Source organism: Phormidium tenue FACHB-1050 (assembly GCF_014696925.1).
Classification (GTDB): Bacteria; Cyanobacteriota; Cyanobacteriia; order Pseudanabaenales; family Pseudanabaenaceae; genus Pseudanabaena.
Genome location: NZ_JACJQY010000012.1, coordinates 56596 through 114266, shown reverse-complemented (window position 1 = coordinate 114266; position 57671 = coordinate 56596). Strand labels below are relative to the sequence as shown.

The window sequence follows — 57671 nt, the reverse complement described above, 5'->3', positions numbered from 1 at the left end:
TCAGCACATCTAAAAATATATTTAATCCTGAAGCCCGCAAATTAAAGGAGGACTTTCGAGAGTTGTGCCAAGAGGAAGAAAGCTTCCGCAAGATCATCATCGATATGTCGAATACCGAGTTTATAGATAGCTCAGGTGTAGGTGCATTAGTATCTTGTTTAAAAGTTTTACGGCAAACAGATATTCAATCAGGTAAGACAGAACCCACAGAACTCGTACTTTGGAGTGTCAATCCTCAAGTGTTATCAATTTTAAAGATGACAAAGCTTGACCGCGTTTTTTACATTGAACCATCCACTCGCACCAATCGTTTACCAAGGCAAAAAAATGAGCGATCGCATAGGAAAACAAATCCTCTGTCGAGAATCTTACATCGAATCTATGAATTTTTTGTTGGTATTCCCATCTTCTGTGTGATTGCCTATGTGATGTACTTTTTCTACCCTGCGATCGAGCTAGATCCTTCTATAAACGTGCATCCATCGGTTCGCAGCTTTCCTAAACGGATTATCGATATTTTAGGGGCTTTGGTGGGTTTGAGCTTTACAGCAATTTTGTTTATCCCAATTGCGATCGCCATCAAACTTGAGAGTCATGGTTCCATTCTCTTTAAACAAAAACGTGCAGGACTGATGAGCAAGCCCTTTGGGATTTGGAAATTTCGCTCTATGGTCAAAAATGCGGAAATGCTGAAGCAAAAAGTCACCAATGAGATTGCCAACTCCAGCGATGGAACGTCTAAAAGTGGTGATAGTGGTAAATTCTTTAAAAATAGTAACGATCCACGTATTACCAAGGTCGGTAAATTTCTGCGTAAAACTAGCATTGATGAATTTCCACAATTCTGGAATATTCTGAAGGGTGATATGAGTCTAATTGGGACAAGACCACCTACTTTTGGTGAAGTCGGGCTATACGAATTAGAAAATGAATATACTGACGAAAAAATGACCGAATGGAATCGGCTCGATGTTAAACCCGGACTCAGTGGAGTCTGGCAAGTAAGTGGACGCTCAACGGTGAGGAGTTTTGAAGAAGTAATGGGCTTTGATCTCACCTATAAGCGCAATTGGAGCCTAAAATATGATCTGTGGCTAATCTGGAGAACTATTGCAGTCTTATTTGAACGGAACAATGGCGCAGTCTAGAAGATGGCATAGATGCTGTAAAACAGGCAAAACTAGGTGGCTAAGCTTAGACTTGCCACTTAATTTTGCTTGTTTTATGTTAGCAACGATCGCGATCGCCTTTACCAATGCCCAACCTCTAGAAGCAATACCCCTATCCCCAGGCGATCGGATTCGGTTATTAATTCCCGAAGGCGAATTATTTAACGGCGTATATGAAGTTAATACTGATGGAACTATCTCTATTCCCTATCTAGCACCTGTGCCTGTAGTTGGTTTAGAGCTTACTAATATTCAAGAGTTAATCAAAACTCAGTTGATTTCCAAAAAATATTTTCAACCAGAATTTCTGCAAATTTCAGTTACGCCTCTAGCGCTTGCACCGATTGCTGTGAATGTTTCAGGGGAAACTTTTCAAACGGGGCGAGTCTTGATCAATAATCGCAGTGCAGAGGTTCGCGCCCAGCAACTTACACAGACCTCGGGTGACTATGCTCCTGACAGGTTTTTAACCTCGGCTCTACGGGGAGCAGGAGGAGTAACGCCCACCGCCGATATTACCAAAATCAGCATAATTCGCCAAAACAAGCAGCTGACCGTTGATTTGTCAGGCATCTTTAATGGGGAGCCAGTGGAAGATATTCCCCTGATCGCGGGCGATACGATCATCGTTCCTAAAAGAGATACCATCGATCCGCGAATTGTCCGTCCTTCGCAAATCACGCCCCCCGGAATTACGGTTTTTCTGTCAAATTTAACCGTGCCTGCAAGTAGTAACTCTTCTTCCGCGATCGGAAAAGATGCTTCTAGCTTCCCCTATGGTTCCCGATTTTCACAAGCGGTATTTGCCGCCAACTGTGTCGGTGGCAATACGCCCACCAACGCTCCACGCCGTGCGGTGCTGGTGCGAACCGATCGCCCCTCAGGGGAAACCGTCGCGATTGATCGCTCCGTTGAAGATTTAATCCGCAATTCCAAGGATCAAATTGCTAATCCATTTTTAATGCCTCAGGATAGCATCGCCTGTTATGACTCAACTGTGACTGAAGTTAGAGGTGTTTTAGAGTTTGTGGGGGATATTCTCAATCCGATTAAATTGATTCGTGATATTTTCGGTGGGAGCAGTCAATGAGTAAGGAAGCTTCTCCTGAAACTATTGATTTGTCCGAGCCTAAGCGATCGCCTCGTTTTGGGTGGTGGTTCTATGTGTTTTTGGGTTTAGCCCTAAATGCGGTGATCTGGGGAGGAGCCTTAACTTATCTCAAAAGGACAAAGCCCAAATTTGTTAGCAAAATGGCAATCATTCTGCCTGGGGGCAATGTGGGAGCAAATGTGAACTTGCCGAGTATTGGTCAAGCTTCCTCTTCGAGTACTGCTGCTTCGGGTGGATCGTCTCTTGATCCTCGGGCAAATTATCAATATATTCTCAATGATGAGCCTGTCTTAGAAGAAGCGGCTGAATCTTTAAATATCAAGACTTCCGAATTAGGCAAGCCTAAAAGTAAGTTAATCGATAATACTTCCATTTTGCAGGTAGAAATTGAGGGGCCAAGTGCAAAAGAAGCTCAGGAGCGGGGCTTTGCTCTTTACAATACTCTGATGGCAAAGGTGAGTAAGCTGCGTAAAGATGAGATTGCGCGGCGGGACGATGGTACACAGGCAACTCTGGACATGGCAAAGATTAAATTAGCGGAATCCCAAAAGAAATTGGCTGCTTATAAAAGTCGATCAGGGCTGAGTACCAGTGATCAAGTGAAAGAAGTGGCGGTGAGTTTAGAGCAGTTGCGAAAACAGAGGGCGGAAATGTTAGCGCAGGATATCTTAATTAGCGATCGCCTTGAGCAATTATCCAATAGCCTTGGTTTAAGTGTCGATGAAGCCAGTGCTGCCTTTACTTTGCAGTCCGATCCAATTTATCAACAAAACCTTAGAGATTTCAGTGAGTCCTCGGCGACTTTAACAACTTTAAGTTCTAAATGGGGCGAAAATCATCCCAATGTGGTCAGAGAAGCGGCGAGACAGAAGAATGCGGGTAATGCGATTAGCGATCGCGCCAAATTCTTATTAAAGCGTCCAGTTGATTTGCAAGAGTTGGCAAGGATCAATCTAAACGTGACGGGTAGTGCAGGGAAAGAAAGTCTATATCGGGATTTAGTAGCTGTCCAAGCAGAACAGAGTGGCATCGCTGGGCAAGCCGAGGAATTGGGTCGCCAAATTGAAAACTTTGACAATCGCTTGCGGGATTTGACCCAAAAGCAATTGGAACTAGATCGTCTGCAACGGGATGCTCAGGTCGCTGAAGCGGTCTTCGCTTCTTCCCTCGCCAAAATTGACCTGAGCAAGTCGGATATTTTTACCGCCTATCCCTTAGCCCAATTAGTCTCGCCACCGAGTCTGCCAGATGAACCCGCATCGCCACAGCCCAAGTTAGTATTGGCGGGAGCTTTTATCGGCTCGCTTTTTGTCTCCACAGGCGTATTTTTATTGTGGAAGCGTAAGGCGATGGAGCAAAAGTCAAAACAGGAAGTGGAGCTTTCTGAGGTGGCGGAGTTACCGACTTTACGGGCTATTCCCAACAGCGATCGCAGCAAAACGGGGTAATCACAATGAGTATATTCAAATTTTTGCAAACCCCTGACCATTACAAAATCACACCCGAAAACCTCGAAGAGAAGTTGGTGTGGTACTCGATCGTTTGGACTTTTGCCATTTATTTCATTGGTGGTTTATATGTATTAGGCGCAATTTTGCCTTGGATTTTATTTGGCGTACTCTGTTGGCGGTGGTGGCAGCAAAATCCCGATACTCCCTTAAGAGAGCGCATTCGCATTCCCATGGGAATATGGATTTGGGTTGGCGGGATGATATTGATGCAGGTGTCGCTGATCATGGGGCATCTGGACTATTACCTAGAGATGGGACAGATTATTAAATCATCCATTGGTTGGGCGAAGGGATGGGCGATCTTAGCGCTATTTCCGATGGCGGGATGTTTACCAATTCGCCCAAAACTGATATATCGAGCGGCGGCGCTGGTTTGTACGATGGTGCTTTTGTTCTCTCCCATCTTTATTGCGGCTTACTATGCCAAGTTACCCGCACAATTATTTGTCTCTCCATTACGGGCGATCGGTGGTCCTGGTCCCGAATTCTTTGAGTTCCGTCTCTATGAAATCGACCCTGGGGACAATACACCGCGTTGGCGATTATTTACGCCTTGGGCTCCTGCCTTGGGATTTGTGGCAAATATTTACTTCTTTATGATTTTGCGCGAACCTTGCAAAAAATGGAAATACTTGGGAATTGCGGGTTGCATCATGATGTGTCAAATTTCCAAATCCCGATTAGCTCTGCTCTGTTTGCCAGTAGTATGGATTTTGGTAGAGGTATTATCGAGGATTTCAAGACCGATCGCCTTGATGATTGCGGGGGCGATCGCTAGTACGGGGGGAGTGACTTTACCAATATTAATGGAAGGTTTAGAAAGCTTTTCCGAACAATTTGCCGCCGCCCGTAAAGACTCCTCGCGAGTACGCGCCGCCCTTGGCAGAATTGCGGTCTATCGTTGGCAAACGGAAGCGCCGATCTGGGGTCATGGTATTGTCGAAAATGGTCCGCACATGGTGGAATATATGCCCATCGGTTCCCATCACACTTGGTATGGGCTGCTATTTGTCAAAGGAATCGTGGGCTTCGCGGCTCTGGCAGTGCCGATGATCTATAGCTTGGGGGATTTGCTGATTAAGTCACAACGCAATGATACCGCCAAACTTGGCTTAACCATGTTGTTGGTGATCTTTCTCTATACCTTTGGCGAAAATCTAGAAATTTTAGCCTATCTATTCTGGCCTGGACTAATCGCGATCGGCATGGGATTTCTCGAACGTCCTAATGACAATGCTATAGAACCTAGTCAAGCTGAAGAAGTACTGACGCAGGAGGATATAGGCATCTAAGATGAGACTAAATCCAGAAAGAAAATTGTATTGGATTGAGTATACTTATTCTCTTTTTTAGTTATACGATTGATATAACTTGATCTAATTTTACTGAACTAGTTTTGAGATTTAAAACAAAGTGGGAAAACAACAAAAGCAGTTTTGGCAAGGGCTTCGCGTAAAGCAAAAATATTTGTTTTCAAGTTTATTGGCATTTAGTCTGACCGTATTTGTTTGGTCTGCACCTGCTCAACAAACATCTTCGCCAACGCCTGTACTTTCGGCGCGAGAAGAATTAATTGCAGAAATCAAAGGTTATGCTGAGCGTCATATAAAAACTGATAGTTCGATGCAGACATCGACTGTGCTGAAGTTGTTTGAATCCAATCCTGTTGGTTTAAAAGCTCCTGAAATTGCCAAAATTTATGAAGAGGAATATTCTCGGTTAAAAGAAGATAGAGAAGCAAATCCTTGGGAGCAAATAAGTCCGAAAGTTGGTTGGATTGCGGCGGCGATTATTGGGGTGTTTTTTGTTTTTAAGGAAGCTTTGAAAAAATGGTTTGAGCAGATCGTTGAGTGGGTAGGATCTGCTGTTTACAATCGGTTTGCGGGGAGTAAGTTTTTTCAGGGTATTGCCTTGCGCCGTTATCAGAAAGCGTTAATTGAGAAGCATAAAGAGCTGAAGATTCCTTTTAGGAGTAAACCCCTGCAAATGCAGGAAGTTTATGTGCCGCTTAAAGTGGTTGATGGTCATGATAAAAGAAAGGAGACTGATAAAAAAGAAGGAGTGGATGCTTATCGAGCGATCGCTGAGTCACGACGGTTAATGATCAAAGGTGCGCCAGGGGCAGGGAAGTCAATGCTGCTAAAGCATATTGCTTTAAATTATGCCGAAAGTGGTTTTGCCACTTCTGGGCAATATGTGCCGATTTTGTTGGAGTTGCATCGTTTGAGCGATCACACTAAATCTATTAACCAGTGTTTAGTTGAAGCATTAGAAAGGAATGATTTCCCAAAGGCTGATCGATTTGTGGCGCAGGGGTTGAAAAATGGAACATTGTTATTGCTTTTTGATGGGCTGGATGAAGTTAATAGCGCTGAACGGCAAGAAGTTGTACAAAGAATTAGAGACTTGATCTATCGATACTCAAAGTGTCGTGTTTTAATTACATGTCGTACTCAAGTTTATAATGGTGAATTTAGCGAAGTTGTTAATCAGACTTTGGAGGTTGAGGAATTTACGGATCAACAAATTCAAAACTTTTTGCATCCTTGGCAGTCAAGTATGACTGCTGATAAGTCGGTTGAGCAGTTACTCAGAAATTTGCATGATCGCCCTCGAATTATGGCATTGGCACGTAATCCACTCATGCTGACGATTATTGCTTATCTCTATACCGATACGCCTTTTGTTCTACCCCATTCCAGATCAGAGTTTTATCAAAAATCTACGGATCTTTTATTGGATCAGTGGCATCAAGAACATAATCAATTCCCAGCTAGAGATAAGAAGTCGGTACTAAGACATCTTGCGCTGTATAACCAAGATAGTAGCAATCACCAGCAAACAGATCGACGGAGTATTGATTATTTAACGGTTATTGCTGAAGTGAAGCGGGTACTTCCTAGTCTCAATATTGATATAGACAAAGCGGAGGCTTTTTTAAAGGAAATTGTCGAGCGGAGTGGATTGCTCCTAGAGATTGATGGGGGAGAACGCTATCAGTTTGCTCATTTGACCTTGCAGGAATATTTTGCGGCGGCAAAACTGATTGAAGAAGAACAGGGTTTAATAACGCGCTTTGAGAAAGATCCTGATGCGTGGCGTGAGGTGGTTAAGCTCTGGTGTGGCTTATCCGAGGAAAGTACTAACATAATTGAGCGAATTTTTGATATTGATAAAAACACTGCTTTTGAATGTCTTGCTGATGCTCAAAGGATAGATGAGGTACTAGCAGATCGAATTATTGATGACTTTAAAGTTAATTTCGCAGCAGTTGGGCGAGAAGATGTAATTGCTAAAGCTTTTGGCTCGGTGGCAGCTGATATTCGACCTAGGGGTAAAGCTGTATTTAACTTCTTGGCAGAAACTCTGGCGACAGATCCAGAAAAGTCTCGTCGTGTAGTTGCGGCAAATGCTCTGTCGATGACCAATTTGCCAGAAGCAGCAAAGGTACTTGCCGAGCAATATATTGCTCATCCCGAAGCAGGTCAGCCACTTGTAAGGATGGGAGATTTGGCAATTGATTGGCTGTGGAGTATCGCTCATTTCGGTCTTGTGAATACGATTGATCACTTGAATCATGTGCTTGATGACTTGAATCAGATAGGGACTCCGAAAGCAGCAAAATATTTAGCACGTTATTTATGGCATGAGGAGAAAGATATTGCAAATCGTGCGGCGTGGTATTTAGCTTCGTTGCTTAGTATTTCAGTAATTGAGGAGGGCTTGCATGAAATTAATTATATATCTGAAAATTCAGATCCATTAGCCATACCTAACCATGCAAGTTGGATATGGCAACCATTTGACGAGGTAGAAAGCTCAAAATTACCATTGGTTGTAGGTCGTATTGTTTATCTCTTAGAAAATTCATCAAGGGCAAATTCGCCTCAGTTTATCGCAAAGATTGATCCCAGAATAGCTATACCTCTTCTGTCGATCCAGATGATTGACAAAATCAAACTACCCAAAAACTTGAGTGATGATGCAGATGTTCTTCTGGAACAAACAAATATAGATGATGAATTAAATCGTAAAATCTTCAAATTAATAGAAGATACACTTGGTGCTGAAGGATCTCGTTCTTACTGGCGATTTTTATTGTCTGGACTTCCACCTCAATTGCAATTAAAGATTCTACATAGCTTGATTAACAATCGTCGCCCTCAAAGAAGTGACTGGCAGAGAATTTTTAAACCATTGAAGTATAGCTTTAGTCAAAGTTGGCACTATCGAGTTATTTTGCTTGTCGCTGGCATTGGTTCTCTAATTGCTTTAGGGCAAATATTTCATCCTATTATTCTCGGATCTAAGAAAGGGATAGATTGGCTTATGGCTATGATGTATCCTCTAATAATTTATTTCTGGATTTCTTTAAGAAAGGGAATTAATGAACCTTGGGAACCAAGTCTATTTGTAAATTTAGGATTATTTGGATCGATTACGTTTGGTACGGAGTTATCTCGATTATTTCGTGATCGTATAGTTTGGTCTGGTATTGAGATTTTATTTAATTCTATTTCTTCTATTCGAGCTTTAGCTTTGGCTTTAGCTGGAACTGGGGCTTTGGCTTTGGCTTTGGATTTAGATTTAGCTTTGGGTGGGGCTGGGGCTTTGGCTTTGGCTTTTGCTGGGGCTTTGGCTGGAACTGGGACTTTGTCTTTGGCTTTTGCTGGAGCTTTGGGTGGTGCTTTAGCTTTCGCTTTCGCTGGGGCTGGGGCTGGGGCTGGGACTGGTAATATAGTATTGGTTTGTACTGGAATAGGATTAGGAATTTGGCATTCTAAAAAGGTTGACAATAGAATCATCAAGTTATTCGCTTTTCTATCTTTCCCATTATTCTGCTGGTTCCCTCTAGTAGCTTACTCCTCGACAACAGCCTTACTCCGTTTTCTCCCTTGGCAGAATGTAGCACTCACATGGTTCGTCGTCATCGCTACTTGTACCGCCCTATGGTTTCGCGGACAGTACCTCGACTACCAATCTCGCAATCCATTACAGGATTTAATTCCAAATCCTAAAGAATCTCAAGGTATTTCCCTCAAGAAAAGCAAAAAGAAATTGCTTTATGAATAGAGATTTTTTTACAGCTTTAGACCATCAAAATCCATAAAGAGATTACATCATGACATTACCAATAGATTTTCAAGAACGTAAACCCAAAATCTTGCATCTACTCAGCGATCGCAATGTGGGCGGCATCAAAAGCACCAGTGGCAGCTTGACTAATTCCCGCCTCAAAGAAAAATTTGAATTTCTCTTTCTCACCGAAAGTGAAGCCCTCAAAAACCTATCGACAATTAAACCTGATGTAGTGATTTGGCATGATCCTTGTTCTTGGCGATCGCTATGGCGATTATTGAAACTCAGGTTCGCGACCAAATTACTCATTCATGAGCATCACTATGCTGAAAGCTTTGAACAGTGGAAAGTGCGATCGCCTTGGCGGTTTCATTTGATGTTGCGACTTGCCTATGGACTTGCTCATAAAGTTGTCGCCATTTCCCAAGGACAGAGAAAATGGATGCGAGCGCATCACCTTGTAAATCCCAAGAAACTTAGCACCATTCAGCAATGTCGCACTTTAGATGAATTTCTGACCTTGCCTCTTAAATCTATCGACACAACTCTGATATTAGGAGCCTATGGTCGATTCAATCAGCAAAAGGGATTTGACACCTTACTGAGAGCAATGCAAAAAGTCCAAAATCCTCAAATCCAATTGCTAGTTGGCGGCTATGGAGAGCAGGAAGAATTGTTGAAATCCTTAGCTGGTCATGATCCACGCATTCATTTTCTGGGTTCGATCTCTGATGTACCATCATTTTTAGAGAAGTGCGATGTGATCATCATTCCTTCTAACTGGGAACCTTGGGGTAATGTCTGTTTAGAATCCAAGGCCGCAGCCAAAGCAGTAATCGTCTCGAAAGTAGATGGACTCACAGAACAGGTAAATGATTGCGGCGTACTAGTTCCTGCTAATAATCCTGAGGCTCTAGCCGCAGCGATCGATCAAGTTTGTGAGATGCCGCGATCGCAACTGGAAGCATGGGGTTTACAGGGGCGCATAGATGTGCAGAATTCTTGGGAAGAATATATGACGGCATGGGAGGCACTGCTATCAGATTTATGCAAAAACTAATCCAGTCAGTAATTGGCTTCATTCAGAAAAAACTAGCGAATCGCTTTGCCCGTAATATTGGCTGGTTAGGCTTATCAGAAATTCTCATTCGCTTCTCGCGCTTGGCTGCTACGGTGGTCTTAGCGCGATGGCTGTCGGAATATGACTATGGTTTAGCGGCGCTAGTTCTCACCACCAATGAATTTGTGAATGTGTTCACGCGCAATGGCATTTTCGATAAGCTAATCCAAGCCAAAGAAGAAGACATTGAAGAGTTATCCCAAACTGCCTATTACATTAATTGGTTTATTTGTGGTGGCTTATTTCTAATTCAATGTCTGGTTGCTTTGCCGATGTCATGGATTTATAAAGATAGCCAAGTGATTCTGCCAATCTGCGCGATGGGTTTGGTCTATCTGATGCTACCGATGGGACTAATCCAAGCGGCGCGATCGCAACGTGAAAACCGTCTCCATGTCTCGGCTTTAGCCAACGCGCTCCAGATTTCCACCGACAATATTTTGACGATGATTCTGGCTTGGCAAGGCTTCGGAATGTGGGCGATCGTCTTGCCGAAAGTAATCGTTGCGCCGATTTGGGTGATCGTGCATCGCTCCAATAATCCTTGGCGATCGACTAAATCCTTTACGCTCCATCGTTGGCAAGAGATTATCCATTTTGGGCGTAGTATTCTTGGTATCCAAATGCTTGCCACGCTCCGCAATAATCTCGATTATCTAATCGCAGGACATTTCTTAGGGATTAAAGCCCTTGGCTTATATTACTTTGCCTTTAATGCTGGATTAGGGATTAGTCTTAGTTTCATTACCGCCGTTGATGCGGCGCTCTATCCGCACCTATGCGAAGCCAGAAGCGACCCTGCTCAATTTCGCGATCGTTATCTCCAGAGCTTCCAATCCATCACCAAAGTAATTATTCCCATTGTCTTAGCACAGGTATTACTTGCTCCGATTTATGTTCCTTTAGTATTTGGACAGAAATGGATTCCCGCAATTCCCATATTGATTCTCATTTGTCTATCGGCAATCCCACGCCCCTACGCAAATGCAGCCTCCAAAGCACTTTGGGCGTTGGACAAACCAAGTTGGGATTTGATTTGGAATGTGCTATTTACAATTATTTTCGCGATCGCTATTTGTATAGGTACTATCTGGCAAATTACAGGTGTTGCAGCGGCCGTGATGCTCATTCATTGGGGGGCAATTCCCATATTTGTAATGTGGATTAAGAAATACATCACCAAGCCAAGTCTTCAAGAACAAACCTAATTTAATTTGTGACGTGTGTCGCGCAAAGCGCGACACACGTCACAAATTAATTCAGTGATGTTACATGAAAGTTTGTAAAGCCCTCACCCCTAGCCCCTCTCCCGCAGGAGAGGGGAACAAAAAAATAATATGGGTTTTGCTCCCCTTCTCCTGCGGGAGAAGGGGTTGGGGGATGAGGGCTTTACGTAAAGTCAGTCAGTAATTATCGGTAATAAATCATGGTCAAAGTATCAGTAATCGTCCCAGTTTATAATGTTGAACGTTTTATCGAAGAAACAGTTACATCGGTCTTAAACCAAACATTTCAGGATTTTGAATTAATCATTGTTGACGATCAATCACCCGATCGCAGTATCGAGATCTGTCAGCAGTTCAACGATCCACGTATACGGATTGTCCACCAAAAAAATCGGGGTTTAGCAGGAGCAAGAAACACAGGAATTCGTCATGCTCAAGGCGAATATATTGCCCTATTAGACAGCGATGATCTCTGGATGCCAACCAAGCTAGAAAAGCATATTCAACATTTAGAAACCCGTCCCAAAGTTGGCATTAGCTTCAGCCGTTCCGCCTTTATTGACGAAAACAGCAATTCTCTCGGCACATACCAAATGCCAAAACTGACAGATATTGACGCGGCGCATTTACTCTGTCGCAACCCCATTGGCAACGGTTCCGCCCCTGTGATTCGCCGTGAAGCCCTTGAAGGCATTAAGTTTCAAGACAATCTCTATGGCGAAACAGAAGACTTCTATTTTGATGATCAGTTCCGTCAGTCAGAAGACATTGAATGCTGGATTAGAATCGCTATTCAAACCAATTGGCAAATTGAAGGTATCCCTGAACCGCTTACCCTCTACCGCGTCAACTCTGGCAGTCTGTCCGCCAACATGAATAAACAATTGGAATCATGGGAAAAAGTGATCGCCAAAACGCGCACCTACGCCCCTGATTTATTAGCAAAGTGGGAATCCCTCGCCCGCGCCTACCAATTCCGCTACCTCGCCCGCCGCGCCATTCGCAACAAAGACGGTAAGGCAGCCGTACAACTTATAAATCGCGCCTTGGCATGTAATTGGAAGATTTTAATTTATGAACCAATGCGATCGCTGCTGACAATTTTCGCAGCCTATTTAATTTGGTTACTACCGCGCAGTTTGTATAACAGCATTGAGAACTTTGCCCTCAAACTTACAGGTTCTAGTCAACGCAAGGCGATCGCTAAGAGTAAACATCACTAAAGTTAAGTAATATAGCAAAGCAAGTTTTGCTTAGGACATAAAACCCAAATAGTGTGAGGCGGCGCTTCGCGCCGCCTCACACTATTTGGGTTTTGATTTGTCCTGATACAGGTGGCTATAGCTATAATTCACAAAAGTGGTGCCACACTTTCGTGAATTGGTATAAACCTAACATTGACATTAACAAGTCAAAAAAAAGAGGATGCGCTAAGCGCATCCTCTTTTTTTGAAAGAATTAGTCAGAAGGAGGGCTGACTTGTTCTTTGAAGGACTTACCAGCAGAGAAGGCAGGAACCTTCGTAGCAGGAATTTCCATCTTTTCGCCAGTTTTAGGGTTACGACCTTCACGAGCTTTGCGATCGCGAGCTTCAAAGGAGCCAAATCCAACCAAAGTTACTTTGTCTCCGCCAGCTACAGTATCGATGATCACTTCAAGGGTTGCAGAGAGAACTTCGTCAGCAGTTTTTTTGTTGACTGATAAGCCCTTTTCGGCAGCTTTTTTAGCAATAGCATCAACTAGTTCACCTTTGTTCATAGGTTTCCCCTTATATATAGATGATTTGTGAGTATGAGTTTAATGTCAAAGAAATATTTGTGCGATCGCTTTTTGCCAAAGCCGCACTGACTATGACTTCTGTTTGATCATTCTAATAGCAACTTGCCACTTGTGTATATACACAACGGTTAATTTATGGGGATTTGAGCAGTTTTTTTTAAATACTTATTGCCACAATTCTTGGTTTAATTCCTGAAATGCCTTCTCTGTAATGGTTTCAAGATTTTGTTTTTAGCTCAAAGGAGCGTAACGCATACAGGGTAAGCACTTCACAAAAGTTCAAGTTTTTCCATAAATTGCTGAGTTTTGGCGACATGCCCCACCAGTACGACAAAAAAAGATGAAGGCAGAGCGAAGTGCCGCTTTCATCTTTTTTTGTCAAGAGCGAGATATAGCTTTAGTTACTTGCAAACCCAATAAGCGAGTGGCGGCGCAAAGCGCCGCCACTCGCTTATTGGGTTTATAGCAAGAGCTATACATTCCTTTTGATGGATTCTTATGCGCTTTGTTGGCAATGATTCAAAATTCTGGTTTTTGATCGAGATAATATTGTTAATACTTCTTAATTAATATCCAAAAAGCGTGAGGCGGCGCTTCGCGCCGCCTCACGCTTCTTAAGACTTGCCACAGCTATTAGCCTGTTGAAAATCAAACTTCGCAATTCCTAATTCAAATCCGAAAATATGCAGTCATCCACACCAGCTAGTATCTCTGGGCTAACCCGTCAGTCCCCTTTAATAATTGCGCCATTTTTTCTTTGGGGTACAGCGATGGTAGTGATGAAAGCATTGCTGCCTCAGACTAGCCCCATGTTTATGGCAGCAGTGCGCTTGATTCCCGCAGGAATATTACTGGTTTTAGGTGCGGCTTATTTTGGGAGACAGCAGCCTAAGGGTTGGCAGGCTTGGCTATGGATTAGTTTGTTTGCATTAGTCGATGGCACGATGTTTCAAGGTTTTTTGGCGCAGGGCTTAGTGCGGACTGATGCAGGGCTTGGCTCCTTACTGATCGATTCTCAGCCTCTCGCAGTGGCAGTGATGGCTGCGGTTTTATATAAAGAAAGAATTGGTCTGGGGGCAACGCTTGGGCTATTTGTGGGTATCGTCGGAATTGGGCTAATTGGGTTGCCATCAGAATTGATGACAGCTTTGCTCTCAGGAGATTTTGCCACGGTTTTAGAAGCGGGAGTATTTACTCTGGGTGAATGGTTTATGCTCGGCGCATCGTTATCCATGGCGATCGGTACGATTTTGATTCGTCCTGTGGTGCGTCATGCCGATCCTGTGATGGCGACAGGTTGGCACATGATTATTGGAGGATTGCCTTTATTACTGATTTCTAATCAGTTCGAGCAGCAACAATGGCAAGACTTGAGCGCTTGGGGATGGCTCGGCATGGCTTATATGGCGATTATGGGCAGTGCGATCGCCTATGGATTATTTTTCTTTTTTGCTTCTTCAGGTAGTTTGACTACTTTGAGCGCTTTGACCTTCTCAACGCCAGTATTTGCACTCATGTTTAGCAGTCTCTTTTTAGGTGAAAATCTGACCTTCGCGCAATGGATTGGTGTAATTTTGACTCTGAGCAGCATTTATCTTGTCAGTATGCGTGGCTCTGGACAAGACATGAGCGAGGAAAATCAGACTGTTGAAGAAATTTCTGAGACTAAAATTTTGCCAGAAGCCGATCAAGTTCTCGTTAGCTCGGCTTTGCCAGTATTGAAGAGTCCGAGCAAAGAATCCTCAATGTAACAATGTAAATTTTACCTAGGTCATAAAGCCTAAATAAATGAAGGCGGTGCAAAGCACCGCCTTCATTTATTATTGCTATAAGTTACAAATTACAACTTTTAGTTTTTGAACTAGTTATACCAATTCACAAAAGTGGGGTAACACTTCTTTGAATTAAAAACAAAACCCTGTAAGGGTTTTAAAAACACAAAATGGCATAGCCATTTTGTGTTTTGCTATTACCATATTTTTATTAAAAGTTCATAAGTAAAATGTTTTTAACAAGAAGTATTGTTAGGACTAATTTCAAGCCTTCTATTTTGATGTATCTGAGAATTTTAAACAGTTACTAAGACTGACATTTTTTATTATTCTATGAATCAAATCAACTTAAAATCTCTGCAATCTTTTTATGATCTAAAATCACGTTTAATGAAGGTGTTTTTAACCTTTGCAGTTTTAGTGATCATAGCAATTTGGAGTCTAGAAGGGTCAAAATTCCATGTAAATCCCATAGACAACATAGCTTATCCACTGATGATCGCTATTTTTAGTATCGGAACAATCGTATTGTACCGATACCCAAAAAGCTTAAAATATGTTGAAAGTATTACCTTCTATACTTTTGCCATTTACTGCTTTGCTAATTTCCAAGCAATGATTTTGGGAATGCCTTTTTTTGTCATCGATCTTTATAGCGTTAGTACATTTTTACAATGGCTACCGATGATATATGTATCGGCATTTATTATGCTGGAAACCCGTAATGCCATCATCGCTTCAGTATTGTTTTATTTGTCTTTAGTATGCTCGACTATTTTATATGAGATGATACAATATGTCCCTGATTCTGTATTAAACAATTTATATCCAGCTATAAAGAATATATGTTTTTCTCAACCGATTTATATATTAATGGTTTTAGGAATTGCGGTTCTAAAAGAGCAGATTATTGAAGTAAATACTGAAGCCACAGATATGACTATTGCGGCAACTACTGACTATCTGACAGGTATTAGCAATCGACGGTTTGCAGCTCAATCTCTTGATAACTTTCTAAATTTAGCCAAAATAGACAATTTAACTCTAACTATATTTGTTGTAGATATTGATCATTTCAAGAAAATCAATGATTCCTATGGACATGATATTGGCGATCGCGTATTGATTAATATCGCCAATTTTTTACGTCACAATCTTCGTGATTCTGACTTATTAGGAAGGTGGGGCGGCGAAGAGTTTATCTTAATTTTACAGAAAACCGATTTGCGGACAGCTTGCAATCTAGCTGAGCGTTTATATAAGCAAAATTCTGAATTGATCCATGAACAAGTTGGACAAGTGACGTTTAGTATTGGTATTGCTACATCAAAAGCTGGCGATACGACTGATTCTTTATTTAAACGTGCGGATGCAGCGCTTTATAAAGCCAAACAAACTGGTCGCAACCACTTTGAGGTTGACGAATAATTGGAACAGCAAAAAATAATAAATAACCTTTAGTAAACTCATGCCCACTTTATATATTGCAATTACCAATCACGGTTTCGGTCATGCGACGCGCACGGCGGCGGTTCTTGCAGAACTGCAACAGCGATCGCCTGATATCAAGCTGATTATTGCGACGACGGCTCCGCGTTGGTTATTGGAAGAATATATCGAAGGCGATTTTATTTATCATCCGTGTGTGTTTGATGTGGGCGTAATCCAGATCGATAGCTTGCAAGTGGATCGCGAAGCTACTTTTGATGCATGGCAACAAATTCACCAACAACAAACAGATTTAATCGAAGCTGAAGTCAAGTTTTTACAAGAAAATCAAGTTGATTTGATATTTGGCGACATTCCACCGATGGTTGCAGAAATTGCCAAAGCGGCAAAAATTCCTTGTTGGATGGCAGGAAATTTTGGCTGGGATTTTATATATCGCGATTGGGGTGGCAAATTTATTGAACTTGCCGATCGCTTATCAGAAACTTATAGCCATTGCGATCGCCTATTTCGCCTACCCTTTGCCGAACCGATGGGCTGCTTTTCTAACATAGAAGATGTGGGGCTGACTGGCGCAAGCCCTAGGCATTCGGCAGAATATTTACGGAAAAAATTTAATTTAGATAGCGATCGCCCCACAGCATTACTCACTTTTGGGGGGCTAAGCCTGCAATCAATTCCTTATCAAAATCTTGCCAGCTTTCCTGACTGGCAATTTGTCACCTTTGATCGTGATGCTCCAGATTTACCAAATCTAACTAAAGCCAATGGCGATCGGCTCCGTCCTGTAGATCTGATGGTGGTATGCGATCGGCTCGTCACCAAACCAGGTTATGGCACATTAGCTGAGGCTTTGCGTGTGGGCATTCCCGTCATTTGTCTGACCCGTGAGGGATTTTTAGAAGCGGAAACCCTTATTGCGGGTGTGAAAAATTATGCCAAGCACCTAATTATTGCACCTCAAGAATTTTATGAAAGTGATTGGTCATTTCTAAACATTGAATTTCAAGCTCCAGACTTAGCTAATGCTGATCAGTTAGATATGCATGGTGAAGCAACGATTAATCAAGCAATTTTGGACTATTTGAATTAGGCTTAAAAGGTGTAAAAATTACACCTTTTAAGCCTGAATGATTTGTGGAAAAATAATGGGATGTAAGCCTCTTGTTTGTGAAGATTTGCATTCCCTTTAATGATTTAGTATTGCTATAGAAAAACTTGCTTTGCTTGAAACATAAAACCAGAAGATGAGTGGCGGCGCGAAGCGCCGCCACTCGCTTCTTGGGTTTTGCTAACTTTTGCTGTAAGTTCAAAAGCTTAATTTAACCCTATCTCTCTAACGGATTAGATTTAAATAGCAAATTGTGACTTGCTTGTTTTGATACACTTGGGATCGATTGAGAGCATAAACTCTAAAAATCTCTGTCGCTGTGGAATCGACATATATGGAAATCTACCAATGTTACAAACTTCTAGGCTTGACATCTAATGCGACTTTAGAAGATGTCAATAAAGCTTACAAAGCGCTGGCTTTGCAATGGCATCCCGATCGCATTCCTAGAGAGAATGTCCAACAACAACTACAAGCCCAAGAAAAACTGAAAGAGATTAACCACGCAAGAGATAGCTTACGCAAGGCGGTTGAGCAGAAAACCACCAACTCACAAGCTAAATACTCTCAAAAGACTTCCTATCAAGCATCTAGCCAAACGCGGCAATATCACCAACATCAAACCAGATATCAAAGCAAGTACCAAAGTGCACATCAAAGCACATCTCAAGCGCAACAACAAGCTTCAGACCGATCTTCAGAACGTTATTCTTCCTATCAATCTCAGGCTTATCAAACCTATCAATCTACCCAATCCTATCAGCAGCCCAGCAAACAAAAAACTTATCAGTCCGAGTCCTATGCTGAATCGCAACAATCGACTCAAGCATCACCAAAACCGCAAAAGCCTGATTTAACTGGAGCCGATCTTAGAGGTGCAAATCTTCGTGAGAAGTATCTTGAAGGTCGAAATCTTAGCTACGCCAATCTCTGTAATGCCGACTTGAGCGATGCTTTCTTGCACCGAGTCAATTTTCAGGGTGCAAATCTACAGGGCGCGAATTTATTTCGAGCCAATCTGTTTCAGGCTAATTTACAAAATGCAGATTTACGCGGTGCTAATTTAATTGGAGCAGATTTAAGCGGCTCAGATTTGCGCGGTGCAGATTTAAGCGGCGCAAAAGTTGGTTTTGGCGAAAAGCTTATGGTCAAACTCACGAATGTCAATTTCACAGGAGCTAAAATGCCCAACGGTTCTGTACATTCTTAAGATTTAAGTGCCTGCCAAAACAAAACCCGTAAAGTTTCGCCCCATCGGGGCGAAACTTTACGGGTTTTGTTTTGTAATTAATTATGCCGCGCTACCAAAAATTGATGCTCTGTTTTACTGCGTAAAAAACAAAAATAGCGGGTATTACTAAGTTTTAGTTAGCAATCCACGCTATAGAGGAATTATCCGAGACATTTCAATACATTAGCGATAAAAAATCCAGCAAACATCAGCAAAATTGCCTGACTTGGCGACAGCTATAAATCGCACAAACATAAGATTCTCAGAATTTTAGAGATCTCATAGGTATAGCAACGTAAGAGATAGCTAGGACAAATCAAAACCCAAAAGATGAGTGGCGGCGGGAAACGCCGCCACTCATCTTTTGGGTTTTAAGTCCTAAGCAAAACTTACATTGCTATAGCGATCGCAAGTTTTACCAATAATTGCGGCAACATTGCCTAGAGAGCGATAGACATCAAAGTTTTAGCTGAATTTTTCTGTCAAATTGAATACTAATAGTTTTATCTCTTTCCCAAGGATGATTTATGATCCCCGCTAATATCGTAGTTTAAAAAATGGCTGTTATATTTTTACTAATTTTAGATCTCATTTATTTAAATATCCTAAACCTTAAATTTATTGATTTTCATGATTAACCTGTCTTTTTATATCCAGTAAACAAACACTTTTTATCACACTTATTTTTAAATACTACCTACAAACATCCTTGTTGCTTAACTCCTAAAACATATGTCTACATCATCCGCTCTTTGGGCGATTCCCTTGGTTTCGCTTATTTCTGGCACGTCTTCACCAAAAATTGTCAATGAAACTTATAACCAATCAAGCAGTTATAATTCTTTGATCACTCACCAAGACAAACCTTTTGTTAGCAATAACAATTTATTAGAATCTATTCAACCTAAATATGTAATCGAATTTCGCTCAAAGCCTGCCAATGAATGGATGATCATGGTGAATAATCAGCCAGCATTTGTGGTTAAAAATTTACCTAATGCGGTGATCGCAGCGGCTAAACTTGCAATGACGATGAATGCGCCAGACTTTGATCCCCGTTACTTAGAGCCGCTGGCTATAGATGGTGAATATATTGGTAAATATAAAAATGTCATCTTATTTAAAATTCCCCAATCGGAGGTTGTTAACCCTTCGCTAAAATTGACTCAGTGGATTAATAACTTGCGGGTTAGTGCAGATGTAGAGCCGTTAACTTTAGTAGAAGCCCAAAAACAAATGCATCAGTTAGCTCCTACTGGTGAACAAATTAATGGTATTGCTTCTTGGTATGGACCTTACTTTCAAGGTCGGCAGACAGCTTCAGGCGAACAGTTTGAGCAGCAAGATTTTACAGCCGCGCATCCTAGTTTGCCCTTTGACACATATCTTAAAGTTACTAATCAGCAAAATGGTAAGTCTGTAGTAGTAAGAATCAACGATCGCGGACCTTACTTTGGCGATCGCAACCTCGATTTGTCCCACGCCGCCGCGATCGCCCTCAACAGTGATGAAGCTGGCATTGTCCCAATCGTCGCTACTATCCTAGTGTCCAACAATTAAAACCAAAATTTGTTGTGGCGGGCTTCGCCCGCCACAACAAAATAGCGTTTATCAGTCTAGTGAAGTATGGGTTTGTTTCCCAGCCTGCGGATGGGAAACAAACCTTTGTACCTCGCCTGCTTGCAAAGCGCTATAAACAACTGTCCAAAACAAAGGTGAATTAATTCACCTTTGTTTTTTTGTTTTAACGTAGGTTTTCAGTACGTGTACCAATGTCCAGAAACTGAATTAGCTTCACTGGATCGGCATTAAACATGAAAGCTTTAGCATCGGGTGCAACCTTATAGCCTTCCTTTTCAGCAGCTTTTTGGGCGGCGTAGGGTAAAGAGCTAGATAGATCAAACATTAACCGAGCATAAGGATCACTTAATACTTCAGCAGTGTTGGGGAAAGACACTGGCTGCGTATATTCTGCGGAAAGGTGGATGTTATAAAGCAGAACTGAACCGTCAGAAGTACTCAATTTTTTGAGGCTCAGCGCTTCTTCTGTCGGATCGCCATCGGTAGACTCTCCATCAGTAATATTAATAATCGTGGGTGGATAGCTATTGGGATGTTTCTCAATCCATTCCTCTAACAAAATTCGCGCCAGTGCAAACACACTACACATGGCTGTCCCACCACTAGCGATCGGCTTAAACCAAATGGGAAAGTCATTGTAAACTTCAACTAACCCGCCCATGCCATCAGGTAGTTTTTGCGCCCGTTTTTCCAATTCAGTTGGATTTTCATAAATCTTACCGATTGGGGCGATTACTTTCTCACCAGCAAGCCCATTTAAAGCTGATGTAACCTCGCTGTTATAACCAATTACACCAACATCAAAATAATCATAGATTTCGTTGCCTTTGACGCATCGTTGTCCGAGTGAATCCAACAACCGATTTACCGCATCCGCAACGGCTTGAGCCTTCTGGATGGCTTCATTAGTCTTATGTAAACTTTCATTAGCTCCTTTCGCTGTCCCTTTACTTGCACTATCGTTAGAAAATGCATCCGCCATCGATCCAGATTGATCGATGAGGAAGAGGAAACAACTAGGTTGACGGCGACTGATTTCTGCTGAGTAAGGCATATTAAACTTACCCGATTCCTTATTTAGTTATGTCTCAAGAATTAAGTTCAGTCTAGCAAAGGTAAGCTCAATAAAAAACTTCCTGATTGAAATTCAGCTATTTAACTTAAGCGATCGGGCTAACTACGACGCTGGAAACACCAAAACTGGTTATTTTAAAGGCGATCCTATGGTGGCTTTCAAAATAACCAATTCGCCAATGAGAATTGTTGTTACTCAGCATTATGGCGTTTGATTCTACTCTATTAGTCGTTATGATATTTAGAATGGGCGGTGCATTGCACCGCCCATTCTAAATATCGCTACCTACGCAATTTTTAAATTTATGCAATCTATCAGTCTTAAAAAGATATTACTCAAAAGAGAAATATTATCCTTACTAAAAGGCTTAGTTACGAAACTCACTACTCCTATTGTCATCCAAGATCAAAGAGGACAAATCTTGGTTGCAGATTTAGGCGTGGATAAGGGATCTGTTAGCAGTGATATTAGTGAAAGTAGTAGAGAGCGCGTTAAAGATCCACTGGTCAATACAGACTTAAATAAAATCCCTGTAGTACTCAGCGATGAAATATTAGGATGGGTAATAGGGAAGGAACAAGTTGAGCAAGTTGCTAATTTTTTGAGCTATCTAGCTAAGCGTGAATTTGAACAGAAAACGTTGGCGGCTGATGCTTTGGATAAATACCGAGAGATCAACCTTCTCTATACGATCGCTAGCAAGATGTCAAACTGTCTAGATGCGAAAGAGATTGGCACACTTGTACTGGAAGAGACTAGTCGATTAATCCCATGTACTAGTGCCTCAGTAATGCTCCATAATCATCATACTAATTGCCTAGAAGTTGTATCAGCTAAAGGTACTGCCGAACAAATCACTAGCTGGAATGTTCCTGCTAATGTGGGGATTGCAGGCTATGTATTCACAACAGGAAAATCTGAGCTAGTCAATGATGCTACGCAAGATCCGAGATACATTGTTAATGAGAATGAATGCTATGCGATCATTTGTGCCCCAATTCTTACTAAAGATAGAACCATAGGTGTAGTTAATATTAGCAATTCTGAGCAAGTAAGCTATACATCTCAAGATCTTAAGCTATTTACAGCAATTGTCACCCAAGCTTCTGGAGCTATTGAAAATGCAATTCTCCATGAGAGTAAGTTGCGTGAACAGAGAATCAAAAATAATTTAGAAAGATATCTATCACCACAGGTAGCTGAAGCGGTTATCAATGAGAGAGAAGAGGTGTCATTAACTACGAGTAAACGTAAAATCGCTATGTTGTTTTCTGATATTCGTAATTTTACGACTAAGTGCGAAGAACTAGAGCCTGAACAACTTGTGGGTTATCTAAATGAATACTTTACACAAATGGTCGATGTGATTTTCAATCATCAAGGAACCGTCAATAAGTTTGTGGGGGATATGATTGTGGCGATGTTTGGCGCACCTTCGGCGATCGCAGATCGAGAGTATTGGGCGATCGCTGCTGCCATCAATATGCAAAGGCGGATTAAAAGTTTGCCGATTGATTGGATTAGGAAGAACTTTATTACAGGGATTGGGATTAGTTCTGGAGAAGTAATTGTGGGAAACATTGGTTCACCTCAGCACATGGACTATACAGCGATCGGAGATGAGATGAATATTGCTTCGCGGTTACAGGGTTTGGCCAAGGGTGGACAGATTTTGGTGACGCGGAGTGTGTATGAGGCAACTCAAGCAAATTTTGAGTTTAGAGAGTTTGGAACTTTGCCTGTAAAGGGGAAAAAGAATCTTGTAGAAATTTTCGAGGTGATTTACGAAGACTAAAAAAAGCCGAATATAACCCCAAAAGAGAATGGCGGCACTTCGCGCCGCCATTCTCTTTTGGGGTTATATTACTGTAAAAGTAAAGTGTTAAAATATTGAAAAAGTGGCGCAATGCGTCGCTTTCCCAGATTATTTTTGAACTCAAAGCGCTGTAAGTGATACATTAGTCATGAGATACATCGTAAAGGCTTAAAGATGAGCAAAAAGCTATTAATTGTTGACGATGAACCGCATATCCGTTTGCTATTAGAGCAGACCTTAGAAGAGCTAGAAGATCAGGACGTAGAACTATTAACAGCAACTAATGGTTTAGAAGCACTGGAGACAATTCAGAGGGAAAAGCCAAATTTAGTATTCTTAGACGTAATGATGCCAAAAATGAATGGCTATGATGTCTGCGAAAAGGTTAAGGGTGATCCTAGTCTAAGTGATGTGTATATCATTATGCTGACCGCTAAGGGGCAAGAATTTGATCGCAGTCGGGGTAAAGATGTGGGGGCTGACATCTATATGACAAAACCCTTTGACCCTGATGAAATCCTTGAAAAATCCTGTGAAATCCTCGGAATAGAAACTTAAAATGAGCGTAAATTTGACCTGTAAGTTAAGCGATCGCGTTCTTGATAGTAACCAAGGCAGCAGTCAACGTCAGTTAGCGATCGCCGTTTCCGCTAACGCTGCTGTCGATGGCAATAATGCGCCGCTTAACTTGTGCCTTGTCTTAGATCACAGTGGCTCCATGGGAGGACAACCCCTTGATACGGTCAAACGTGCTGCTCGCGATCTCGTAGATAGTATGTATCTGCAAGATCGGATTAGTGTAATTGGCTTTGATCACAAAGCTCATGTGGTAGTCGAAAATCAACCCGTTGATCGTCTTGAATCTATCAAAGCTAAGATTCAATCCCTCAAAGCATCGGGTGGTACTTGTATTGATGATGGCATCAAGCTGGGATTGCAGGAAACGAGTAAGGGCAAAGATGGCACTGTGAGCCAGATTTTTGTGCTGACCGATGGGGAGAATGAGCATGGCGATAATGAGCGCTGTTTCCAGTTTTCCCGCCTAGCCACGGAATACAACATGACCTTGCATAGCCTTGGTTTTGGGGATAGCTGGAATCAGGATGTACTGGAACGTATTGCCGATGCTGGTGGTGGGGCAATGGCTTATATCCCATCGCCTGCGGCGGCTGGGGAAGAGTTTCAGAAATTATTAAAACGTGTTCAAGCGATCGGACTAACCAATGCTCATTTGATCTTGCAGCTAGCGCCCCATGTCAGACTTGCCGAATTAAAGCCGATCGCTCAAGTTGCCCCTGACACGATCGAATTAGCCTATCAAACCGAGGGAGACGCGATTATTGTCAGACTGGGCGATCTGATGACGGACGTGGAACGAGTAGTGTTATTTAATCTCTATATCAGTCCGACTAGTTATACTGCCGAATATCCCGATCGCTCGGAAATCCCTATTTTGACGGCTCAAGTCCGTTACGACATTCCCTCACAAGCGCAAATTAATTCACTATCATCACCTGTAGCGATCGCCGCAACTTTAGTCCAAGACTATACGCCACAGGTCGATCCTCAGCTACAAAATTATTTGTTAGCTTTAGCTAAATATCGCCAAACGCAACTTGCCGAACAAAAATTGCAGCAGGGCGATCGCGCAGGGGCGGCGACAATGTTACAATCGGCTGCTAAAACCGCTTTGCAAATGGGCGATCAGAATGCTTCAACAATCTTGCAAAACAATGCAACTCGTTTGCAAACAGGCACGTCTCTAAGCGAATCTGATCGCAAAAAAACACGTATCGCCTCCAAAACTGTACTACAATCACCTCCCAATCCTTAAATTTTAGATATGTTAAGTGTATCCATACACTGTTGATCGCGATGTTCATCATGCATACATAAACTGTTCATCTTAAGTTGCCCTTATGATTATTTGTCCTAGTTGCGCTCATGCCAACCCTGACGGAGCTGTAAACTGCGAATCCTGTTTTACACCGTTACCGATTGTCAAAAATATTCAATGCCCTAGTTGCGGTGCATCTGTGTTGTCGGATGCTAAGTTTTGTGGACATTGTGGGTTTAATCTAAGTGGGGCAACTGCGATCAATTCGCTCCCAGATATTCATGCTGAAAATGCGATCGCGCCATCCATCTCATCGACTGAAGTTTTCCCCGTACTAACTATTTCCAGCGCTATGTCAAATTCTTTACCTGATGTGACGACCGAAGATGATTCGGCTGCAAATTTAGTAACAAATTCCTTCGCCGAGGTTCCAACTCTTCCCAAGTTTACGGATATCGAAAATTTGCTAGCCGCAGAGGAGCAGAATCCTCCGATCACGGCTTCTATGAATGAGCCGATTAGTGCTCCCACAAGTGCGCCAGCAAGTTCACCCGTGAGTGTCAAGACTCAATTACAGCAATTTGCTGCGTCTTTGCTACATGTGCAAACTAATCTCACGATTGAAATTCCTGCCCATTTACCAGTCGTACATATTGGCAAGCCAAATACGGTAATTCCTCCTGATATTGATGTGTCAGGTTTCCCAGATTCAGACATTGTTTCGCGTATCCATGCGGATATTCGGGCTGAGGGAGGTTCTTTCTATTTTGAGGATACGGGTAGCTCTAACGGTACTTATATCAATAATTTGCCTCTGCCTGCGGGAAATCGTCATAAGCTCAGGGCAGGCGATCGCATTTCTCTAGGTAAGGGAGATAAAGTTAGCTTTGTATTTCAACTTAGCTCATAGCTTACAGCGCTTTGCGCTTAATCCCAAACCAAGAGAATTTCTGAAAGTGTTGCAAAGCAACACTTTCAGAAATTCTCTTGGTTTGTTTGATCGGTAATTGCAATTATTATAAAAAAGGGACACTTTGCGTCCCTTTTTTATAATAATTGCAACACCATACGGATCTTGCCGTTGATTGGAGTAGGCGATCGCCATTCTAAAACTAGCTTTTCCAACTCCTCGATCGCCTTAGTATCCTTTAAGAGCGAACCTTGGCGATCGGTCGCTATACTGCTGATGCGATCGCCTGAGATCTCAAGATTGAAAGTGATTGTTCCTGTTGCTGATATGGTGATTTGCTGAGTCTGGATATAACTTACCAAGGAGGAGGTTATATCACTGGGTAATTCCGACTGAATCTGCAAAACCTTGATACTAGTTACAACCACCTTATTCTCATAATCCGCAGAGGCTGTCGTCGCAGGGCTGCTCAACTTTGCGGGTGGTGCAGAAGGCGCTTGCTTAGCAGCCTCAGCTGTAATTGGTGCAGGTTGAGACAAGGTATCTATGTTAGGAGGTTCTAAACGCCTTGCTGGTTCCGATGGACTAGCTTCTGTTTTACCTACAATAGAACCAAGATTATCTTCCATACGCTGACGGTTACTAGACTTGGAAATATTAGATGAAACAATAGGTTCAGGGGCGATCGCCACTTTTTCGGATCGCTCCAGATTATGGCGATCGCGGTTGATTGCTTGAGGCGATTGAGGACGGCTAGATGCAGCAGCATTAGGGCTTGCAGCAGACTGAGAAGGATTGAGGTCAGGTTTGAGCGGACTTGCCGCTTGGTCTTGAGAAGTAGCGGCAGGAGGTGCTGATGGAGTTATCGATACTTTCTCAGGATCGGCAGCAGGGGTAGAAGCAATTTGATAGCTAGGTTGTTCGCCAAAGGGTGATGAAACAAGGCGAATTGTACCAATACTGACACCAGCGATCGCGATCGCCCCTGCAACAATTTTGAGCCAATTAGGATGGAGACGACGAACTTCTAGTACTAAGTTGGGCAAAATCACAAACTCATTGCTACAGAGTTCTAGACTTTCGTACAGGTCAAACAGCTGTATGGTCGATAGTTGCAACTTTGGCAGTTTAGGAACAGCGATCGCATGATCGAGAGTTTCAAAATCATCTTGAGCTAACCAGCGATCGCAGTAGGTGGTTACGCCTTCGATCAAATTGGTGATTTGCTGCTGGTTGCCTTTAATTACTTTTTTGCTATGCGCTAATTGCAAACGAAACCGCAAGTTTTGAGCAACGATTTGAGATTGCCAATCCGATAGAGGCGATCGCTCTGTCCACACCTCTAGTAAACAGGTCGGCAATTCATAGCGGCGGCTCAGAGTATTTGATTCCGAATCGGAGTAACGCATGAGGCTTATATTCGGTGAGTTTGGCTCTTGCCTTGACTTTTTAGAGAATATTTTTTTAAGGGTATTCTCTAAAACCTGCTATTTCTACTTTGATTATATAGGCGATCGCATTTGCTTGATAGTACTTTGTACTCAAACTCCAAAGAGTAATGGCGACGAGAAGAGCCGCCATTACTCTTTGGACTATAACAGCGATAAAACTAATTGGACGCGCTTTGCGCGTCCAATAGTTTTTATTTGCGCGATGATCGCTTCCAGAGTCGATAGCCAATAAATGCGGCGATCGCCAACAAAACACCAAAAACTACAACTTTGGTAATGACATCAATGTAATCTTCGACTAACTTGTAATTTTTGCCTAAAAAATAACCCGCATAGGTTAACAAAGTGACCCAGACAATCGTCCCAATCGTAGAATAGAGAAAGAACGGAACCACAGGCATTTTGCTAATACCTGCGGGGATGGAAATCAAAGTACGAATACCAGGAACTAAACGACCGAATAAAACCGCCTTTGTCCCATGTTTTTGAAACCAATTCACTGATTTCTCAATATCTTCTCCAGAAATACCGATCCATTTACCATAGCGACCTGCCAACACTTGCAAGCGCTGCTGCCCTAATATTAGCCCCGCATAGTACCAAGGGATCGCGCCCAAAATCGTACCAATTACCCCTGCGGCGATCGCAGGAATGACCTGAATTTGCGTATTCGGAAAAGTTGCGGTATAGCCTGCTAATGGCATAATCAACTCTGAAGGAATCGGGGGAAACAGATTTTCTAAAAACATCAGTAAGCCAATCCCCAGATATCCTAGGGAATTCATCGTATTAGTAATCCATTCCTGCATTGTATTTGCCAATTTTAAAGTTGCTTATGGTTCTACGATTTAATCATGAACCCATCTTTTTGTGAGCAATTTTGCCCAACCATAAAAAACAGGACTAGGTAAAACTACGCGATCTTTATTTCCCAAACAAACTTTTAGAGCTGTGTCTGTAACCAGTCAAAACCCAAGGATTAGCGCCGCGAAGCGCCGCACCGCTAATCCTTGGGTTTTAACGTCGGTTTTTAGACTGGGAAGAGAGTAGTTATAGCAAAGCAAGTTTTGCTTAGGACATAAAACCCAAGAATCGCATGGCGGCGCTTAGCGCCGCCATGCGATTCTTGGGTTTTGGTTTGTACTAGCTAACTCTTTTTTTGCTATATACGGGTCAGTAGTTGAATCCTATCTAAAATCGTAGCGAAAATAGCGATCGAGTTCATCAATAAACGTTATGTTAGTACTGTATTTCGCTAATTGTATTTGTAAGCGTATCTGTTAAGCGCACATGATTACGATGCAATTACGTAAAGTTCATTTCAAGTAATTGTGGCTAGTCGTCCATGAAAAAGTCTGTTGTTTATCGCACTTTGCAAGTTGCTTCGGCAGTCGCAGTCTTATCGATGCTCTCTATATGGTCATCGGCAAAACATTTGGATGTTGTTTCTAATATTCTGACGGAGATAGATTCTTTACTGGTAATTCTGGCGATCGCCGTGGCTCTCCCCTACTTTTGTTTTAAAGTTTTGGGTAAGCTCTATACACCACCAAAATTCCGAAATACTGATCAATCATCACTTTCTAGCAATTCCGAATCTAATCAAGATGAATTTGAAGCGATGCTTAGGCAAGATGCTGAAGTCATGCAGTACCGTGGACATCGATACAAACCAGACGAATTGCAGGTTAACAGTGACAAAAAAGATGTTAGTGAATTTCAGCCTGTAATCAAATATCGCGGCGTAAGTATTGGGAATAGTGTCGATGAATCTTCCCAAGATTTACCAGATTCTTTCTCAGCTTCAAGGGACTCCCAAAAGTCAGCCAAGCCCAAAGAACGCATCAAATATCGTGGAGCTTATGTGGATTAAAAGTAAAGGCGGCGCTTAGCGCCGCCTTTACTTTTTGGCTATGAGTTAAAATTTTTACAGACCAAATTTTTCTTTGTATTTTTCTCCATAACAGACATAATTTCATGGTTTTATTGCCGACTTTGCTCACAGAATCATCCAGCCCATCTCTTGACTTGCCAAGCGAATCGAAAGGAACTGCACAAAAATTTGCAGCGCTGCGATCGCAACTTGCTAAACATAAATTAGATTCCTATTTTGTCCCTTCCGCCGATGAGCATCTTAATGAGTACTTACCTGAAGCCAAGCAACGCCGTCAATGGATTAGTGGCTTTACTGGCTCCGCAGGTGATTTTTTAATTAGCACTGATCGCGCTTGGGTATTTGTGGATTCGCGCTATTACGAGCAAGCGGATATGCAAGTGGATGAGAACCTGCAAAAAGTCTGCAAAGTTGGATTAGAAGATCATCAAACTGTGGAAGAAGTTCTCGAAGAACTTGGGCAGAAAGCCTCAGCACAGCTACAAACCTTGCGGTTAGGTATCGATCCCTTCACGATAACCGTCGCTCAATATCGCCGCTTTTATGCACAATTAAGCGCTAGTGGCGTAGAGATTGTGCCTGTACTGGAGAATCTTGTCGATGCCGTGCGATCGCAAAGTCCTTGGGCTGAAAGCGAACCCATACCAACCTTTGGTGATCAACCTGTAATTTATCTCCCTGAATCGATTACTGGCGAGAGTGTAGCTAAGAAATTAAAGCGCGTCCGTAAAGCGATGGGTAAAAAGAAAGCCGCGATTTTGCCTGTAACTAAGCTCGATCAGATTGCATGGCTCTACAATCTGCGTGGTCGCGATGTGGAATGCAATCCTGTCTTTATTAGCTATGCGATCGTTACGAAAACTGATGCATATCTCTTCACCAATACATCACGCATTGATGAAACTGTGCGCCAAGCTCTAGCTGGACAAGTACAAATTTTGGATTATGAGCAGTATATTCCCACCTTGCGATCGCTAGTGGCTGAGCATAAAAATGTGCTAGTGGCGATCTCTCAAACCACCTATGGGACTTATCTACAACTCAAAGCCGTCAAGGCGAAAACCATCGATGCTGAACATCCTGTGGAGACTTTCAAGGCGCACAAAAATGCTGTAGAAATCGCGCAAATGCAGCAAGCCAACCTCAAAGCTAGCCTTGCTAAGACTCTTACTCTCAAATGGATAGAAGAGCAAATTGATGCTGGTAATAGCATCAGCGAACGCGATGTTGCCAATAAAATCGAAGGTTTATACAAGCAACAGGAAGGCTTCTACGATCTCAGTTTCCCGACGATCGCAGGTACTGGCGCGAATGGCTCAATCGTCCATTACAGCAATCCCAATCCTGCTTGCAAGCTTCTTAATGGTGAATTACTACTGTTAGATTCTGGTTCACAGTTTTATGGTGGTACTACCGACGATACGCGATCGCTTAGCATTGGCACGCCGACAGAAGAACAACGCGATCGCTATACCGAGGTTCTCAAATCCCATATCAATTGTGCGATGCAGAAATTCCCTAAAGGCACGACTGGTAGTCAAATCGATGGGATTGCGCGTTCTTCGATGTGGCAAAGTGGGCTAGATTTTGGGCATGGCACTGGGCATGGTGTGGGCGTATTTCTGAATGTCCATGAGGGACCAAATGGCATTAGCAAGCGTGTCAATCAATCTCTCGATCTTGGTACGATCAACAGCATCGAACCAGGGTATTACAAACCAAAATGGGGTGGTATTCGGTTGGAGAATCTCTATTTTGTGAAAGAAGTTAAAAAACAGGAGTCAGAGATTTCTCAAGATTCAGATCCCAATGCGATACCTTGGTACGAGTTTGAATCTTTGACCTATATTCCCTTTGACAAAAAGTTAATTGATCGCCACAAGCTCAATCCTCAACAAGTAGCATGGCTGGAAAGTTACTATTCTGCTGTGGTGGAGAAGTTATCACCGATGCTTTCTGAAGCAGAAACAGCATGGCTAAAACAAGCTTGTAGCTTTTGATAAACAGCAAAAAGAGCGCAAAGCGCTCTTTTTGCTGTTATGGATTGTTTTGATGAGTCGTTTATAATGCGATCAATACCTAAATTTATCTAGCAATCTAACCTCATGTCTCAAGATCTGCTTACCGAAATTAGCAATGCTTTTGAACCGTTTGATCCACCTCCACAGGGTGCTTATGTGGACTGTGGGGCTGTACGGGGTGATTGGAGTATTTTGACAGAGCTAGGTCGAAAGATTGTTCGCAGTAAAACTACAACTTGTCAGCTTTATACGGGTCATACTGGGGCGGGAAAATCTACAGAGCTTTTGCGGCTTGAGAAACATCTAACCGAACAGAAATATTTTGTGGTCAATTTTGGGGCTGATGACGAAGATATTGATATTGCAGATACAGAATATGCCGACATTTTGATGGCTTGCACAAAGCACTTGGTTAAGAAGGTTAAGTTTGAAGATCAGAATCCATTAAAGGGTATTTCAAATTGGTTAAAGGCAAGAGCAGAAAGTTTGTCCGATCTGTTGTTAACTGAATTGAGCTTTGATGGGTTGACGCTAGAACAACAGGTTTCAGAAATCACTAAAATTACAGCGACAATTAAGGCTCAGCCTGATAACCGCAAAAAAATTCGAGATAAAATTAATGCTAATGCTCCATCGTTATTGCAAGTCTTGAATGATTTTATTGATGCTGGCAAAAAATCTTTAGTCAAACAGGGTTATAAAGATTTGGTGTTGATCGTGGATAACCTCGATCGCATTATCGAGAGCCAAAAATCGGCAAATGAACTAAGCAATTACGATGAGATTTTTATTAAGCGTCACGATCAGATGCGGGGTTTACATTGCCATGTGATATACACTGTTCCGATCTCAATGGTTTATTCAGAGCGTTGCACACAGTTACAAAACAATTTCAATGAGACTGATGTGTTACCGATGATCATGCTTCAGAATGAAAAGGGTGAGAAAATTGAAGAAGGGCTTAATAAGTTTCGGGAAATCATTGCTAAACGGATTGCACCCATTACGGTCAATGGTCAGGATATCGGCTTAACTTTATCGAAGGCAGTGGAAACCCAAGTTTTTGAATCGCAGGAGGTATTTGAGCGACTGTGTTTGATGAGTGGTGGACATATTCGGCTATTTATCAAGATGATTCAAAAGGCTTTGGATCATACCGACGAGTTACCAATTTCTAGAAAAGCAGTAAATCGAGCGATCGAAGATGCGAAGGAAGATTATCTCTATGCGATTTTCGATCATCAATGGAAGCTTTTAAGTGATGTTAATGCAACTAATCAGATTCCTAATGTTGAAAATGACAAAGAATATCCGCGTTTGTTAGAAAACCGTTGTGTGTTGGAATATCGATATCGTGATCAGGATGACAAGCTTAAGCGTTGGTATGCTGTGCATCCACTGGTTAAGGAACTTGATAAATTTAGGGGCTAAAGTTTATGTCAGGTATAATCCAACGAGTTGATGAAAGTGTTGAAAGTACTCCTGAAGACGAGTACAAATCGCTATTGCGCTCTTTGCGTCGTCGGAAGGGTTTTGGATTAGTCTTTGTGAGATGTTCTCCTGTCGGTGGTTTGGAACTGATCCAGAAAGTACAAGATGATTTGCCTCAAAAACAAATTGGAGTTTTAGCACTGGATCAGCCAATTGATAATTTAATTGAGCGGGTAAAGGATATTCCAAATCAAGCACAACTAAATATTTTATTTGTCGTTGGATTAGAAAAGTCTCTCGTTAATTACATTCAAACTGGCTATGGTGGAGAGGGAGATTATTATAATCTTGATACGATTCCGCCAATTCTCAGCCATCTCAACTGGCAACGCGAAAATTTTCGTGATCGATTTCGTCATATCTGCTTTGTCTTCCTATTACCTCAATTTGCCATTAAATACATCATCCGCCGCGCTCCTGATTTTTATGACTGGGCATCTAGTAAAACTGATATTTCCTTAAGTCAAGAATTGGTTGCACAGGAATCACAACGTATTGAAATGGATGGGGATGAAAAAACATATTCAAATTGGAGTATTGAAAAGCGCATAGAGAGAATGATTGAAATTGATGAATTAATCATTGAGCCAAATCAAACTCAAAGTCATCAAGCATCTCTTCTACTTGAAAAAGGGAATATCTTCCTTGTAGATAAGAAAGATAAAGAAGCTATCATTTGTTATGATAGAGCATTAGAAATTAATCTTAATTTCCACAAAGCGTGGAACAATCGAGGCGTTGCATTAGGTAACTTAGGTAGATCAGAAGAATCAATCAAATCTTATGACAAGGCTTTAGAAATCAATCCTGAAGACTACAAAGCATGGTTTAATCGAGGTATTGAGCTAAATAATTTAGGAAGATATGAAGAGGCGATCACCTCTTTTAACAGAGCCTTAGCAATTAAACCTGAGTACCACCAAGCATGGTATAAGTTGGGAAATAACCTGCTAAGTTTGGGTAAGTATGATGAAGCAAGTCATTACTGGAAAGTTGCCACCTGTATTGAGAACTTAAAACTAAAGCCTAATGAGTACCAAACATGGTACAACCGAGGAAATGCTCTATTTAATTTAGGAAGATACGAAGAAGCGATCAATGCCTATGACCAAGCATTGAAAATCAAACCTGACTACCACCAAGCATGTTACATGCGAGGCTTTGTGCTAAGTAATTTAGGAAGACACGAAGAAGCGATCGCCGCCTATGACCAAGCTTTGCAAATCAAACCTGACTACCACGAAGCATGGTACAGCCGAGGCTTTGTGCTAAATAATTTAGGGAGATACGAAGAAGCGATCTCTGCCTATGACCAAGCTTTGCAAATCAAACCTGACTACCACGAAGCATGGAACAACCGAGGCTTTGTGCTAAATAATTTAGGGAGATACGAAGAAGCGATCTCTGCCTATGACCAAGCTTTGCAAATCAAACCTGACTACCACGAAGCATGGAACAACCGAGGCTTTGTGCTAAATAATTTAGGGAGATACGAAGAAGCGATCTCTGCCTATGACCAAGCTTTGCAAATCAAACCTGACTACCACGAAGCATGGAACAACCGAGGCTTTGCGCTAAGTAATTTAGGAAGATACGAAGAAGCGATCGCCGCCTTTGACCAAGCTTTGCAAATCAAACCTAACTACCACGAAGCATGGAACAACCGAGGCATTGTGTTAGGTAATTTAGGAAGACACGAAGAAGCGATCTCTGCCTATGACCAAGCCTTGCAAATCAAACCTAACTACCACGAAGCATGGTACAACAAAGCCAGTGCTTATTCTCTCCAAAATCAGATCGAACTTGCCTTAGAGAACCTCCAAAAAGCAATTCAACCCAATCCTGAGAATTATCGCCAAATGGCAAAGACTGACTCAGATTTTGACAACATCCGCCACGATCCACGCTTTCAAGCCTTGATACAATAGGAGAAAACCACATGATTACAACTACAGAAATTCTCCAAACTATTCCCAAACTCTCTCAAGAAGACTGCTTCCAAATAGCAGAAATACTTTTACAAAGACTACTAACCCAAACAAAACTTACCCGCACCCAAATCAACCAACAACTAAAAATCGCCGCTTTACTTGCCGTTGACGACTACACCAACGATCTAGAGATCCATCAATTCATATCATTGGAAAATTAAAGTTATGGTTCAACTTCTCCGAATTTCTGAAGAAACAAGCCTTGAAAGACTAGAACAAGACTTTCTCTTACAACGCAACGACGATCGCAATTTCTTTTTAGAATGGCAACAGGATTTACCAAATCTGACAGAAAGCGATCGCGAAGACTTGCAACGAATTACCGAACTTTATGACCGCATTAATCGGCGATCGGTTGTTTCAGAAAACATCATCAAAATGGCGATATTGTCTCCATTGCTTGATCTTTCAGGTTTTTATAGCTCTCAATTTGCGATCGCTGATGAAGAATCCATCGAAATAACCACCGATGACGGTGAAACCATCTATCGAGGACGCATTGATATTCTTGTAATTCAACAAAGTCTGTGGGTACTAGTCATCGAGTCCAAAAGTAGCAGCTTTTCCTTACATAAAGCATTACCCCAAGCCCTAGCCTATATGCTAGCCAGCCCTAACTCAACCAAAACTACTTTCGGGTTAATCACTAATGGCGGCGAATATCGCTTTTTAAAACTAAATCATCCCAATTCACCTACCGAACCACCACAATACGCTCCATCTTCCCTATTTTCTATTTCACCCCCAGACAATCATCTTCCGAGTGTATTACAAATTTTGCGCTGCATTGCCAAAATAATTGCACCTTGACCAGCAAATAGAAAAAGCATCGGATTTTGATAACATCCACGGCGATCGCCACTTTCAAGCCTTGATACAACAAAATATCAGGACATCACTAACCAAATTATAGACTCAAGATATGGATACAAGTTGTTCCAATTGAATCTGTGATTGCCAGTGAAGAATATCTTGAAAGAGCGCACTATAACCATCAGTATTTGGATGCAAACCATCCTCGCATAAACGCTCATTAATCCAATCTTGTCCGCGCTCTTGCCACAGATCGAATACATCTAAATAGGGAATATCGCGCACTTGACAAGCTGATTTCGTTACTTCCTTATAGTAAAACTGATCCTCATGATTGAAATGCATACAATCTAAAAAAGGCATTTTCGACTCATCGACAGGAACCATCCCCACAAACATCACTGGGCAAAGACTCTGGGCTTTGTCTAGTAAGTTGACAATCTCCAAGGTAAAGCGATCGCTATCCGTCATATTTCTCCCTAGGCGCTTGCCTACTCGTGGAGAATCATTTACGCTAACCGATAGAATCATCAAATCGGGGCGTTTATTCCGAAGTTCTCCCCGCAGTAAAAATTCTTGCTCTAAGCGCTGATTAACCTGTGCGGTCGTATCGCCCCTTACGCCTAGGTTATAGAGGACATGACTGGGTTCCGTAGCCATCCATTGCCGCCGTAGTTGCTCGACCCAACCGCCATTAACAGGATCACCGTAACCATAGATTAAGCTATCCCCAAATGCTGTGACTCTTAAGGGTTGATGGTAATGAGAAAAGAGGTTAGGTGTTCTCAGAAGGTTTAAGGTTGTCATCAGGCAATGATTTTCGGCTAAATGTTGGATGAATGTCTTTACAAATCTACATCTAGATTACCCTAACTAAGTACTTTTACTTAATAAGTCCTAAGGTTTATTAAATACCCCAAGAACTCAAGTTCTTGGCTAAAAGCTAAAGTCCACTGAAGTGGACTACAGAATACTACTAATTAACCCGTTTCAACTGGTTTGAGCTTTTAGCCTGCACTTGAGTGCAAGGCTGCTGTGTAAGTCCTATAGCAAAGCAAGTTTTGCTTAGGACATAAAACCCAAGAATAGAGTGGCGGCGCTTCGCGCCGCCACTCTATTCTTGGGTTTTGGTTTGTAATAGCTAACTCTTTAAACCTCAATAAATGAAGGTGGCGCTTTGCGCCGCCTTCATTTATTGCTAATTGTGGCGATTACTTCACCCCCCAATTAATACCAATTCTCGAAAGAGTGGCAACACTTTTGTGAATTAAAAACCAAACCCAGTAAGGGTTTTAAAAGAACAAAATGGTGTAGCAATTTTGTGATTTGGTATAACAGGCGCTGACTATTTAGGTTTTACATTACATTGAGATAGTGGTTCTGCGCGATCGCAGATGATAATTTTTTTGAGTAACTTACGTAGTTCCAGCGCTTCTTGATAATCAGGCTGTTCTTTCAGTACTTTCTCAACTGCAAAAAGTGACTCACTATAACGCTTAGCACGGTATAGGGTTGCAGCTAAAGCATATTGAGTATCAATTCTGGCAATACCACCCCATAATATATTGGCTTTTAGAGAGCGTGTATAGGCGTTGATAGCTTCCGCATCTTTATTTTGATTGTAAAAAATCACCCCGCGATTGTGCCAGACTTCCGAAAATCCTCCCGATAGTTCTATGGCCTTTTCATATGCTTGTAGTGCTTCTTCATTACGGTTTATTTTCTTCAGCACATTCCCTTTTTTATACCAAGAGGTGTAGTCGTCAGGTTCAATAGCAGTTACCTGCTCATAGGCTAATATTGCCTCTGGATAACGCTCTAAAGCTGTGAGTGCATCGCCTTTTCCATACCAAGCGTTAGTGTATTTTGGATTTTGAGCGATCAAGTTCTCAAAAGCGATTAATGCTTTTTGGTTTTCACTTTGATCAAGCAGTCGAATGCCGTCAATGAAAGCCTCATAGAAATTTTCACTGTCTTTGTCTTCAAAGAACTTGATCTGAGGATTTTCTCGGCGAATTTTTTGACCACGTTCAAAAGATAGAATCGTATCTTTATAGCTTCCTAATCTTGATTTGGCATCAGCTTCGCCATAGTAAATTACATAATCTTGAAGACTGATTAGGTCTTTCGATGTGATGTAAGGAGTATTAGGCGAGAGTAAAATAGCGCGACGGTAGGCAGCGCGTGCTTCCTCATAGCGTTCTAATCGGAACAATGCTAGTCCTTTAAAAAACCAGACAAAGCTAAAGCTAGGCTTAATTTTTATGGATTGATCCAAAGACTCAAGAGCCTCTTCGTAGCGTTCGAGATCAACTAATGCTGTGCCGCGATTAAACCACCAGAGAGAGTAGTCTTCTACTTTTGCTCGTGGCTCGACTCGATCAACAAAAATCGCTCCTGGACTAATTTCTAATGCTTTGTCATAGGATGCGATCGCCTGCTCATATTTTTTGAGCCCAGCCAATGCTAAACCATTATTGTTCCATAGTTCTGGGTCTTTGAGACCTCGTTCATCTTGCAGTGCTATTTCAAAGCATTTGAGAGCTTCTTGAAAGCGGTTTTGCTTCAGAAAAATATTGCCAAGCAGTTTGTAATTACCAGGATGATTTGGAGTGGAGCCAATATCACAAGCTGGCTTTTGACTTTGACTATAGGCTGAGCGATCGGTGGATACCAAAAAAAAATCTATTTTACAAGCTGATAAAATCAAGCAATAAGTGAATAAACGAAGTCGTAAAGAGTGAGAAGTCATAATTTTTGATGGAAAGGCTTAGTTTCGTAGAGATTTTATCGAGCAACGCGGGGTGCTGGTGGTAATGGTGAAGTTGCTCTTTGTACAGGAGGGTTATAGGGTTCTGGAGGAGGGTTATAGGGTTCTGAGGGAGAGGTATATATTTCTGGAGGTGGATTATAGGGTTCTGAAGTTGGACTTCGTGGAGTCTCTACATTTGGTGGAGGGGTTGCAACGGATTGAGAGGATGGTAACGCAGGGCTAGATAGCTTTTGCTTCGCTTCTTCTAAAATTGCTTTGCCCCGTAACTGCCAATAGGAAGTCGGTGAAATTCCTTTAACGGTATTGATCATGGCTTGCCATTGTTGTCCATCTTTTGTTGGTTTATCTACTTTTTGGGCTAAGTTGTTGTCTTTCTTAAGATTTTGCTCCCATTGAGCTAAGAGTTGATCAGCTTTGGCTCTCATGCGACTATCTAAAGGTATGGACTGTAAAATCATCTTTGATTCCGTCAAATCACCGCTAGTTTCATATTTATTTTTGGCTAAAGTAATTAATTTGTCTATGTCATCATCAGACTTTCTTTCCTCATCAATACGGGCGATCGCTTGATCCATTGATTGATTTGCAGAATTGGCAAATTCTAGATTTCTACTGCCATTATTAGCATCTTTAGACTGTATATAAAAGTAAGATCCAACTACAACACTAACCGTAACTCCGCCACCTAAAAGCATAGTAAGGAGGACTCGTGTTAAGTCTTTGATGGTTGATTTAGATTGATTTTTAGCAGCCTTTGCTTTTCGATAAATTTGGGAATTGAAGTAATTTACCTTAAGTTTTTTGGTTTTATGGCTATTATTTATTCCTGAAATCGATGTTTCTAGAGGATTTGGCTCTGTAGCTAAGGGAGTTGGTAATAAGGATTGGTTGGACGACAAGTTTGAAAGAAGAGACGATGGTAATAAGAGAGTTCCACGATAATCAGCTAGAGAGGTGATCGTGGATTCAGAAGGGTTAATAACAGGTTGTAGGGATTGCAGCATTTGTCCTGCGTTACTGTAGCGAAAGGCAGGCTCAGCCGAGAGAGCTGTATTGAGAATTTGCTTAAACTGCTCACCGACCGTGCAAAGTTCTTGCCAATTCCATGTATTGTTTGATGTTTTTAGTGCTTCAGGGGGAAAGCCTGTAAGCAACACGATAATTACTACACCGATCGCATAAATATCAGCTGTGGGGTTTGCTTGTTGCGTTTGCAAAACTTCTGGGGCTAGATAAATTGGTTGGTTTGTCCCGTTGGCAGCTAGTAGAATAATCTCCATACGGTCGTAGTCATAGGCAACTGTATCTAGAGAAATTGAGCCATGTGCTTGTTTGCGATCGTGCAATGTGATTAGGTGAGGAAGTATTTGCCGCAAGATATCTTGTGCTTCCGCTTCAGAAAGTCCATGCCCAGAGACAGGAGCAAGTAATGTGCGATAAGTTGAATATTGCGTTTGCATAACTTCATCAACTCCAATGTTTAGCCCTGTTGGGATATAAGCTCAAAAGTCTTGAAATCTTCTTGCAATACATGTTTCAGAAGTTTTGTATTAAAAAACATTAAAATGTAGTCTAGGCAAGCTTTTTAGCAATTTCGCCCATTATATCGCAACGAGTCTAGTAATCATGTAAAGCTATCGTCAAATGTCAACCATATAAGTGATAGGTTAGCGGCGCAAAGCGCCCTAACCTATCACTTTGGGAGATTGCAAAAATTGTTAGCAAAAAAATATAGATGGCTATAATTGATAGATCTAGTGAGGACTATTGGCGATCGCCTTATCAGCATTAGCAATTGTTGCTCAAAGTGCAAAAACTTTGAAACAATTTGCTTAGAAGTAATCTGTAGTCATCTGAAGTAGATTCTAGCAAATAGGTCAAGAACTCAAGTTCTTAGCTTAATTGCTAAAATACTAGTCAATCTAAGAGCGTATTTGAGAAGTTTTTACACGCCTCTAACTGCCTTTTACAAAGCAGGAGAATTTGATTCTCGCCTTTGCAAGGCTACCACCCAAGTCATGAAACCAAGTCAAACAAGCACTAGCCTTGCTTCGTACTCGCTATTAATTTCATCTAACTAATTGGTCAAGCTTTCGAGAATCCAGATATTCTTCTATTTGCTGATCCCATATTTGATCATGGTAATCTATCAGCCATGTTGCTAGGTTAACTAATTCATTATATAGATAGCTTTTTTATTACTGTTTCAATTTTTTGAATACTCATAGTTTTTTGTCAATAAGCTATAACTACTATGTCAAAACTAGAATTTCAGTAATATATTAACTTACCTGAACTTACAGCTTTCCAAAATATCTCTAAATCATTAATCATGTTCAAGGCTCATGACTGAATTTTTTCGGACATAGTATCCCAAATAAATCGTGAGGAGCTAAAGCTTATAATAAGGGGCTTAAGCCCTTTGTCTTTCTTGCAGATGATTTAGGAGTGCTATATTTATCGATTGTCTGGACAACTTAATTATTTGAATTAACACTTAGAGTTCTACGAGTTCAGAGAAATGCTAAAGGAAACTCATTCTATGACTTGAATCCTAGCTTTACAGAAATTGATACTTCTATCGTCCCGACGGGGAAATTTATTCTACTGATGAATCTATCAATCTAGATTTGAATAAAACTCTAAACTTAAATCTCGAATTTCTAAAAAAGAATCGTAAAGTTGCTTTGGATGTTGTCCTTGATCAACTTCGGAAAAAATTTCCAAACACAACTTGGACTGCAAATATTAGATAAAAAGTTATCAATGATTTGAGTGATAAAGATGCAAATGGTTATTACAGTGAATATTGCCAAATAGCCATTTGGTACTTGAAATACAAGTTATAGCGATCGCCTAAAAGCTATAATCAACCGCAAGTCTATAAATTTTTGTAAATATGTCGTCTCCAACCCCTGACGTACCAGCGAGCGAGTCTCGCGAAGCCCGTACCCGCCAAATGCTCGGAATGAAAGGTGCGGACATTAAAGAAGCTTCGATCTGGAAGATCCGCTTGCAATTGATGAAACCGATTACATGGATACCCCTAATGTGGGGCGTACTCTGCGGCGCAGCCTCCTCTGGTGACTTTACATGGTCAATTGAAAACGTATTGCGATCGCTACTTTGTATGCTCATGTCAGGTCCCCTACTGACAGGCTATACCCAGACGATCAATGATTATTACGATCGCGAAATTGACGCAATTAACGAGCCATACCGTCCGATTCCATCAGGAGCAATTCCCCTCAATCAAGTCATTGCTCAGATTTGGATTTTGTTGCTCGGTGGTATTGGGGTAGCGGCGATCCTCGATATCACCGCAGGTCATGCCGACTTTATCATGACCAAGTTAGCCCTTGGTGGTTCATTGGTTGCCTACATTTACTCAGCACCACCTTTAAAACTTAAACAGAATGGCTGGCTGGGTAACTATGCTCTCGGAGCTAGCTATATTGCTTTGCCTTGGTGGGCAGGTCATGCACTCTACGGACATCTCAACTGGACAGTAGTAGTTGTCACTTTGATTTACAGCTTTGCAGGTTTAGGGATTGCCGTAGTTAACGACTTCAAGAGTGTAGAAGGCGATCGCGAATTGGGATTAAAATCTTTGCCCGTGATGTTTGGAGTGCAGAAGGCAGCTTTACTCTCAGCAACGGCGATCGATGTCTTCCAAATTGGCATTGCTGTTTATTTAGTTACCGTTGGCGAACAATTATTAGCAAGTTTGATCGTGCTATTAGTGATTCCGCAAATTACATTCCAAGATATGTACTTCCTGCGTGATCCCCTCAAGAATGATGTGAAATATCAGGCTAGCGCTCAACCATTTCTGGTAATTGGCATGTTAGTCGCAGGGATTGCGATGGGACATGCTGGTATCTAAAGCATAAAGGGACGCTTCGCGTCCCTTTATGCTTGAAGGAAAATAGCCCCTACAGGGTGATTTAGTGATGCTGAATGTTGCTTATCATCTGTATGCAAAGAGAACCGATACATCAGAGAAAATTTGCCAATATTCATGATTAACCATAAAGTCCGAAGACAGCAATTGTCGAACAACCGATTAGATAAATCATTGAGCAAGGGCTTAGTCGCTGTGATCGGTACTTTGCTAGTTTCTTGCTCGGCGAATGCTCCTCAAGGTGGCGGATTTGGCGCTGTTCCTGTACCGATCGCCCCCGTAGAATCAGGCATAGTTACAGATAGCTCTGATTATGTGGCAAATTTGCAATCACGCCAATCGGTAACGTTACAGCCGCGAGTTGATGGCTATGTGCAGGAAATTTTTGTTAAGGCAGGCGATCGCGTGGAAGCAGGTGCGCCAATTTTACGGATTGACCCCGCTAGGCAGCAAGCCGTTGTTCAGCGATCGGTAGCTGCCGTAGCAACATCTCAAGCAGATTTTGAAAGTGCAAGGGCAACACTGGCTCAATTACGCGCCCGTAAAGAATCAATTTTATCCAGTGTCGATTTTAATCAAAAGGAATTTGATCGCTTTTCTAAATTGACCCAAGAAGGTGCGACAGCCAAACAAAAACTTGACGAAGTTGCAAATAGTCTAAGAAATGCAAGGGCGGAACTAGGTCAGATTGACGCTCAGATTAATGCTCAACAAGCGAGTATTAACAGTGCCGCTACTAGAATCGAAGAAACTCGTGCTGGTGCTATACAAGAAGAAGTGCAACTAGATTTTTATACCGTGACTGCCCCCTTTGCGGGGATTGTTGGCGATATTCCCATCAAGGTTGGTGACAATGTGAACAGCACCACACAATTGACAACGGTTACCCAAAATCAAGTTTTAGAAGTACAGATTTCGGTTCCCCTTGAAAATGCACCACGTCTGAAGATGGGGCAATCAGTGGAGCTTTTGGATGCTCAGGATAAGCCTCTAGTCAAAGGGAATGTGGCTTTTATTTCACCAAGTATCAATCCTCAAACCCAATCAGTTTTAGTAAAAGCTAATTTTAATAATGGAACTAATCAACTCAAAGCTAATCAGTTTGTGAGGGCGCGATTAATTTGGGCTTCGCGTTCTGGCGTGTTAGTGCCAACCTCCGCTATTTCTCGTCTTGGTGGTCAAGACTTTATCTTTGTAGCAGAAAATAGTTCTGCTAATGGTAAAACGCAATTGGTCGCTAACCAAAAACCGATCAAACTAGGAAAAATCACTGGCAATAAGCAAGAGGTATTAGAAGGCTTAAAGCCTAACGACAAGATTGTGGTTTCAGGCATTCTCCAACTACAAAATGGAGCGCCGATCGCACCATTACCTGATGCTCCTAAGCAATAAAAAAAGCCTCGCAAAGCGAGGCTTTTTTTATTGCTTAGTGCGGCGAATCCGCACCATCAAAAATCCATTAAAACTTAGAGTTAGCATTGAGATTTTTAGACTGTTCTAAAGCCATAATCTGTTTCTGGACGGAAGGAGAATACAAACGGAGATAGTTCCAATAGTTACCTAAAACCTTGGACACATAATCTCTAGTTTCGTCATAGGGAATATTATTGACGAACTCATCGGGATCGCCTACGCCCCTTGCTTCCACCCATCTGCCCACTGCCCCAGGCCCTGCATTGTAGCTAGCTACCGCCAGCATCGAGTTATTGCCATAGCGACCATGAGTATAGTCTAGATACCAAGTTCCAAAATTGATGTTATCTTCTGGTCGATCAAGGTTATAGCTATTCACGCCCTTTTTGCTAGCAATCCATGAGCCTGTATCTGGCATAATTTGCATCAAGCCGATCGCTCCAGAACGAGACCGAATTTGTGGCTCAAAGCGAGATTCTTGGCGCATTAAACCGATGACTAGGGCAGGGGAAAGCTTGCGTTCATTTGCCCAGTTGGAAATTAAATCCCAATAATGGAATGGATAGAGAGAATGGATATAGGCAGGATGCTGCTTCAGTTGCACTATTTCTGCTTTTTGAGCATTGGAAACATCAATCCAATTCAGACTTTCAAGAGTTCTGATACCCATCAGGTTATCTTGATTGGCGACCCTTAATACACCATCCGTAAAGATTTCCTTTGGTTCCAGATTACGCTTACCACGCAATTCCGTTAACCATTGCGATCGCGCATCCCGATCTAGACCGAGAATATATAGCTCTTGTAGTTTGGCTGATCCAGCAGGCAAAGGCTGTCTAGCACTGGGTAAAGCGATCGCGGGTGCAACATACCTTGCTGTGGTAAAAGTACCGACATTCCAACCGAGCGAACTTGCCGATCGCCACGCATAGTAAGAATCAGGATGTTGACGGATGGTAAATTCAAATAAAGTCTTGGCTTTAGCTTTATCACCAATTTGATTAGCCCATTTACCAGACCAAAAGCTTGCCTCAGCCGTGAAGTCACTGTTAGGACTATTGGCAATCAATGCGTCAACTGTGGCGATCGCATTCTTTATTTGTCCACTTCTTGCTTGCCCCTTGGCAATGCGCCAACGCAATTCTCCCGCATCGTTGCTACTACCATAGCGACTTAATAATAGATTGCGAACATCGCTAGCTGCTTTAGGACTTCCAAGTTTATCTTGCAAAATTGCAGCCTTAATCCCTAGAGCTTCCCCTGCGGTATCAGGATAATTTGCGACAATGCGATCTGTAGCGGCGATCGCTGCTTGGGGTGAGTCAATTTGCGTAATCCGAATCAGAGCGCGAGGCGCTTGGGGACTTTTGGGAAACTGCTGAACAACGCGATTGTAAGCAATGATCGCCGCATCAATTTGTTTGCCGCGATGGAGACTACGCGCGTAATTGTAAGCAGTGCTGGGATTGACTGTGGCGCGACTATAAGCATTGGCAGCTTTGCCAAATTCAAAATTATTGTAATAGCCCTCAGCGATCGCCCACCATTGATCGGCTGTCAGTGATGGTGAACTCGCCACTAGACGATTTAAGATTGGCACAATCTCTTTAGAATCACTAAAATAAGTCGCCAGATGCACCATCAAATCAACTCGATTTGGTGTTTGTGCGTGTAGACGCAATGCAACTTGTTGAGATCGGGGATGAGATGGAAAGTTCTGTAAAAGCTGTTGATTTTGTCCAAGAGCAAACATTGCTTCGGCGGACGCAGGACTATCAGGGAATTTAGCTAAAATTTGTTGCCAAGTTGCGGTTGCCGATGGGAGATCGCGGAGTTGGGTTTGCGCCTGTGCGCGTTTGAGCAGAACGTAATCAGCCAAAATTGGATATTCTGTTTCCAATTTATCAAGGGCGGCGATCGCTTCACGGGGCTTACGGTTGTTGAGATGAATATCCGCAATCACCATCCGAGCGCGAACACGGTCAATATCGGTATTACCAGAACTTTGCTGTTTCGCCTGCGTTTCTAGTTTGGCAAGTCTCTGATCAATAGGGGTATAGGTTAGTGGATCAAAGGATTTGTTATCTCGGCTATTTGCTAGGCTAGCGTTCAATGTCAGATCAGACTCTGAAGAGGCTGTGATTAGTGGGGCGCTAGCTCCTGCTAATGTAGCACTGAGCATAAGCACGATTGACCAACGCATTAATTTTCTCATCCCGATACGTTCTTGATGCTGAGCATCCTAACATTTTTCACAGGTTGACTTATAGCACTTTTAGCATGAAAAGAAACGACGCAAAGCGTCGCTTCTTTTTTATTTTATATTTTAGGCTTTGGTTTTCTCAAGCACAAAGTTACTAAGCGAGCGCTGCACCGACACAATCGGAATTTGGGAGATCGCCTCCGTTGCAAAGGCATAGGTGAGCAAATTCGCCGCACTTTCAGCATCGATCGCCCGACTTTGGAGATAGAAGATTTCTTCGGCATCTAATTGGCTAACCGTTGCACCGTGAGCGCATTTGACATTATCCGCAAAAATCTCTAACTGCGGTTTGGTATCCACTCGCGCCTTGCCAGATAGCAACAGATTACGACTTAGCTGTGCAGAGTCTGTTTGTTGAGCAAGCTTTGCAACTTGAATTTTGCCATTAAAAACAGCATGGGAACGTCCATCGGCAATGCATTTATGCAACTGCTTACTCGATCCGTGCGGATAGTTATGAGAGATTACAGAATGAGTATCGGCAAGCTGTTCACCATCAAGAAAGGCTAGCCCTGTGAGCGAAGTCTCCGTTTGTGCTGCCATCTGTTGCACAATCAAGTTCTGACGAGAAATTTTTGCGCCAAAGCTAATTGATTGATTTTTATAGACGCTATTTTTGGCTTGAGCGATCGCGGTGGTATTGATATGAATCGCTTCATTACCTTGTCTTTGCACCTTCGTATGATTGACCTGAGCGCCTTCTGCTAGCCAAACTTCCGTCACCGCATTAGTGAAATAGGCTTGATGATTCTCACCCACAAAAGTTTGCACAAAGGTCAATTCGCTATGGGATTCCGCAATTACCAAACAACGGGGCTGGGTAATTAAAGCTGATTTTCCTACTTGGGGAGCAGAGATAAAAATCAATTGCACAGGATTATCAACCACCAGATTCTTAGGGACGAGAATAATGGCGACATCTTCCATGCAAGCTGTATTGAGACTCGCAAAATAATCATTAGCATCGGGATGCTGTGCGAGGTGCGATCGCAACTTCGGCAAAATGCGATCGCCAAGGGTGGCTAATGTGCCAATAACCAAGCCTTCAGTTACATCGCTAGCATCTGATAAATCATTGCGATACTTCCCATTCACAAATACCAGACAATTTCCTAAGGATTCTGGTGCAATACTATTGGCAATTAAGGCTTCAAGGTTAGTGCTACGAGAAGCAAGCACTGGTTGATTGGCAAAAGACAAACTACCTAATACCGAAACATCGGCATATTTCCATTCTTCGTCTTTTGTGGTGGGGAAAGCAAGGGTTTCTAGGCGATCGCTAGCCAATTGACGCAGTTTGCCCACAAAATCACTAGTCTCCTTATCAGGACTAGCAATATCGGAACTTAGCCCCACAACTTGAGCTACAAATTGTTTACTATTTACAGCCAACTTACTGCGCGTACTTAACGCATCCTTAAATTCTGCTTGATCTTCTAATTGTTCAGAAACTTGAATAGCCATTATGCCAACACCGCCTCTTCTTCTTTGAGCCAGTCATAGCCCTTCTCTTCTAGCTCTAGAGCTAAGTCTTTATCTCCAGTCAAGATGATCTTGCCATTTTCCATAACATGGATAAAGTCAGGAATAATGTAATTGAGCAATCGCTGATAGTGGGTAATGACTAGGGAAGAATTATGAGGTGTGGAAAGCTTATTTACACCACCCGCCACAATCCGCAAAGCATCAATATCTAGCCCTGAATCAGTCTCATCCAGAATTGCTAAAGTAGGGTCAAGAATAGCCATTTGCAAGATCTCATTACGCTTCTTTTCGCCACCCGAAAATCCTTCATTGACACTACGACTCAAAAAGCTAGGATTCATTTCTACGATTTCCAACTTTTCTTGAATAAAGTCATCAAAATCAATAATATCTAACTCTTCTAAGCCCTTGTGCTTTCGTAAATTGTTATAGGACAAACGCAAGAAATCAGAATTAGTTACCCCTGGGATTTCCAATGGATATTGAAAAGCTAAAAATATTCCTTCTCTAGATCTAATTTCAGGTTCTAAATCCAAGAGATTTTTGCCCTTATACCAAATTTCACCACCTGTGACGGTATAGGCAGGATGTCCCGCCAATACCTTGGAGAAAGTACTTTTGCCTGATCCGTTCGGCCCCATAATTGCATGGACTTCGCCAGCCTTAATTTCGAGATTTAATCCTTTAAGGATCTGGACTCCATCCACTTCCGCAGTCAAATCCTTGACCGACAAAATCACTTCACTATTTTCGACAATCATCTCTTTTCTTTTAACAGTTAACTTCAATTGTAATGCTTTTCGGATTACATACTGACATATTCATCTTCAAAAACTTCTTTCCAAGTTAGCGAAGAAATATTTGATTTACAACCCATCTCAGCTTCGGCTTTACGCTTTGCTTTGATCAAAGCCTGATCCCAAAGCGATTCGATAAACTCACGATTGAGACTAGGCATCTCTTCTTGACTTTCCTCGATCGCATCACGCGCATCAAGAATAGAAACAATCCAACTACGACTGCGCTTATTTGGTTGGGTCTGCCACTTAATAATATGCATCATTAAGCGAATTAATTGACTTTTAAGAGCTTGACGTTCTGACCTTGACATTGCCTCAACTAGTGCATTCAGTGCAGCTTTTGCTGCTTCTGTTTGTCCTTGCTGGAGCAAAGATTGAGCAGCTTCTGCGGTTTGAAAATGGGAGTTAATTGCCATCATCTTCCAGTCTGTTTGAAGATTTATTTTAGGATTTGCTAGCATTTCCACACCTCCATAGTTTTAAACCGTAGTTAATAATTGCATCGCACGTTTCAATATTTCCGACTGATTTATCATTTTACCAAGGGCGATCGCATCATACGCACCACCAAATGCCTCTAATCTCGCATTGTCTAAAGCGCGATCATATGCCTCGTAAAGAATTTCTTGAAGTTCGCGATCGCTTAAATAATTACCACCAGCCTTACGCCGTTTGTTAGTACGTTGAATTGAGAAAATAGCATTACGGATTGACACATCCCAAGAACTTGTAGAACGCTTTTCGGCAGACTGCTTGATTAGATGTAGCAAGAGAATCACAGCATAACTTTCAATTTTATTAATCTTATCGTCTTTGCTCATCTCTTCTAGCTCATCGATCAGCATCAGAGCAGATTGGGTATCTCCTCTCAGAATTAGCGATCGCAGTTCTATGAGTTCTTCCATAATCTTGTAACATACAAATAAAGTTGACGCTTCGCGTCAACTTTATTTTAGCCCACGCTATTCTCTAACTTCAGAGCCAAAAGCTTATCTGCCTCAACTGCAAACTCCATTGGCAAAGCGTTAAATACTTCCTTACAGAAGCCGCTAATAATCATTGAGACTGCATCTTCCACCGCAATACCGCGTTGTTGGAAATAGAAGAGTTGCTCTTCGCCAATCTTAGAAGTGGAAGCTTCATGCTCAACTCTGGCGGTATTATTTTGGACTTGGATATAGGGGAAAGTATTTGCCTGTGAGCAGTCACCGATCAGCATTGAGTCGCATTGAGAATAGTTTCTTGCACCTTCTGCTTTTGGCGAAATCTTCACCAAACCACGATAGCTATTTTGGGAACCACCTGCGGAAATACCTTTAGAAACGATTTTGCTGCGGGTATTTTTGCCGATATGCACCATTTTCGAGCCTGTATCAGCCTGTTGTTTGTTATTTGTCAGCGCAACCGAGTAAAACTCACCAACGGAATTTTCGCCGACTAAGACACAGCTAGGATATTTCCAAGTGATTGCCGAGCCAGTTTCTACTTGAGTCCAAGAGATCTTAGAATTCTTGCCTTGGCACAAGCCCCGCTTGGTCACGAAATTATAAATTCCGCCTTTGCCATTTTTATCGCCAGCGTACCAGTTCTGCACGGTGGAATATTTTACTTCAGCGTCATCGAGGGCGACGATTTCGACCACAGCAGCATGGAGTTGATTAGTGTCAAACATTGGTGCTGTGCAGCCTTCAAGATAGCTAACATAAGCTCCTTCTTCGGCAACGATGAGAGTACGCTCAAACTGTCCAGAATCGCCATTATTAATGCGGAAATAGGTGGACAAGTCCATGGGGCATTTCACGCCTTTGGGGATGTAGACGAAGGAACCATCACTAAATACGGCGGCATTGAGTGCGGAGAAGTAGTTGTCAGCGATCGGGACAACGCTTCCTAAATATTTTTTGATGAGTTCGGGGTATTCATGCATCGCTTCGGAGATCGAGCAGAAAATTACGCCGACTTTGGCTAAATCTTTTTTAAAGGTCGTCGCCACGGAAACGCTGTCAAAGATCGCGTCAACGGCAACATTGGCGAGACGTTTTTGTTCATTCAGGGAAATACCTAACTTCTCGAAGGTATCCAGCAATTCGGGATCAACCTCATCAAGGCTTGCCTTTTTCTTGGACTGCTTAGGTGCGGAATAGTAGACGATATCTTGATAATCGATCGCTGGATAATCCACATGCGCCCAAGTCGGTTCTTGCATCTTTAACCATTGGCGATACGCTTTGAGGCGAAATTCCAGCATGTATTCTGGCTCATTTTTCTTAGCCGAAATCATGCGGACGACATCTTCGCTAAGCCCGCGAGGAATCGTGTCCGACTCAATAGACGTAACAAATCCGTATTTGTATGGTTGGTTGACAAGTGCTTGAACCGTTGCAGTCATGTCAGTTAAGGCTCCTAATAGTTGATGTGTAAATTTAATGCTTCGTATTAAATTTACGGGACTAAAACAACTTGCTTGTTTCTTTACTCATTGTACGGTACATTAGCAACATACAAGTTGTCAAAGTCAATTTTTTTATAACTTTACAACTTCAACACATAATCATGGTCATTAATATCAAGCAAAACCCAAGAGAAAATTGCGATGCGAAGCATCGCAATTTTCTCTTGGGTTTTGCTTATATGATCAATTGCTCGAATTGCCATCAGGAGCTTATTTCATGAAAACTCCCATCGGCGTTGCTGAGATCATTACGCCAAACCTAAAGCTAGATCCTAAAGATCATCAGTTAAATACAAGCGTAGATAAAAGCGATGCCAAGCCTGAAACTAAACATGACACTAAGCAAGATATTTTGCAGCATTTGCTAAAGCGTGGCGAAGTGACCGCCCAAGATTTGGCAGATCGGCTGGATATTAGTCCCCAAGCAATTCGGAAGCATTTAAAGGATTTGGAGGCTGAGGGACTGATCTATCACACTGCTGAGCAGGTGGGCATGGGTCGTCCTCAATTTATTTACGCTTTAACAGTGGCGGGACGCGATCGCTTTCCCGATAGCTATAACCAGTTTGCCGTAAATTTCTTAGATACGCTGATCGATACATTAGGCAAAGAACAAGTATCTGAGGTGTTGCAAAAGCAATGGCAACGCAAGGCGCAAAATTATAAATCGCAACTTGGAGGAGGTTCGCTAAAACAAAGACTAGAGAAATTAGCGGAGATCCGCCGTTCTGAAGGCTATGTAACGGAATGGTTTCCTGTAGAAGGGAAAAATCAAAGTTTTATTTTTACGGAATATAACTGTGCGATCGCCCATGTGGCGGAATCTTTTCCCAGCGTTTGTGGGCATGAATTAGAAATGTTTGCGACGGTACTAGATTGTCCAGTGGAGCGAACTCACTGGATGGTTGATGGCGAACATCGTTGTGGATATTTAATTCGAGAGCAAGGTGTTAGCTGTTAGCGGATAACTTCACAAAGAGAGATGATTTCGATTAGCATAGATATTAGTAGTTATGGTTTATAGAGAATGTGACATTTTGCGTCATATTCCTTAACCCTAGTAGTTTTGAGATAAATCAAGGAAAAAATATGAGTTTAACTTTAACCAGAGATAATGTTGAGAATGTTCTTGATGAATTGCGGCCCTATTTGATGTCTGATGGAGGCAATGTAGAACTTGTGGAAATCGAAGGACCAATTGTGAGATTACGTTTGCAAGGTGCTTGTGGTTCTTGTCCTAGTTCAGCAATGACTCTCAGAATGGGTATTGAACGCAAGTTAAAAGAAGAGATTCCTGAAATTGATGAAATCGAACAAGTTTTTTAAGTTTCTTAGCTACTTACAAGCAAAATAAATAGAGTCGGCGCGAAGCGCCGACTCTATTTATTTTGGTCGGACAAATCTAAACCAGATAAGTGGCGGCGTTTCACGCCGCCACTTATCTGGTTTAGATTACTATAGTCTCAATCATGCGATTAGCTTGGGAGCCATAACCTCCCCCAAAGAGATTGAAATGATTGAGAATGTGATAGAGATTATAAAGAGTCTTGCGCTGTTGATAGCCTGAATCCAATGGATAAGCTACTTGATAGGCTCGATAAAACTGCGATGGGAATCCACCGAATAACTCGGTCATGGCAAGATCAACTTCGCGATCGCCAAAATATAAAGCAGGATCAAAAATCACAGGTTCCCCATTGACAAAAGCAGCATTGCCCCCCCAGAGATCACCATGCACCATTGAAGGCTGGGGTTGGTAATCATCAAAAAATCGCGACAGAGCCTTATAAACTTTTTCTTCGGGAATATTACTGCGCCAACCTTTGCGTTTAGCCAAATTAAACTGAAAGGCAAGCCGATATTCAATCCAAAAATCAAGCCAACTATGAGTCCAGTTATTAATCTGTGGCGTTGCTCCAATCACATTGTTACGTTCCCAGCCAAATCCGCGATCGCTAGTTACTCGATGCATCGCCGCCAGATTTTGACTCATCGCTTCCCAATCTTGACGATCGCCTAAGTCAAGATTTTCCATTACTAAGTAAGCCACATCATTAGCGATCCCCCAACAAATTGGCTGTGGCACGCGAATTGTTTGGGTAGCATACATTTGCTTGAGGGCGATCGCTTCAGCAACAAACACATCTAAATAGTTAGCGGTATTAGACTTTACAAAAAATTGCCGCCGACCATCGGATATTCGAGTTGCTTGATTGATGCAGCCGCCAGATTGAGCTTGACGGCGATCGCTGATAAAGCGCTCTCCCGTTGCTTGCGAAATGGCGATCGCGATTTCATCCCACATAATTTTGTCCACAATTCGGTAGAGTTGGAGAGATCATTCTCAATAAAACGTAACCCTAAAATCTAGAGACGGTTCGTATACTGAGAACTAACACTATTAATTGATTGATTACAGTAAATTTCGATAAGCCCAAATCCAAATTTTTTAGAAGAGCGACGCAAAGCGTCGCTCTTCTAAAAAATTTAGGATTGTAGTACAGCCTTAAAAATTATCCTAAGTTGGTGAAATATGATGAATGACATTGGTAAATACCGCTTTGTTTGTACCCTCACCCTCAGTGATATTTTGGGTCAGGTAATTGTCTGGTTAGGCGTAATTTTTGCGGCTTTAGCATCAGCGCTTTCGCTAATGAGTAAGCCCATTTATTCTTTTGGGGCAGTGGGTTTGATTGTGGTAACTTCTCTCCCTTTTTTACTCTTCACGTTCGTTACGACATTATTTAATCACATTGATATTGTGCCTCTAACAGAAGAGGAAATCAAACAAAATAATTCCAAAATATCAGGTGTCCGCAAAACTGCAATCAAAGCTTAATTTGAGTGCAATTTGCTACAAGAAGAGTGGGCGCTTAGCGCCCACTCTTCTTGTAGCAATTCTCAAAAAACCGATTTTGTTGTTTCCAGCGCCTTTGGCGCTGGAAACAACAAAATCAGTTTCATAATGGGAATTGCTACACTCTTTTAGTTACTGTAGACAATATGAGCATTGTTTGCTAAACCATTAGCTAAGAATTTAGTAAAGAGGTTTTAACTACTGTGCGTCAGATTAATTTTGTAGTCTTTTTTATTGTTGCTCTTGCTTTAGTCCTGTTTGCCTTAGAAAATACGTCACCCGCATCGATCCAAATCATCCCTCAGCTTAAAGTCGCTGCTCCGATCTCCGTCGAATTGATCTTAGCAATGGGGTTAGGTGCAGTTTTAGCTTGGATATTTAGCGTCTGGTCGGGATTACAAAAATCGATCGAAATGCGGAATAAAAATGTGCAGATCCAGAATTTGCAAGAAACTGTGCAGAATTTAAGCGTGGAGATTGAGGAGCGTAAGCGCTTAGTTTCCGCCTCAGCGATCGATGTTGAGATCGATGAAGACAAGTCTAAAAACTAAAATAAAGGGCGCAGATGCGCCCTTTATTTTACTCAAATTAGATTTTCTGGCTATTTCATCGCAATCGGTGATATTTTTAAACATCCGCTTCTTGTAAGCTCCATGACCCTATCGATCGCTGAATCAGTTACCAAAGATGCCATTGCCCTCCTCATTGATCTTGCAGAAAGAGGCGAGATTGATCCTTGGGATGTGCAGGTGATCGATGTAGTCGATCGCTTTTTGTCGCGGTTAATTGTCAGCGATCGCCGCGATTTATATGATTCAGGTCAGGCAATGCTCTACGCATCGATGTTGGTCTTACTCAAAGCCAACTCCTTGTCGGATATGCAATCAGCCTATGAGCAAGAGGCTAATACCGATGATGAACAGGGTGAATTAGATGAAGAGATTGTCACCGACTCAATGCGCTTGCCCACGGATTTTGATAAACGGTTGCGCCGCTTGCCTGTGGCTTTGCCGCCAAAGGCGAGACGGATCACCCTAGAAGAGTTAATCGCGCAGATTGAGGCGATCTCTGAAATTGTTGATCGCAAAACTAGTAAACCCACCAAACGCCCAAGCCAAAGCAAAGTTGCGCGTAAGGCTGCCATGAAGGCGATCGCGCAGCTAGCGCACAAAGAAAATTTATCGGAAATGGTGGAGGAGATTGAGCGTTATTTTTTGATGCATCCTGATGAAGAGATTGAGATATCTGATCTAGCAGCAGTATTTAATGATCGGGTGGGTGTATTTTGGGGCTTATTGTTAATGTCTTCTCAATCCAAAGTTGAGTTATTTCAATCAGAGTTTTATGGCAAAATTCAGATTGTGCCAACGATCAAATCACCAACGATCAAAGAATTGCCATTTCCTAATAGTTCAGCTAATTCCACAATAGACTCTACTCAGTTACAATTGAAATTCGCTGAATTAAAAGAAGTTTCGTGAAACATCTAATTTTGTCTGACTATCATCGTCCTCAACACTTGATTAAGAAATTTTTTGTGGGAGTAGGTGTAATCTTCCTCAGTCTAACTAGTCATGTGTCTTTGTCTTTAGCGCAGGTAAACAGCACTATTTATAAACCAACTGCGATCGCTAGTGGTGTAGACGTGAATGATATTCTTACGGATAAAGATATTCCGACAGGTCAGAAAGGGTTTGCCCGAGACTACATAATTAATGTTCAAAAAGATGAGCGTTTGGAAATAGCAGTAAACTCTGGAAATTTTGATACGGTATTGAGTCTGTTGGATAATAAAGGTGAAGTTGTTGCCGAAAATGATGATGCTGTCGGTGATAGCACCAATTCACTGATCTTTTTTAAAATACGTCAATCGGGAAATTACATTGTTAGAGTTTCGTCTTTTGGGGGGAGTAGTGGCGGTAAGTTTACGCTGAGAGTCAATAAGCTCCAAATCCTAAAATAGTTGCGGTGCTTTGCACCGCAACTATTTTAGGATTATGATGCTTCATCATTATCCATAAAAGGTTTTTCATGGGCTGGCTTAATAGTTCGCCAAATGTAATCACTATAGTCTTTGCCATCTAGTAGAGAGAACAAGATCGTGTGATTTTGGCAGGTTAAAATATGCTTTGCCATCTCTTTACGATCGCCTCGGTCAGCAATAGCAATAATCCTCTCAAAGTCAGCCTTGGCAGCATCTTCAATTTGTTGATATTGAGCGATGAGGTTTGCCTTAGTTTCTTTTACCCAATTGTAAAACTCGTCGGGAACTCGCTCTAAAATATCCTCAAAGGGAGTTTGATCGCGCAACATTTCCCAAATTACTTTGCTAGTAACTTGAGTCAGTACACGATGCAATTTCACATAATCAGTAAACTTAAACTTCAGTCTTAACCCGCTGGCAAAGCGAATTACGAAGCCCTCTTGGTTCTGATTATTGAGGCTTGCGATCGCTTCTAGATCTTTTAAGCCATCATACTTTTTCGCAATTGGGAATCCCAAATGTTGAAACGACTCAATGGCATGTTCTGTTCCCGATGCAGTTTCAATTACTGCCAATAATACCAAACCTTCAAAGTCTCCATAATCGACGACTATGCGATTAGCAGGATAGACAATCTCAAATAGATAGGTTAGCGATCGATCTAGTAATGGAATTGCGTTGGAGTACTGTGATATCAAGATTTGGTTGGCTTTAATGGCTTGGTCAGAGTTAAAGCTGCCTCTAGAAGCGATATAGGGTTGATCTTGATACCAATATAAAATCCCCAAAGAGCCATCTATCTTCTCATACACATCAAAAGGTTCTGCGGGAATAGCTTCTTTATGTTCTTGCAGATTAAAGAATTTGGATAAAGGTCGAGCAGCGATCGCTCCATCACGATTAAGAATTAATCCTCGACATTGAATCGTTTCAGGAGTCCATAGGCGATCGTACTGCGCTTTGGCTGTGTAGTTATAGATAAATAGCTCACCACTAGAATGAGGGCGTTTGGTGATATATCCTTCAGTAATTAGTTGATCGATTTTCTCCAAATTGATGGCACTCATTCTATAGTCCTTAATAATTTTAAATTATCGCAATCATACGATAGGGAGAATTGCTAATTTTCAGCACCGCAGGTGCTGAAAACCTTGAAATCGGTTTTGATGAAAGTCAGCCGTCGGCTGACTTTCATCAAAACCGATTTTTTATAATGAGAATTGCCGAGAGAAGAGAGACAAAGTATTCCTCTTCTCTTTTTACTATATAATCAAAGCAATCAAACTAAATTTAGAGAAATTTAGAATTATGACTGTGGCTACAGCATCGAAACCTTTGAAAGTCCTGATTGTTGAAGATGATCCACTGATCCAACTTGGATTAGAGCAATCACTTTCTCAACAGCCAAATATTACTGTAATTGGCATTGCAGAAGATGGTTATATCGGTGTAAAAATGGCGCAGGAATTACAGCCTGACATCATTGTGATGGATATTGGAATGCCTAGACTAGATGGAATTTCAGCAACTCAGAAAATCAAGGCTGCTTCACCTAATGTTCATATTGTGATGCTTAGCTCCCATACCGATGACACCGAAATTATTGCGGCACTGTCGAGTGGAGCCGATGCCTATTGTGTCAAAGGCACATCTACTGAAAGTCTTTTGGCAGCCTTTGCCGCCGCTAAAGATGGGGCAACCTATCTCGATCCTCAAGTTGCTCGCAAAGTGATGGATCATCTCAAGCCACCGACTCAACCAGAAAATACTTCGCACCTATCGCAACGGGAATTAGAAGTGCTGAAATTAATTGTTGAAGGCAAGAGTAACCCTGAAATCGCGAAAACTCTCTACCTTAGCCCCAACACGATTAAAACTCATGTGCGCGGGATTATGAATAAGTTATCTGTTGACGATCGCGTCCAAGCCGCAGTTGTCGCTCTAAGATCAGGATTGGTAAATTAAGGTAAAAACGCTGCTATGTGCCGTCTTTACTTTGTAGATCCTATAGCGATTGGTAATAACGCTATATAATTAAGGCTGATCTACAGAGCAACAAAACAGAGTAAAACCGTGGCGCATACCTTTTTAGTGCAACCTGGGAAATGGACTCTCGAAGGTAATTGGGTTGAGCGAGACTCCATGCCAATTCAAGTCAAGGGTAGAACTTTAGTAGGTTGGTCAAGAGATAATTTTTGGTTCACTATGGTCACTAAGTTGACTTTTCCCGATAGCGATCGCGATGAATTAACTATGGCTTATAAAGGAAGAATTGACTCAGATGAGCGTCGGTTTACCTTTG

General features: G+C 42.0%; 48 protein-coding genes (2 of these 48 only partly in view). 33 read left to right on the top strand and 15 right to left on the bottom strand.

Annotated elements, in window-relative coordinates:
- From H6G05_RS25990 to H6G05_RS10055, 8 genes are all read left to right on the top strand, one after another.
- On the top strand, positions 1–1148 hold the 3' portion of the coding sequence (locus H6G05_RS25990) for a sugar transferase (RefSeq protein WP_408962472.1). 34 nt of this gene lie to the left of the window's left edge; only the last 1148 of its 1182 coding nucleotides appear in the window; its start codon lies beyond the left edge, outside the window; it ends in the stop codon at positions 1146–1148.
- Positions 1149–1224: 76 nt separating this feature from the next.
- Positions 1225–2259 carry a polysaccharide biosynthesis/export family protein gene (locus H6G05_RS10085; protein WP_190578049.1) on the top strand — a complete coding sequence of 345 codons (1035 nt, stop codon included), beginning with the start codon at positions 1225–1227 and terminating at the stop codon, positions 2257–2259.
- Positions 2256–3728: a GumC family protein gene (locus H6G05_RS10080; protein ID WP_190578048.1), complete on the top strand. Its 1473-nt coding sequence runs from the start codon at positions 2256–2258 to the stop codon at positions 3726–3728. Before H6G05_RS10085 ends, H6G05_RS10080 begins: the two co-directional genes overlap by 4 nt.
- A 5-nt stretch (positions 3729–3733) precedes the next feature.
- Positions 3734–5083 carry an O-antigen ligase family protein gene (locus H6G05_RS10075; protein WP_199310431.1) on the top strand — a complete coding sequence of 450 codons (1350 nt, stop codon included), beginning with the start codon at positions 3734–3736 and terminating at the stop codon, positions 5081–5083.
- A 121-nt stretch (positions 5084–5204) separates the two neighbouring features.
- Positions 5205–8864, top strand: coding sequence for an NACHT domain-containing protein (locus H6G05_RS10070; protein WP_190578047.1), 3660 nt, complete (start codon positions 5205–5207; stop codon positions 8862–8864).
- Positions 8865–8913: 49 nt separating this feature from the next.
- On the top strand, positions 8914–9930 hold the full coding sequence (locus tag H6G05_RS10065; RefSeq protein ID WP_190578046.1) for a glycosyltransferase family 4 protein: 1017 nt from the start codon (positions 8914–8916) through the stop codon (positions 9928–9930).
- Positions 9918–11198: a lipopolysaccharide biosynthesis protein gene (locus H6G05_RS10060; protein WP_190578045.1), complete on the top strand. Its 1281-nt coding sequence runs from the start codon at positions 9918–9920 to the stop codon at positions 11196–11198. Before H6G05_RS10065 ends, H6G05_RS10060 begins: the two co-directional genes overlap by 13 nt.
- 218 nt (positions 11199–11416) lie before the next feature.
- Positions 11417–12439: a glycosyltransferase family 2 protein gene (locus tag H6G05_RS10055; RefSeq protein ID WP_190578044.1), complete on the top strand. Its 1023-nt coding sequence runs from the start codon at positions 11417–11419 to the stop codon at positions 12437–12439.
- A 235-nt stretch (positions 12440–12674) separates the two neighbouring features.
- On the opposite strand, the gene H6G05_RS10050 is transcribed toward H6G05_RS10055, so the two are convergent.
- Positions 12675–12974, bottom strand: coding sequence for an HU family DNA-binding protein (locus tag H6G05_RS10050; protein ID WP_009629166.1), 300 nt, complete (start codon positions 12972–12974; stop codon positions 12675–12677).
- Between the two features lie 704 nt (positions 12975–13678).
- Here H6G05_RS10050 and H6G05_RS10045 point away from each other — a divergent pair.
- The 5 genes from H6G05_RS10045 to H6G05_RS10025 all read left to right on the top strand — a co-directional run bounded on the left by H6G05_RS10045 (position 13679) and on the right by H6G05_RS10025 (position 20118).
- The gene (locus tag H6G05_RS10045; RefSeq protein ID WP_190578043.1) at positions 13679–14746 is read left to right on the top strand and encodes a DMT family transporter; all 1068 of its coding nucleotides are present in this window, start codon (positions 13679–13681) and stop codon (positions 14744–14746) included.
- Positions 14747–15100: 354 nt separating this feature from the next.
- Complete coding sequence (locus tag H6G05_RS10040) at positions 15101–16195, top strand: GGDEF domain-containing protein (RefSeq protein ID WP_190578042.1); 1095 nt, start codon at positions 15101–15103, stop codon at positions 16193–16195.
- A gap of 40 nt (positions 16196–16235) precedes the next feature.
- Entirely contained in the window at positions 16236–17309 is a 1074-nt protein-coding gene (locus H6G05_RS10035) for a glycosyltransferase family protein (protein WP_190578041.1), read from the top strand.
- A 352-nt stretch (positions 17310–17661) separates the two neighbouring features.
- Positions 17662–18537, top strand: a complete 876-nt coding sequence (locus H6G05_RS10030; RefSeq protein WP_190578040.1) for a pentapeptide repeat-containing protein — start codon at positions 17662–17664, stop codon at positions 18535–18537.
- A gap of 753 nt (positions 18538–19290) precedes the next feature.
- On the top strand, positions 19291–20118 hold the full coding sequence (locus H6G05_RS10025) for a septal ring lytic transglycosylase RlpA family protein (RefSeq protein WP_190578039.1): 828 nt from the start codon (positions 19291–19293) through the stop codon (positions 20116–20118).
- 184 nt (positions 20119–20302) lie between these two features.
- On the opposite strand, the gene H6G05_RS10020 is transcribed toward H6G05_RS10025, so the two are convergent.
- On the bottom strand, positions 20303–21193 hold the full coding sequence (locus H6G05_RS10020) for a vWA domain-containing protein (protein WP_190578038.1): 891 nt from the start codon (positions 21191–21193) through the stop codon (positions 20303–20305).
- A 325-nt stretch (positions 21194–21518) separates the two neighbouring features.
- On the opposite strand from H6G05_RS10020, the gene H6G05_RS10015 reads away from it, so the two are divergent.
- The 4 genes from H6G05_RS10015 (at position 21519) to H6G05_RS10000 (ending at position 25777) form a co-directional block, all read left to right on the top strand.
- Complete coding sequence (locus tag H6G05_RS10015; protein WP_190578037.1) at positions 21519–23009, top strand: adenylate/guanylate cyclase domain-containing protein; 1491 nt, start codon at positions 21519–21521, stop codon at positions 23007–23009.
- Positions 23010–23204: 195 nt separating this feature from the next.
- Positions 23205–23588, top strand: a complete 384-nt coding sequence (locus H6G05_RS10010) for a response regulator transcription factor (RefSeq protein WP_190578036.1) — start codon at positions 23205–23207, stop codon at positions 23586–23588.
- Between the two features lies 1 nt (position 23589).
- Positions 23590–24864, top strand: a complete 1275-nt coding sequence (locus tag H6G05_RS10005; protein ID WP_190578035.1) for a vWA domain-containing protein — start codon at positions 23590–23592, stop codon at positions 24862–24864.
- Between the two features lie 85 nt (positions 24865–24949).
- A complete protein-coding gene (locus H6G05_RS10000) occupies positions 24950–25777 on the top strand; it encodes an FHA domain-containing protein (protein ID WP_190578034.1) in 828 nt (275 codons plus the stop codon).
- A 137-nt stretch (positions 25778–25914) separates the two neighbouring features.
- On the opposite strand, the gene H6G05_RS09995 is transcribed toward H6G05_RS10000, so the two are convergent.
- Complete coding sequence (locus tag H6G05_RS09995; protein WP_190578033.1) at positions 25915–27186, bottom strand: after-VIT domain-containing protein; 1272 nt, start codon at positions 27184–27186, stop codon at positions 25915–25917.
- 233 nt (positions 27187–27419) lie between these two features.
- Positions 27420–28049 carry a DedA family protein gene (locus H6G05_RS09990; RefSeq protein WP_242025384.1) on the bottom strand — a complete coding sequence of 210 codons (630 nt, stop codon included), beginning with the start codon at positions 28047–28049 and terminating at the stop codon, positions 27420–27422.
- A gap of 524 nt (positions 28050–28573) precedes the next feature.
- Here H6G05_RS09990 and H6G05_RS09985 point away from each other — a divergent pair.
- The 6 genes from H6G05_RS09985 (at position 28574) to H6G05_RS09960 (ending at position 35435) form a co-directional block, all read left to right on the top strand.
- A complete protein-coding gene (locus H6G05_RS09985) occupies positions 28574–29101 on the top strand; it encodes a hypothetical protein (protein WP_190578032.1) in 528 nt (175 codons plus the stop codon).
- A 104-nt stretch (positions 29102–29205) separates the two neighbouring features.
- Positions 29206–31122, top strand: coding sequence for an aminopeptidase P family N-terminal domain-containing protein (locus H6G05_RS09980; RefSeq protein ID WP_190578031.1), 1917 nt, complete (start codon positions 29206–29208; stop codon positions 31120–31122).
- A gap of 105 nt (positions 31123–31227) precedes the next feature.
- Positions 31228–32574: an AAA family ATPase gene (locus H6G05_RS09975; protein WP_190578030.1), complete on the top strand. Its 1347-nt coding sequence runs from the start codon at positions 31228–31230 to the stop codon at positions 32572–32574.
- A gap of 5 nt (positions 32575–32579) precedes the next feature.
- On the top strand, positions 32580–34562 hold the full coding sequence (locus H6G05_RS09970; protein ID WP_190578029.1) for a tetratricopeptide repeat protein: 1983 nt from the start codon (positions 32580–32582) through the stop codon (positions 34560–34562).
- 11 nt (positions 34563–34573) lie between these two features.
- Positions 34574–34786: a hypothetical protein gene (locus H6G05_RS09965; protein WP_190578028.1), complete on the top strand. Its 213-nt coding sequence runs from the start codon at positions 34574–34576 to the stop codon at positions 34784–34786.
- 4 nt (positions 34787–34790) lie between these two features.
- Positions 34791–35435, top strand: a complete 645-nt coding sequence (locus H6G05_RS09960; protein WP_190578027.1) for a type I restriction endonuclease — start codon at positions 34791–34793, stop codon at positions 35433–35435.
- Positions 35436–35540: 105 nt separating this feature from the next.
- Here the strand turns inward: H6G05_RS09960 and H6G05_RS09955 are convergent, their stop codons facing one another.
- The 3 genes from H6G05_RS09955 to H6G05_RS09945 all read right to left on the bottom strand — a co-directional run bounded on the left by H6G05_RS09955 (position 35541) and on the right by H6G05_RS09945 (position 39671).
- Positions 35541–36245 carry a GDSL-type esterase/lipase family protein gene (locus tag H6G05_RS09955; RefSeq protein ID WP_190578026.1) on the bottom strand — a complete coding sequence of 235 codons (705 nt, stop codon included), beginning with the start codon at positions 36243–36245 and terminating at the stop codon, positions 35541–35543.
- A gap of 538 nt (positions 36246–36783) precedes the next feature.
- On the bottom strand, positions 36784–38190 hold the full coding sequence (locus H6G05_RS09950; protein ID WP_190578025.1) for a tetratricopeptide repeat protein: 1407 nt from the start codon (positions 38188–38190) through the stop codon (positions 36784–36786).
- 35 nt (positions 38191–38225) lie between these two features.
- Complete coding sequence (locus H6G05_RS09945; protein ID WP_190578024.1) at positions 38226–39671, bottom strand: protein kinase domain-containing protein; 1446 nt, start codon at positions 39669–39671, stop codon at positions 38226–38228.
- Positions 39672–41110: 1439 nt separating this feature from the next.
- Here H6G05_RS09945 and chlG point away from each other — a divergent pair.
- Entirely contained in the window at positions 41111–42097 is a 987-nt protein-coding gene (gene chlG / locus H6G05_RS09940) for a chlorophyll synthase ChlG (RefSeq protein ID WP_190578023.1), read from the top strand.
- Between the two features lie 135 nt (positions 42098–42232).
- Positions 42233–43507: an efflux RND transporter periplasmic adaptor subunit gene (locus H6G05_RS09935; protein ID WP_242025382.1), complete on the top strand. Its 1275-nt coding sequence runs from the start codon at positions 42233–42235 to the stop codon at positions 43505–43507.
- Between the two features lie 67 nt (positions 43508–43574).
- On the opposite strand, the gene H6G05_RS09930 is transcribed toward H6G05_RS09935, so the two are convergent.
- The 6 genes from H6G05_RS09930 to sufB form a co-directional block, all read right to left on the bottom strand.
- Positions 43575–45743, bottom strand: coding sequence for a lytic transglycosylase domain-containing protein (locus tag H6G05_RS09930; protein WP_242025381.1), 2169 nt, complete (start codon positions 45741–45743; stop codon positions 43575–43577).
- A gap of 111 nt (positions 45744–45854) precedes the next feature.
- Positions 45855–47255 carry a Fe-S cluster assembly protein SufD gene (sufD, locus tag H6G05_RS09925; RefSeq protein ID WP_190578022.1) on the bottom strand — a complete coding sequence of 467 codons (1401 nt, stop codon included), beginning with the start codon at positions 47253–47255 and terminating at the stop codon, positions 45855–45857.
- On the bottom strand, positions 47255–48037 hold the full coding sequence (gene sufC / locus H6G05_RS09920; protein WP_190578021.1) for a Fe-S cluster assembly ATPase SufC: 783 nt from the start codon (positions 48035–48037) through the stop codon (positions 47255–47257). Before sufC ends, sufD begins: the two co-directional genes overlap by 1 nt.
- Before the next feature lie 44 nt (positions 48038–48081).
- Positions 48082–48537: a DUF29 domain-containing protein gene (locus tag H6G05_RS09915; RefSeq protein WP_190578020.1), complete on the bottom strand. Its 456-nt coding sequence runs from the start codon at positions 48535–48537 to the stop codon at positions 48082–48084.
- A gap of 18 nt (positions 48538–48555) precedes the next feature.
- Positions 48556–48981 (bottom strand): DUF29 family protein, encoded by a 426-nt coding sequence (locus H6G05_RS09910; RefSeq protein ID WP_190578019.1) that lies wholly within the window; start codon positions 48979–48981, stop codon positions 48556–48558.
- A 47-nt stretch (positions 48982–49028) separates the two neighbouring features.
- Complete coding sequence (sufB, locus tag H6G05_RS09905) at positions 49029–50465, bottom strand: Fe-S cluster assembly protein SufB (protein WP_190578018.1); 1437 nt, start codon at positions 50463–50465, stop codon at positions 49029–49031.
- Between the two features lie 280 nt (positions 50466–50745).
- Here sufB and sufR point away from each other — a divergent pair, with 280 nt between their 5' ends.
- On the top strand, positions 50746–51489 hold the full coding sequence (gene sufR / locus H6G05_RS09900; RefSeq protein WP_190578017.1) for an iron-sulfur cluster biosynthesis transcriptional regulator SufR: 744 nt from the start codon (positions 50746–50748) through the stop codon (positions 51487–51489).
- A 128-nt stretch (positions 51490–51617) separates the two neighbouring features.
- Positions 51618–51854 carry a NifU family protein gene (locus tag H6G05_RS09895; RefSeq protein WP_094536202.1) on the top strand — a complete coding sequence of 79 codons (237 nt, stop codon included), beginning with the start codon at positions 51618–51620 and terminating at the stop codon, positions 51852–51854.
- A 121-nt stretch (positions 51855–51975) separates the two neighbouring features.
- Here the strand turns inward: H6G05_RS09895 and H6G05_RS09890 are convergent, their stop codons facing one another.
- Positions 51976–52833 (bottom strand): fructosamine kinase family protein, encoded by an 858-nt coding sequence (locus tag H6G05_RS09890; RefSeq protein ID WP_190578016.1) that lies wholly within the window; start codon positions 52831–52833, stop codon positions 51976–51978.
- Positions 52834–53064: 231 nt separating this feature from the next.
- On the opposite strand from H6G05_RS09890, the gene H6G05_RS09885 reads away from it, so the two are divergent.
- The 4 genes from H6G05_RS09885 to H6G05_RS09870 all read left to right on the top strand — a co-directional run bounded on the left by H6G05_RS09885 (position 53065) and on the right by H6G05_RS09870 (position 55348).
- Positions 53065–53367, top strand: coding sequence for a hypothetical protein (locus H6G05_RS09885; protein ID WP_176453218.1), 303 nt, complete (start codon positions 53065–53067; stop codon positions 53365–53367).
- A 221-nt stretch (positions 53368–53588) separates the two neighbouring features.
- Positions 53589–53936 carry a lipopolysaccharide assembly protein LapA domain-containing protein gene (locus H6G05_RS09880; RefSeq protein WP_009627360.1) on the top strand — a complete coding sequence of 116 codons (348 nt, stop codon included), beginning with the start codon at positions 53589–53591 and terminating at the stop codon, positions 53934–53936.
- 102 nt (positions 53937–54038) lie between these two features.
- Positions 54039–54866: a segregation/condensation protein A gene (locus H6G05_RS09875; protein WP_190578015.1), complete on the top strand. Its 828-nt coding sequence runs from the start codon at positions 54039–54041 to the stop codon at positions 54864–54866.
- Positions 54863–55348, top strand: a complete 486-nt coding sequence (locus tag H6G05_RS09870; RefSeq protein ID WP_322096346.1) for a PPC domain-containing protein — start codon at positions 54863–54865, stop codon at positions 55346–55348. Before H6G05_RS09875 ends, H6G05_RS09870 begins: the two co-directional genes overlap by 4 nt.
- Before the next feature lie 32 nt (positions 55349–55380).
- On the opposite strand, the gene H6G05_RS09865 is transcribed toward H6G05_RS09870, so the two are convergent.
- A complete protein-coding gene (locus tag H6G05_RS09865; protein ID WP_190578014.1) occupies positions 55381–56436 on the bottom strand; it encodes a T4 RnlA family RNA ligase in 1056 nt (351 codons plus the stop codon).
- Between the two features lie 268 nt (positions 56437–56704).
- On the opposite strand from H6G05_RS09865, the gene H6G05_RS09860 reads away from it, so the two are divergent.
- Together H6G05_RS09860 and H6G05_RS09855 are read left to right on the top strand one after the other, a co-directional pair.
- Positions 56705–57334: a response regulator transcription factor gene (locus H6G05_RS09860; protein ID WP_322096347.1), complete on the top strand. Its 630-nt coding sequence runs from the start codon at positions 56705–56707 to the stop codon at positions 57332–57334.
- A gap of 108 nt (positions 57335–57442) precedes the next feature.
- A protein-coding gene (locus H6G05_RS09855; protein WP_190578012.1) for a hypothetical protein crosses the window boundary here: on the top strand, positions 57443–57671 show its 5' portion. 224 nt of this gene lie beyond the right edge of the window; 229 of the gene's 453 nt are visible here — the first part of the coding sequence; it begins with the start codon at positions 57443–57445; its stop codon lies off the right edge, out of view.

What these genes read in the sequence shown, in the direction of transcription:
- H6G05_RS10025 (WP_190578039.1), top strand. Translation starts at nt 19,291, where the DNA reads ATGTCTACATCATCCGCTCTTTGGGCGATTCCCTTGGTTTCGCTTATT.
- sufC (WP_190578021.1), bottom strand. Translation starts at nt 48,037, where the DNA reads ATGATTGTCGAAAATAGTGAAGTGATTTTGTCGGTCAAGGATTTGACT.
- H6G05_RS09955 (WP_190578026.1), bottom strand. Translation starts at nt 36,245, where the DNA reads ATGACAACCTTAAACCTTCTGAGAACACCTAACCTCTTTTCTCATTAC.
- H6G05_RS10010 (WP_190578036.1), top strand. Translation starts at nt 23,205, where the DNA reads ATGAGCAAAAAGCTATTAATTGTTGACGATGAACCGCATATCCGTTTG.
- H6G05_RS10045 (WP_190578043.1), top strand. Translation starts at nt 13,679, where the DNA reads ATGCAGTCATCCACACCAGCTAGTATCTCTGGGCTAACCCGTCAGTCC.
- H6G05_RS09975 (WP_190578030.1), top strand. Translation starts at nt 31,228, where the DNA reads ATGTCTCAAGATCTGCTTACCGAAATTAGCAATGCTTTTGAACCGTTT.
- H6G05_RS09915 (WP_190578020.1), bottom strand. Translation starts at nt 48,537, where the DNA reads ATGCTAGCAAATCCTAAAATAAATCTTCAAACAGACTGGAAGATGATG.
- H6G05_RS09945 (WP_190578024.1), bottom strand. Translation starts at nt 39,671, where the DNA reads ATGCAAACGCAATATTCAACTTATCGCACATTACTTGCTCCTGTCTCT.
- H6G05_RS09985 (WP_190578032.1), top strand. Translation starts at nt 28,574, where the DNA reads ATGAAAAAGTCTGTTGTTTATCGCACTTTGCAAGTTGCTTCGGCAGTC.
- H6G05_RS09980 (WP_190578031.1), top strand. Translation starts at nt 29,206, where the DNA reads ATGGTTTTATTGCCGACTTTGCTCACAGAATCATCCAGCCCATCTCTT.
- H6G05_RS09965 (WP_190578028.1), top strand. Translation starts at nt 34,574, where the DNA reads ATGATTACAACTACAGAAATTCTCCAAACTATTCCCAAACTCTCTCAA.
- sufB (WP_190578018.1), bottom strand. Translation starts at nt 50,465, where the DNA reads ATGACTGCAACGGTTCAAGCACTTGTCAACCAACCATACAAATACGGA.
- H6G05_RS09890 (WP_190578016.1), bottom strand. Translation starts at nt 52,833, where the DNA reads ATGTGGGATGAAATCGCGATCGCCATTTCGCAAGCAACGGGAGAGCGC.
- H6G05_RS09970 (WP_190578029.1), top strand. Translation starts at nt 32,580, where the DNA reads ATGTCAGGTATAATCCAACGAGTTGATGAAAGTGTTGAAAGTACTCCT.
- H6G05_RS09995 (WP_190578033.1), bottom strand. Translation starts at nt 27,186, where the DNA reads ATGCGTTACTCCGATTCGGAATCAAATACTCTGAGCCGCCGCTATGAA.
- H6G05_RS09950 (WP_190578025.1), bottom strand. Translation starts at nt 38,190, where the DNA reads ATGACTTCTCACTCTTTACGACTTCGTTTATTCACTTATTGCTTGATT.
- H6G05_RS09885 (WP_176453218.1), top strand. Translation starts at nt 53,065, where the DNA reads ATGAATGACATTGGTAAATACCGCTTTGTTTGTACCCTCACCCTCAGT.
- H6G05_RS10065 (WP_190578046.1), top strand. Translation starts at nt 8,914, where the DNA reads ATGACATTACCAATAGATTTTCAAGAACGTAAACCCAAAATCTTGCAT.
- H6G05_RS09865 (WP_190578014.1), bottom strand. Translation starts at nt 56,436, where the DNA reads ATGAGTGCCATCAATTTGGAGAAAATCGATCAACTAATTACTGAAGGA.
- sufR (WP_190578017.1), top strand. Translation starts at nt 50,746, where the DNA reads ATGAAAACTCCCATCGGCGTTGCTGAGATCATTACGCCAAACCTAAAG.
- H6G05_RS10000 (WP_190578034.1), top strand. Translation starts at nt 24,950, where the DNA reads ATGATTATTTGTCCTAGTTGCGCTCATGCCAACCCTGACGGAGCTGTA.
- H6G05_RS10080 (WP_190578048.1), top strand. Translation starts at nt 2,256, where the DNA reads ATGAGTAAGGAAGCTTCTCCTGAAACTATTGATTTGTCCGAGCCTAAG.
- H6G05_RS10040 (WP_190578042.1), top strand. Translation starts at nt 15,101, where the DNA reads ATGAATCAAATCAACTTAAAATCTCTGCAATCTTTTTATGATCTAAAA.
- H6G05_RS09910 (WP_190578019.1), bottom strand. Translation starts at nt 48,981, where the DNA reads ATGGAAGAACTCATAGAACTGCGATCGCTAATTCTGAGAGGAGATACC.
- H6G05_RS10050 (WP_009629166.1), bottom strand. Translation starts at nt 12,974, where the DNA reads ATGAACAAAGGTGAACTAGTTGATGCTATTGCTAAAAAAGCTGCCGAA.
- sufD (WP_190578022.1), bottom strand. Translation starts at nt 47,255, where the DNA reads ATGGCTATTCAAGTTTCTGAACAATTAGAAGATCAAGCAGAATTTAAG.
- H6G05_RS10060 (WP_190578045.1), top strand. Translation starts at nt 9,918, where the DNA reads ATGCAAAAACTAATCCAGTCAGTAATTGGCTTCATTCAGAAAAAACTA.
- chlG (WP_190578023.1), top strand. Translation starts at nt 41,111, where the DNA reads ATGTCGTCTCCAACCCCTGACGTACCAGCGAGCGAGTCTCGCGAAGCC.
- H6G05_RS10085 (WP_190578049.1), top strand. Translation starts at nt 1,225, where the DNA reads ATGTTAGCAACGATCGCGATCGCCTTTACCAATGCCCAACCTCTAGAA.
- H6G05_RS09930 (WP_242025381.1), bottom strand. Translation starts at nt 45,743, where the DNA reads ATGAGAAAATTAATGCGTTGGTCAATCGTGCTTATGCTCAGTGCTACA.
- H6G05_RS10005 (WP_190578035.1), top strand. Translation starts at nt 23,590, where the DNA reads ATGAGCGTAAATTTGACCTGTAAGTTAAGCGATCGCGTTCTTGATAGT.
- H6G05_RS09875 (WP_190578015.1), top strand. Translation starts at nt 54,039, where the DNA reads ATGACCCTATCGATCGCTGAATCAGTTACCAAAGATGCCATTGCCCTC.
- H6G05_RS09960 (WP_190578027.1), top strand. Translation starts at nt 34,791, where the DNA reads ATGGTTCAACTTCTCCGAATTTCTGAAGAAACAAGCCTTGAAAGACTA.
- H6G05_RS10055 (WP_190578044.1), top strand. Translation starts at nt 11,417, where the DNA reads ATGGTCAAAGTATCAGTAATCGTCCCAGTTTATAATGTTGAACGTTTT.
- H6G05_RS10015 (WP_190578037.1), top strand. Translation starts at nt 21,519, where the DNA reads ATGCAATCTATCAGTCTTAAAAAGATATTACTCAAAAGAGAAATATTA.
- H6G05_RS10035 (WP_190578041.1), top strand. Translation starts at nt 16,236, where the DNA reads ATGCCCACTTTATATATTGCAATTACCAATCACGGTTTCGGTCATGCG.
- H6G05_RS10075 (WP_199310431.1), top strand. Translation starts at nt 3,734, where the DNA reads ATGAGTATATTCAAATTTTTGCAAACCCCTGACCATTACAAAATCACA.
- H6G05_RS10030 (WP_190578040.1), top strand. Translation starts at nt 17,662, where the DNA reads ATGGAAATCTACCAATGTTACAAACTTCTAGGCTTGACATCTAATGCG.
- H6G05_RS09895 (WP_094536202.1), top strand. Translation starts at nt 51,618, where the DNA reads ATGAGTTTAACTTTAACCAGAGATAATGTTGAGAATGTTCTTGATGAA.
- H6G05_RS10020 (WP_190578038.1), bottom strand. Translation starts at nt 21,193, where the DNA reads ATGCCTTACTCAGCAGAAATCAGTCGCCGTCAACCTAGTTGTTTCCTC.
- H6G05_RS09935 (WP_242025382.1), top strand. Translation starts at nt 42,233, where the DNA reads ATGATTAACCATAAAGTCCGAAGACAGCAATTGTCGAACAACCGATTA.